Here is a 55,860-nt window from a genome sequence, read left to right as displayed (position 1 = left end):
CGGGACGGGCCGGCGGGAGAGGTCGAGGCAGATCTCGCCCTCGCGGTTGCCCTCCGGATCGGCCTCGGTGACAGGCTCGTTCGTCACCGGGTCGACCACCACGACGGGGTAGCCGGGGAGCGGCCGGCCCATCGATCCGGGCTTGACGACCGAGCCCGGGGTGTTGCCCACCGACAGCGTCATCTCGGTCTGGCCGTAGCCGTCGCGGATCGTCAGGCCCCACGCCTTCTCGACCTGCGCAATGACCTCCGGGTTGAGCGGCTCGCCCGCACCGACGACCTCGCGCAGCGCACCCGGCCCGCCCGTGAGGTCGCTCTTGATGAGCATCCGCCAGACGGTCGGGGGCGCACACATCGACGTCACCTGGTGCTCGCGCAGGACGCGGAGCAGCGCGGCCGCGTCGAAGCGGGCGTAGTTGTACACGAAGATCGTCGCCTCGGCGATCCACGGCGCGAAGAACGAGGACCACGCGTGCTTGGCCCAGCCGGGACTGCTGATGTTGAGGTGCACGTCGCCGGGCTGCAGGCCGATCCAGTACGTCGTCGTGAGGTGCCCGACGGGGTAGGAACGCTGCGTGTGCTCGACGAGCTTGGGTCGGCTCGTCGTGCCCGAGGTGAAGTAGAGCAGCAGCCGGTCGTCGGGTCCGGTGCCCGGGTGAGCCGCCGGCGCGGCGTCGGCCGAGTGGGCATCGGCGTACGCGTGCCAGCCCTCGAGCTCGCCGCCGGTCGCGTCGCTGCCGACGGCGACCCGCAGGAAGTCGCCGGGCAGCTCGTCGAGCTTGTGCACCTCCGACGCGTTGGTCACGACAGCCCGCGCCGCGACCCGCTCGATGCGGTCGGCGAGGTCGCCGGGGCCGACGGCGGTGGTCGTCGGCACGATGACGGCGCCGAGCTTCATGACGGCGAGCATCGTCTCCCACAGCTCGACCTGGTTGCCGAGCATGAGCACGACGGAGTCGCCCCGGCCGACGCCCAGGGAGCCGAGCCACGCCGCGACGCGGTCCGAGCGCCGGGCCATCTCGTCGAAGCTGACCGTCGCCGACGACTCGTCCTCCTGGACGATGGTCAGCGCCGGCGCGTCGTTGCCGCGCGCGATGGCGTCGAACCAGTCGACGGCCCAGTTCCAGCGGTCCCCGACGTCGGGGAAGGTGAACTCCTGCACGGCTCTCGCGTGGTCGCCCCGCAGCTCGACCAGCTGGTCGCGGGCTGCCCGGTAGGCGGCCGTCGGGTCCGTGGTTCCGGTCGTGGGTCCGGTCGCGGTTCCGGTCGTGGCGTCGTCGCTCGGGAGGCTCATGGCTCCGACCTTGCCACGCGCAGGGCCGGGCCAGAAGAAGAAGCCCCGACCGATCCGTGGTCAGGGCCGGTCAGGCGCGCCGGACAGCCACGTCGACGGCGCAGCGGGCCCGGCCGGTGACGACCATGGCCAGGACACCGAGCGCCACGGCGAGGCCGCTGATGACGCCGAAGGCCTCGCGTGACGGTGTGCCGAACCATCCGAGGACCCCGCCGGCGACGGCGAGGAAGACCGCGCTGGCCATCGACGCGGCCATCTGTCCGCCGGCGTTGTGGCGGCCCTGGTCGGCATCGTCGGACGCTCCCATGGTGAGCACCGACAGGGTGCTCGACGTCAGGCCGATGCCCAGGCCGGCCACGGCCCAGCCCGTGAGGCCAACGGCGGTGGGTGCATCGGCCCAGACGATGAGGCTCGTCGTGGCCAGGCCGGCGGTGAGCAGCCCGAAGCCGAGCCGCAGCAGGAGCATGGGCCGGCCGTCGAAGCGGCTCTGCAGCGCCGAGCCCGCCGACCACGTGACGCCCGTGATGCTGAGGCTGATCCCCGCCGTCAGGGGCCCGTGGTGGCGCAGCACCGTGAGCACGAGCGGCAGGAACGCGCCGACGCCCATGAAGGCGGCGCTGAGCAGGCCGCGCAGCGCGACGACCCCGCCGATGCCGCAGGCGGCGCGCAGCGAGCCCTCCGGCAGCAGTCGCCTCGCCGCCAGCGCGAGCGCCACGAGAGAGGCGGCGAGGACGAAGACGTGGGCGCCCGAGCCGAGCGCGCTCGTGGCGCCCTGGTCGGCACCGCTGCCCGACGCGGGTCGCTCGGCCACGACGCTGAGGGTGACGAGGGCCGTGGCGGCCACGAACGCCCATGGCAGCACGCGGCGCAGCGGTCGTCGCTCTGCCGAGGTGGGGTCGGGTGCCGCCTGAACTCGTGCCGCCGGTGCACCCGCCTCGGAGGCTGCGATCGCCGGCCGCAGGGCGAGCCAGACCGGCGCGAGCACGACCGGGCCGGCGGCGAAGACCCATCGCCAGCCGACGGCCTCGGTGACGGCTCCGGTGAGGGCGGGACCGAGCACCGAGGGCAGCACCCAGGCGGCGGCGAAGAGCGCCATGACCCGCGGGCGCAGACGTGGGTCCAGGGCGCGGGCGACGAGCACCATGACCCCGACGTCGAGCAACCCCTCGGCCAACCCCCCGAGCAGTCGCCCGGCGACGAGCAGCGGGAGGGTCGCGGCGGTCGCGGTCGCGAGCATCCCGACGAGGAAGGCGAGCATCCCGGCGCGCAGCACGGGCGCAGGACCGCGGCGGTCGGCCCACCACCCGGCAGCAGCGAGCGCCACGAGGTAGGACGCCAGCGGGGCGGCGGTCACGACGCCGTAGCCGGCGATGGAGTCGAGCTCACCGAGCACGCTCGGGAGGGCCGTCGATACGGCCCGGTTCTCGAAGGCGCCGAGCGTCACGAGCGCGACGACGCCGAGGGCGAGCGGCGCGTGGTCACGGGAGAGCAGCCGGGGAACGGGTTCGGTGGCGGTCGCGGGTCGGGTCACACCCGAGAGCGTGCAACCTCAAGCCAGCTTGAGGTCAACACCCATCGCGTATGCCGTCAGGCCGGGTCGTCCCCGTCCGACCCGTCACGCGGCCGGCGCGGCCGCTCCTCGGCCAGCCGGGGCCGGTCGCGAGGGTCCCGGCGGCCCTGGCGGATGACCGTCGTGTCGTCGGGCCCGGCGCCCTCGCCGTAGGAATCGCCGTAGCCCTCGCCGTCGACGTCGCCCGGGCCGCCGGAACCGTTGCCGTGACGGCGGCGGCGCAGGTCGTCCTCGTCGATGAGCCGGTTGATGAGCTGCTGGACCTCGTTGCTGCGCGGGATGTTCGCGAGGTTCTCGTCCGGGCTGTCGCCCGCCGACTCGATGTGCAGCGACCCCGAACGGATGAGCCGGTCGAGGACGGTCTGCTGGAAGCTCACGTCGGTGATCTTCGACAGCGTGATGTCCTTGCCGTTCTTGGTGAGGATGCCGCGGCGCACCATGACGCGGTGTGAGGTGATGACGTAGTGCGTCGTGCGCCAGCGCAGGTAGGGCACGACGACGGCCGGGACCGCGACGACCACCAGCACGATGACCGCGGCCCACTGGATGCGGTTGCCGGTGGTGTCGTCGGGGGTCACGACGGCGATGGCGATGCAGACGGCGGCGAGCAGCAGGCCGAAGATCGTCGGCACCACCACCGTGAGCCAGTGCGGGTGCAGGTCGCGCTCGACCTTCTCGCCCTTGGCCAGCACGTTCTCGGGGAAGCCCATCGTCGATCCTCCTGTCGCTGAGGCCCCCTCGGGCCTCCGGAACCACGGTGCACTGCCAGCCTAGGCCGTCGGCCCGGCCGACGCGGGCCCTCGACGGCGGCGCGTCGACTTCGGCTCGCGGGCTCGCCCGTCGGGCCCTACTGTCCGGTAAGGGACGTGTGACCTGCGGCACACCAGCCAGGGTCGGCGCCCCTTCGCATGGCTCTGCAGTGCTCGGCGTCATCAGCCTTCCACCCACAAAGGAGTGTGTCGTGAAGAGCAAGTCCGTCAGGTCCTCCAGTTCCACCTCCCCCACCATCCGCAGGCGTGCCCTCGGGGCCGGCCTCACCGCCCTCGTCGGAATCGGTGCCACGTTGGCGCTCGGCTCACCGGCCGTCGCCGCCGGCGGGTCCTACGTCGCTCTCGGCGACTCGTACTCGTCGGGCACCGGCACCCGCACCTACATCAGCGACGGCACGTCGTGCCAACGCTCCGTCTACGCCTATCCCTCGCTCGACGCGGCCTCGCTCGGCCTCGCCCTCACCTTCCGCGCCTGCTCGGGCGCGACCGTCGCCGACGTGACGAACACCCAGCTGTCGGCGCTCACGAGCTCGACGGCATACGTGACGATCTCGGTGGGCGGCAACGACGCCGGCTTCGCCGACGTGCTCACGGAGTGCGCGCAGCCGGCCTGGATGAGTGACTGCAACGGGGCCATCGACGGCGCGCAGAGCATCATCAACAACACGTTGCCGGGGCGCCTGTCGACGCTCTACTCCTCGATCCGGTCGAAGGCACCGAACGCGAAGGTGATCGTCGTCGGCTACCCCCGCATCTTCAACGGCGAGGACTGCAACGCCTTCACGTGGTTCTCACCGACCGAGGAGTCACGGCTCAACGCGACGGCCGACCTGCTCAACTCGCGCACCTCGAGCGCCGCGACCGCCCGTGGTTTCACCTTCGTCAACCCGACGTCGAGGTTCGTCGGCCATGCTGTCTGCGACAGCCCGGAGTGGCTCAACGGCCTGTCCAGCCCGGTCAGCGAGAGCTACCACCCCAACGTCGCCGGTCACCGGGACGGCTACGCCGTGGTGACGAAGCCGGCGTTCGGGGTCACCCTCGCTGCGACGTCCGGATCGTCCACCTACTCGGCCGACGCCATCGCAGCGGGCAACCGCAGGTATGCCGCCGCCGACCGCGCGATCACGCCGGAGCGGTTCGTCGCCCCCGACCTCACCACCCCCGAGGCGAAGGCCGCCGCGAGGCGGGCGGGGGTCGACCTGCGCAGCCGCGCGAGCATCGACGCCGCCGACCGCACGTGGTCGCAGCGGCAGGCAGCGGAGGTGCCGTGACGTCGCGGTGACGTCACGTTGAAGACGTGATGAGGTCGTCGGGCGCCGCCCGGCCGAGCCACCTAGTCTGACCGGGTGCGCTACGACGACATCATCATCGGGGCCGGACACAACGGCCTCACGGCCGCCGCCTACCTGGCCCGCGCGGGAAGGACCGTCCTCCTCCTCGAGCGTTCGGACCGGGTGGGCGGCGCAGCCGTGTCGGCGCAGGCCTTCGCCGGTGTCGATGCCCGGCTGTCGCGCTACTCCTACCTCGTCTCGCTGCTGCCGCGGCAGGTGCTCGCCGACCTCGACCTCGACCTGCGGCTCATCCGGCGCCGCTACTCCTCCTACACGCCGGTGCCGGGCAACCCCGACCGTGGGCTTCTCGTCGACAACGCCGACGCGGCCGCGACCCGCGCGGCGTTCCGCTCCCTCACGGGGGGCGACGACGCGTATGCCGGGTGGACCGACTTCTACGCGCGCATGGGTCGGGTGGCCGAGCGCCTCTTCCCCACCGTGCTCGAGCCGTTGCGGTCGCGCGACGACGTGCGGGCGCTCGCCGGCGACGACGCCCTCTTCGACGCCCTGACGACGCGACCCGTCGGCGAGCTCATCGAGTCGGTGACCTCCGACGACACGCTGCGCGGCATCATCGCCACCGATGCCCTCATCGGCACGTTCGCCTCGCTCGACGAGGGTGACCTGCGCCAGAACATCTGCTTCCTCTACCACCTCATCGGGGGTGGCACCGGCGACTGGGACGTGCCCGTCGGCGGCATGGGTGCTCTCACCGACTCCCTTGCGGCAGCGGCGGCCTCGGCCGGAGCCACCATCGTGACGGGCGCTGACGTGACGTCGGTGGACCCGTCCACGGGCGAGGTGGCGTGGGCCGGAGGATCGGCCGGCAGCGGCAGCGCAGTCGGCGGTTCGATCGTCGCCGGGTGCGCACCCACCGTGCTCAACCGGCTGCTCGCCGCCTCCGGTGCCGAGCCGGTCGACACCGAGGCCGACGTCGAGGGCGCCCAGCTCAAGGTCAACATGCTGCTGACCCGGCTCCCCCGGCTGCGCGACGCCTCGGTCGACCCGGCCGCCGCGTTCGCCGGCACCTTCCACATCAACGAGGGCTACGGACAGCTCGAGCAGACGTATGCCGCAGCGCGCGACGGGCGCATCCCCGACCTGCCGCCGTGCGAGATCTACTGCCACACGCTGTCGGACCGCTCGATCCTCGGCCCTGACCTCGCCTCGACCGAGGCGCAGACCCTGACGCTGTTCGGGCTGCACCTGCCGGCACGACTCTTCCGCGACGACAACGAGACGGCGACCAAGGAGGCGCTGCTCGCGACGATCCGCTCGCTCGACTCGGTGCTCGGCGAGCCGATCGAGTCGGTGCTGGCGCGCGACGTGCACGGCAACCCGTGCATCGAGGTGAAGTCGCCCGTCGACCTCGAGCAGTCGGTGGGGTTGCCGGGCGGCAACATCTTCCACCGCTCGCTGCAGTGGCCCTGGGCGGAGCGCGACGCCGAGGTGGGTGCGTGGGGCGTCGAGACGGCATACGCCAACGTGCTGCTCGGCGGCGCGGGCGCGCGGCGCGGGGGCGGCGTGAGCTCGATCCCCGGCCACAACGCCGCCAGGGCGATCCTCGGCTGAACCCCCGCGTCGGGTCAGGCCGGCCAGACGCCCGAGCTGCCGCGGCGGTGGCTCGTGAGCAGGTGCGTGTCGACGATGCCGACGGCCTCCATCAGGGCATACATCGTCGTCGGGCCGACGAAGGAGAAACCCTTCTTGCGCAAGGCTTTCGACAGCGCCTTGCTCTCCTCGGAGACGGTCGGCACGTCGGAGTGGTCGTTGGGTCGTGGCGTGTCGGTCGGCTGGAACGCCCAGACGAAGTCGACGAGGCCCCCCTCGTCGCGCAACGCGATCGTGGCGCGGGCGTTGGCGATGGTCGCCTGGATCTTGCCCCGATGGCGGATGATGCCGGCGTCGGTGAGCAGTCGCTCGACGTCGCGGTCGGTGAACGTCGCGACGACGTCGGGGTCGAAGTCGGCGAAGGCCGCGCGGAAGTTCGGCCGCTTGCGCAGGATGGTGGCCCACGAGAGGCCGGACTGGAATCCCTCGAGGCAGATGCGCTCGTAGAGGCCGCGCTCGTCGCGGATCGGCATGCCCCACTCGGTGTCGTAGTAGTCCATGAGCAAGGGGTCGACCGAGGCCCACGTGGGGCGGGCGAGCCCGTCTGCACCAACGACCGTCATGGCGCCGACCCTAGGACAGCGCCAGGCGCATGATGACGCGGGGGAAGCCACCCGAGATGGAGTCGGTGTCGGCGGCCTTCGTGAAGCCGGCGCGCTCGAAGAGGCCGCGGGTGCCGACGTACGCCATCGTGAGGTCGACCTTGGCCCCGTGGTTGTCGACGGGGTAGCCCTCGACCGCCGGCGCACCGTGCTGCCGGGCGTAGTCGACGGCTCCCTCGAGCAGGGCGTGCGAGATGCCTTGGCGCCGATGGCCCGGGCGGACCCGGATGCACCAGACCGACCACACCGGGAGGTCGTCGACGTGCGGGATCTTCGTCGAGCGCGCGAACGGCAGCTCGGCGCGAGGAGCCACTGCGGCCCAGCCGACGACCTCGTCGCCGTCGTAGGCGAGGACGCCGGGCGCGACCTCGCGGCTGCAGAGGTCCCGGACGTAGTCGCCCCGGGCGGCCCCGACGAGCTGCCTGCTGGTCCTCGAGTCGAGGCGGTGGCTCAGGCACCAGCAGACGGTGCTGGCAGGGTTCTTCGGGCCGAGCATCGTGGCCACGTCGTCGAAGCGTTGCAGCGTGGCCGGCCGGACGTCGATGGTCATGGTGGGCAGGTTAGCCAGTGGCGCCGACAGTCATGAGGACGCCGACAGTGAGCAGCGCAGCGACAGGGACGGAGTCGGAGCGGGAATGGTGGTGGGGTGACGTCGCCCGCAGACCCGTACGAGGGAGTCGACCTCTCGACCCTCGACCTGCGGGCGCACCCGGAGCTCTATCGCGTCGGTCGCGGTGAGCAGGGCGTCCTGCGGGTGCAGCCGTACAAGGACGAGCTGCTGCCGTTGTGGCGCTTCCGCACGCCCGAGGCCGCCCGCGAGAGCGCAGCGGCGATCCGGTCCCGGTTCGATGCGTACCTGGAGGCCGGAGACCTCGTGGGCGCGGACGTGGCGCGCAAGTACCTCCAGATGGGGTTCACGCGCGCCCGGCGCTACGCCAACCACGCGGGCGGCAAAAAGTACGGCGGGCCGGTGCCGGCGGATCGGCGGGGGCAGAGCGGCTCGCACGGCCGGCGCGAGCTGCCCCGCGGGCCCGAGGACCCGGAGAAGGCGGAGTCGGCCCGCATCTTCAAGGCGGCTTGGGATGCCGTCGAACAGATCGAGGCGTACACGTCCTGGCGCGCCGAGCACCGGGACCGGTACGGCTGAGCCGGCGCGGGAGGTCGCGCCCTTTTTGCCGGTTTCGTGGGTGTACGGGTACTTACGCGCCTACCGTGGCGTGACGGCACACGGCCGCGTCACGCCGCCCCGGAGGCACCATGAAGACCACTCCCATCACGCCTGCTCCGACTACCCGCGCCCGCCGCGCCCGCCGAGCCCGTCCCGCCGTGCTGGCCGGCCTGACCGTGCTGCTCGCTGCGGCGCCGCTCGCGACGGCTGCGGCCCCCGCGAGCGCTGCCCTGACCTACCAGCAGCAGGTGGTCCAGCTCGTCAACGCGCAGCGGGCCAAGGTCGGCTGCCGGGCGCTCGTCACCGATGCGCGTCTCGCTCGGGCTGCGCAGGCGCACTCGGCCGACATGGCCAGGCGCCGCTACTTCTCGCACACGTCACCCGACGGTCGCACGTTCGTGCAGCGCATCAGGGCCCAGGGCTACCCCGGCACCCGGCTGGGCGAGAACATCGCGGCCGGCTACCGCACGCCGTCGACCGTGATGGCGGCGTGGATGAAGAGCGCCGGCCACCGGGCCAACATCCTCAACTGTCGCTACACGGCCATCGGCGTCGGCTACGCGACGGGCGGCCCGTACGGCACCTACTGGACCCAGGACTTCGGCGGCTGACCCAGGAAGGCCGCAGCGTCAGAAGGGCGGCGGGTCGTCGATCTCGTGCGAGCCGTCACGCGGATGGTCGCTCGATCGATCCTGTGGCGGTGACTCTCGGAGGGCTTCGAGCCAGTCGTGGGGACGGCTCGTGTAGCGACGCCCCGCCGCCGTGCGCCAGCGGACGGTGTCGTCGTCGGGGTCGCGCTCGGCGTGCCAGTGCCCGTGGGTGCGGACGTTGTGGTGCAACCGGTGCTTTGCGGTGAAGTTGGTGGATGCCGTCGGGCCGTGCGGCCACGGGATGTCGTGGTCGAGGTCGCAACGGGTGGCCGGGACGGTGCAGCCGGGGCCGCGGCACGTCCCGTCGACGGCTTCGACGTGCGCCCGCATCTCTGCGGTCGGGCGGTAGGCCCGCGTCTCCAGCCGGAGCGCGGCGCCCGTCTCGGCGTCGACGAGGAGGCGGCGCCAGGTCGACTCGGGGCCGAGCATGATCTGGCGACCGTGCTCGGCGCTGACCCAGCCGTAGCCCGGGATCTCGCAGGGCGCATCGGTGAGCCCCAGAGCCGTGCTGACCGGAATGACGATGGTGACCACCGCGGCCGGGCGCCGGCCCACCTTCGTGCGTCCGAAGAGGTCTGCCGGCGCGGCATCCACGTCGCCAGCAGCAGGCGGGGATCCGATCGCACCGACGGAAACAGCGCCGCTCGCGGTCTCGACCGCGCCGGCGACCTTCGGGGACGCAGAGGCTCGTGGTGACAGGTGGATCTGACCGAAGGCCACCGCGTCGGTGATGGCGTCGGCCCGCAGCTGGTCGAGCGAACGCGGGTCACCGGCCTGTCGCGCGGCACGTGCGAGGGCATCGGCGCGCTCCATCACGGCGATGACCTTGTCGGCGTCGTTGGTGACGGTGAGCACCCCGAGGCCGTCGCCGTCGATGCGGGCGTGGGCACCACGCAGCCTCCTGGCCGCGCGCCTACGGGCCGCAGCCTCACGGTCGGCGGCCAGACAGGTGCGAGTCAGGCGCTGACGGAACAGCGTCGGCGATGGCGGCGCGTCGTCCTTGGCCCGCAGCGTCGCCTCGACGATGCCAGGCCCCGCTTCCGGCGGGAGCCGGCGGATCTCGCGCTCGATGGAGCACGCGCGATGCAGGCTCACCTCGCCCCTCGAGAGGCGCAACCGCAGCTCGGCCACACCAGGACTTCGTGTCGTTGCCAGGTCGAGTCGGGCGCCCACCTCCTGCTGCCCCAGACCCGTCGCCGTTGCGACCTCGAGCACGGTCAGCTCAGTGACGTCGACCCAGCCGGCCGGTCGCGGATGTCCGAGGTCGGCAGCCCGGGCCTGCTCCCCCGCATCGATCGTCGCCTCCAGCCGTGCGAGCGCCTCGAGCGCGACGCCGTCGAGCACCGACTTGCAGCGCTCAACGGCCTCCACGATCCGCAGCTCGCCGCTGGCCATCGCCTCGGTGTCCGAGAGCGGCGCCACCGCCAGGTCGTCGGTCGCAGCGGCGAGGAGCTCGGCGACGAGGGCCGGCAACTGCCGTTCGAGCACGACGCGCGCCACCTCACGTCGGACAGCTCGTACAGCCGGTGAGCGGCCATGGAGAGGCACCGCGGTGCGCGTCGCGGCCCGCACCGCGTAGAGCTGCGAGAGGAGGGACAGGTCCAGCAGGACGTCGGAGACGTCATGCTCGTACCTCGGAGGCGGCGCGCAGGCCATGGAGCCCTCGAATAGCATGCCACCCTCCTCACGTATGCTCTTGTCATACTTTAGCACACTTGTTCGAGAAAGGCTTGACGGGCGCACCCTCACCGTCAGCAACCCAGCACCGGTGCGGCCTGTCTCCTCCGCGCGACGCTCGCTCCGTGGGTGAAGATGGGCGCATGCGCCCAGCCGACCGGCCGCCCACCCCCGACGACACGATCGGAGCCCGCGACCTCACGTCGTGGCACACCCGGTTCGGCCGCTGGCTCGTGGCCGTCACGACGCGCACGGTGCAGTGGTCGTCGGCGCACCTGGCCTTCGTCGTCTTCGCGGCGGTCGCCATCATCGTCATGGTCGGACTCGTCGAGGGCATCGAGACCGTCTACGAGAGCGTCGTCCAGAACAACTCGCTCTCCGCGGTCGACCAGCCGGTGCTCGATGCGGCGGTGGGCCTGCGCTCCCCCGCCCTCGACTCGGCCGTCACCACCTTCACCGACATCGGCGGACCGGTCGGCATGCCGATCCTCGCCACGCTCGCCGTCGCCGTCATCACGTGGCGACGGCGCCGCTGGACGCCCATCGTGCTCGCCGTCGTCGCGGCGGCCGGTTCCCTCGCCATGACGATCGTCGGCAAGGACTTCGTCGACCGGGCACGCCCGCCGGCCGCGCTGGCCGTGCCTCCGCTCGAGGTCTCGCCCAGCTTTCCCAGCGGTCACACCCTCAACGCGACCGTGCTGACGGCCGTGGTCGCGTACCTCGTCCTCATCGAGACGACCGCCACCTGGCAGCGCGTCGCCACGGTCACGGTGGCCACGGTGTTCGTGCTCGCCATGGGCCTCTCGCGCGTCTTCCTCGGACACCACTGGCTCACCGACGTCGTCGCCGGGTGGCTCATCGGCCTCGCCTGGGCGCTCGTCGTGGTCACCGCCCACCGGCTGTGGCTGACCCTGCGCCAGCGCCCTCAGGCAGTGGCACGGCCCCTCACCCCTTGACGCCTCCCTCGTTCGCGCCCCGGATGAAGTAGCGCTGGAGCGCGAAGAAGAGCACCGCGACCGGGATCGTCGCCAGCAGGGCGGTGCCGAGCTTGAGGGGGTACTGGGTGCCGGAACCCAGCTGTCCGCTCGTCAGGCTGGCCAGGCCGGTGACGAGCGTCTGGTGCTCGGGCGTGCCCTTGGTCACCACGAGGAAGTGGGAGAACTCGTTCCACGAACCCTGGAACGACAGGATCGTCAGGGTGATGAGCGCCGGCTTGGCCATCGGCAGCACCACCGACCAGAAGGTGCGGAAGATGCTCGCACCGTCCATCCGGGCCGCCTCCTCGATCGAGACCGGCACCGAGTCGAAGAACTGCTTCATGATGAAGACGCCTGCGGCGTCGACGATGAGGGGCAGGATCATCGCGGTGTACGTGTCGTAGATGCCGAGGTAGTTGACCATGAGGAACTTCGGGATGAGCAGGGCCACGCCGGGGACCGCCATCACGGCGAGCAGGGCTGCGAAGACGGCGTTGCGGCCGCGGAACTGCAGCCGCGACAGGGCGTAACCGGCCAGCGAGTCGAGGAAGACGCGCGCGGCCGTCACGACGAGGGTGACGATGAACGAGTTCTGGACCCAGGTCGTGACGGGCACCGAGGAGTCGCCGGTCTGACCGAAGATCCGCTGCCACACCTGGGTCGTGACGGGGTTCGGCACGAGTGACAACGGATTGTTCGCCGCGTCGGGGTCGGTCTTGAACGACGTCGAGATCTGGATGAGGAAGGGGTAGATGAAGAACACCGCGAAGGCGAGCAGTGCGGCATACAGCAGGATCGTCTTGACGGGGTTGGACCGGCGCTCGATCACTTGCGGCCTCCGAGTCGGAAGAGGGGCTTGCGGTCGTCCTTGTCGGTAAGCACGTAGCGCTGCAATCGCGTCAGGACGACGATGATGAGGAAGACGACGAAGGCCATGGCTGCACCTGAGCCGTAGCGGAAGTTGCCGAAGCTCTGCTGGTAGGAGAGGAAGGCCGGGCTCAGGGTCGTGCCGTCGGGCTGCCCCTTGCCCATGACGTAGATCTGGTCGAAGACCTGCCACGTGCCGATGATCCCGAGCGTGATGACGAGGAAGAGCGCCGGCTTGATCATCGGCAGCGTCACGTGCCGCAGCTTCTGCCAGCGCGACGTGCCGTCGAGGGCCGCCGCCTCGTCGATCTCGACGGGCAGGTCCTGCAGCGCCGCGATGAACATCAGCATGAAGGTGCCCGACGTCGTCCAGATGACGAGGAAGATGATGACGAACATCGCGACCGACGGGCCGGAGAGCCAGTCCCAGAGGGTGCGTCCGAAGATCTCACCCTGGGCCCACGAGGGGTTGTCGACCCCGACCGCGTTGAAGGCGAGGTGGAGCAGGCCTCGGCTGTCGGTGAACCACTGTGGCCCGTCGATGCCGAACAAGGCGAGGAAGGCGTTGACGGCGCCGGTGTTGGAGAAGAGGAAGAGGAAGACCGTCGCGATGGCGATCGAGCTCGTCACCGACGGGAAGTAGAAGGCGGTGCGGAAGAAGCTGCGGCCCTTGAGCATCGTGTTGCTGACGAGCAGCGCGAGCCCGAGTGCGAGGGCCGTTTGCAGCGGGACGACGAGCAGCACGTAGTAGAAGGTGTTGCCGATCGACTGCATGAAGTTGTCGCGGGTCAGGCCGTCGCGCGCAAACAGGTCGGTGTAGTTCTTCAGACCCACGACATCGGTGCCCTGCCCGACCTGGAAGGGGTTGGAGTTGCCCTGCCAGTTGGTGAAGCTCACCCACAGGGCCATCCCGATCGGGATGACGAGGAAGACCCCGAGGATGACGATCATGGGGGCGACGAAGAGCCAGCCCGCCGCGCCTTCTCGCCCGCGTAGGCCGCCCCGGTTGCGGCGCGGCGCACGTCGGGCGCCGGGAGCGCCGGCCTGGCCGGTCGGGGTGCCCGCGGAGACCGCGGCCACCTGCCCGGCTCGCGCGCCGGACGCGGTGACGTCGTCCGGGGGACGTTCGTCGATGGATGCCATGAAGCCCTCCTGGGGGATCGGCGACCGTGGGGAGAGAGTGGCGTCCGCCCGCCGCGCCATGAGGTGGGCGGACGCCAGGGCTGGGTCAGCCGGAGAGGGCGGCGGTGCCGTTCTTCTGCAGCTCTGCGAGCCAGGCGTTCGGGTCTCCGCCCTTGCCCAGCGTCGCCAGCTGCGAGTTGAACTTCGTGATGACCTCGTCGAAGCCCGGCAGGTTGACCGGGCCCTGGGCGTACTGGCCGCCGGCGACGAAGGCCTGCTGGTCCGGGAACTTCGCCGCGAACGCCTTGGCGCCCTCCTCGGTGGAGGGCATGACGCCGAAGGCGTCGGCGAAGGCCATCTGCTGGTCGGTCGTGATGAGCGACTTGACCAGGTCGACGGACTGCGCCTGGTTGGGCGACTTGGCGGCGATGCCCCAGCAGTTGCTGAACAGCAGCGTCCCCTTGCCTGCCGGGCCTGCCGGCAGCTCGACGACCTTGTACTTGAGGTTCGGGAAGTCCTTTTTGGCGCCGCTGATCCAGTTGCCCTCGATGGTCATGGCCGCGACACCCTTGCCCAGGGCCTCGCCGCCCCAGCCGGTGGACGGGTTGGTGTTCTTGCTGAACTTGAGGACTCCGTCCTTCATCATCTTCTGGACCTCTGCCAGTCCCGCCTTGGCCGGTGCGCTGTCAGCCGTCATCGTCTTGCCGTCCTCGGAGACGATCCACCCGCCGGCCTGCTTGATGAAGGCGCCGCTGCGGTTGATGTCGTCGCCGATGACGAGGCCGGTGACCTTGCCCGACGTCAGCTTCTTGGCCACCGCTTCGAGGCCGGCCCAGTCCTTCGGGATGTCGGCGTCGGTGAGGCCGGCCTTGCTCCACAGGTCGGTGTTGATCTCGAGGGCGAGCGTCGAGTAGTCCTTGGGGGCGCAGTAGAACTTGTCGTCGTACGTGAAGGCCTTCACGAGGGCCGGCAGGAAGCCGGCGTCCTTGACCTGGTCGCCGTACGCGTAGAGGTTGCCGGCCTTGGCGAACGTGCCGACCTTGGAGGCGTCGGTGTAGAAGACGTCGGGGGGCGTCGTCGACGCGAAGGCCTGACCCAGCTGCTGGCCGAGGTCGGACGCGGCGATGACCTCGACGGTGTTGCCGGTCTTCTTGGCCCACGCCGCGGTGGCCTGCTTGACCGCGTTGGTCTCGGCGTCGCCCGAGCTGCCGATCATGACGGTGAGCTTGACGGGGCCCTTGGACGTGGCCTGCGGCGCGTTGTTGCCACCGCTGAAGCCGCCCCCGCCGCACGCGCTCAGGACGAGCGCGCCGGTGAGGCAGGCCGCTGCGGCGGCCGTGGTGGTCTTGCGTGACATCGATGTCTCCTGTTTCGGGTGGTGGGGGCGTGATCCCTGGCGTATGCCGGGTGGGTCGTCGTGGAACCGCGCTTGCTTCACGGTGGCTCGGGGACGGACGAGCGGCCGGCCCCGGCGGAGTCGCGCACGCTCGACGCGCGCACGGTGAGGGTGGGCTCGAGCAGCACCGGGGCGGACGTCGTCTCGGGGTCGACGAGCAGGTCCCAGGCGATGCGGGCGGCCTCGGCGACGGGCTGGTGGACGCTCGTCAGCTGCATGGCTGCGGCGACGTCGGTGTCGTCGAAGCCGACGACCCCGACGTCCCGGCCGGGCTCCAGCCCGTGGTTGCGGACGGCCCGGAGGGCTCCGAGGGCGAGCAGGTCGGAGGCGCAGACGATCGCGGCGTCGGGCCCGAGCCGGTCGAGCAGCCGCTCGGCGGCCCCGGTCGCCTCGTCGAGGTCCTGCACGGACTCGGCCGTGGGGGCCTCGCCCGTGACGCCGAGCTCGGCCAGCCCGTCGGCCCAGCCCCGGCGGCGGTCGTCGCCGACGGGCGAGCCGGAGGGCCACCCCAGCCAGCCGATCTGCCGGTAGCCGGAGGCAGCGAGGTGGCGCACGGCGCCGAGCACGCCGGCGTGGCCGTCGACGTCGACCCAGCGGGTGAGCTCGGGGCGGTCCCAGACCCGCCCGAACGACACGAACGGCACGCCGTGCTCGATGAGCCACTGCGGCCGGGGGTCGGCGTGGCGGGTGTCGGCGAGGACGAACCCGTCGACGAGACCGCTCGCGAGCGTCTGGCGGTAGCCGGCGATGACGTCGTCGGGGTCGGGGGCGAAGGCGAGCAGGTGGCTGGCGTGGGCGGGCGCGGACACGGTGAGCTCGACCAGGAACTCGTCGAGGATGTGCCCGAGCCGACGGTGACCCGACGGGTTGACCTCGAAGCCGAAGGCCGAGGCGCGCTGCCGGCGCAGCTGCTGCGCCGACGCGTGCGGGGTGAAGCGCAGTCGCTCGACCTCACGCAGCACCCGCTCGAGCGTGTCGGGAGCGACCTTGTGCGGGCGGTTGAGAGCGTTGCTCACCGTCTGGCGCGACACGCCCGCGGCCTCGGCGACGTCGACGATCGTCGTCCGGCCACCACGCGACTCATCGGCCTGCACTCCACGCTCCTTTGCGGTCGAGCCCATCCAGTCCAGCGAGTTGATCGTTCAAAACCGGCAAGTCCGGTGGACTTGAACGTTCATACGAGAGGGAGCATGCTCTTGTCTGCCCGGATTGGTCAAGGATGCTTGACCATTTCGTGACAGGTTGGGTCGGCGCCGACGGCGCTCCCGACAGCCCGTTCCCGCCCGACGGAAGGCCCCTCGGTGACCGAGCGCGACACGCAGCGCCCCCCTCGACAGCCCTGGCTCCACGAGCTGTCGATCGTCGTCGACGGCAACGCGACGGTGCTCGCCGACCGATCAGGTGACGTGCTCCCCGGCACGAGCCACGGGCTCTACGTCGACGACCGCCGCATCCTCGGCACCCTGCGCCTCGAGGTGGCGTCGGAGGCTCCGGCCTTCGTCGCCGAACGCGCCTCGGGTTCGACGGCCGAGTACGCCGGGTCTGCCCGCGGCCTGGGCAACCCGGGCCCCGACCCCACCGTCGAGGTGCTCCGCTCGAGGCACCTGCTCTCGGCCGACGGGCGCACCCTGACCGAGCAGGTCGCCATCACCTCGCGCGCGGCGCAGACCGTGCACGCCCCCGTGCGGCTCGTCGTCGGTGGCGACGGCCTCGACATCGGAGCCGTGAAGTCGGGTCGGCTCACGGGACCCCCCACGGCGGTCACCGTCGTCGACGGCCACGCGGTGCTCGAGGACGACTGGCACCGCACCACGCTGACCCTGGAGGAGCTGCCGCCCGGCTCGGGCGCGACCGTCGAGCCGGGTCCTGACGGCGCCGTGGTCCTCGGCGCGACCCTCGTCGTCGAGCCCGGCAGCACGGCCTCGCTCTGCCTCCGGGTGACCACCGAGCGGCTGCAGGCATCGGCCTTCGACGCCGACCCCGGGGCCGACGCCGTGCACTGGGACGACGTGCGCGTCACCGCCCGCGACCACCGTCTCGCCCGCACGGTCCAGCGCGGCCTCGACGACCTGCGCCACCTCGTGCTCCGCGACCCCGCCTCGCCCGACGACGTCTTCGCTGCGGCCGGAACTCCTTGGTATCTCACGCTCTTCGGACGCGACTCGATCTGGGCGGCCCGAATGCTCCTTCCCCTCGGCACCGAGCTCGCGGAGGGGACGCTCCACACTCTCGCGCGCCGGCAGGGCACCACGCACGACCTCGTCACCGGCGAGGCGCCGGGCAAGATCCCGCACGAGCTGCGACGGCACGTCTACCGCGACAAGAACACCGGGATGACGCTGCCGCAGGTCTACTACGGCACCGTCGACGCGACGGCCCTCTGGGTCTGCCTGCTCGCCGAGGCCGTCGACTGGGGACTTCCCGTGGAGCGCGCGAAGACCCTGCTGCCCGCGCTCCGCGCGGCCGTCAGATGGCTCATCGGCGACGGGCAGCCCGACGCCGACGGGCTGCTCAAGTACATCGACACCTCGGGCACCGGCCTCGCGAACCAGGGCTGGAAGGACTCCGGCGACTCCATCCGCTGGCGCGACGGCACCGTCGCCGACGCGCCGATCGCGCTCGTCGAGGCGCAGGCGTATGCCGTCGAGGCCCTCCGCGCGGCCGCCCGCCTGCACCGCGCACTGGGCGCCACCGAGGTCGACGACGCCGACGCGCTCGAGGCGCAGGCCTCGGCCCTCGAGCAGCGGCTGCGCGACCGGTTCTGGGTCAAGACCGACGCCGGCCGCCACCTCGCCATCGCCCTCGACGGCGCCGGCCGCGCGGTCGACGGCCTCGGATCGAACATGGGTCACGTCCTCGGCACGGGAGCCCTCGACGCCGCCGAGGCGCGCGAGGTCGCCGCCACGGTGACCGGGCCCGAGCTGCTCGACGACTTCGGCGTGCGCACCTTCGGCACCGGGAACGGCGGCTTCAACCCGATCGGCTACCACACCGGCTCGATCTGGACCCACGACACCGCGATCACGGCAATCGGCCTGTCCCGCGAGGGATTCGACGCTGAGTCTGGCGCTGTGGCCCGCACTCTCCTGTCGTCCGCGGAGGCCTTCTCGTACCGCTGGCCCGAGCTCTACTCGGGCGTCGCCCTCTCCGGCGCCCCGACGCCCTACCCGGCGTCGTGCCGCCCGCAGGCATGGTCCGCCGCCTCGGCCGTCGCGCTGCTCTCGGTGGCCCTGCGCCCCCGACCCGACGCGGCGACGCGGACGCTTCGGCTCGAGCCGGTGCGCCCCTCCCCCTACGGCGCCTTCCGCGTCGACGGACTGCGCTTCTGCGGACAGCGCATCGACGTCGCGGTCTCCGACGACGGCGACGTCGAGGTCCTGGGCGACCCCGGGGACGTCACCGTGGTCACCGACTGAGCTCGACGGCATACCTTCTCGGGGCCACCCCTCCTAGGATCGACAGGGTGAAGCCGGCGATCATCCTGGTGTCCGAGACGCGCTGCGAGCAGCTGTTCGACGAGTTCAGCCGCTACGCCCGTGACTACGAGCTGCCGACGGCCACGTCGGCGCACGAGGCGAAGCAGGCCGCCAAGAAGGTGGTGGCCGAGGGCGGCCAGGTGGCGATGTTCGTCACCGAGTCACGCCTCCCCGACGCCGACGTGCACCAGGCCTTCCACTGGTGGCGGCAGCCGGTGCCGACCGCACGGCGGGTCATCGCCGCGCACGTGTCGACGTTCCGCGAGGACGCCGAGCGGCTGCGCGGCGGCATGGCGAAGGGCAAGTACGACGCATACCTGCTCATGCCGCGCGGCGCCCGTGACGAGGAGTTCCACACGGCGATCTGCGAGCTGCTGTCGGACTGGGGCTCGACGGTCGCCGAGCCGGAGGTCGTGGCTGTCGCGATCGTCTCCCCCGTCGAGGACGCCCTGACGCTCGGCATCCGCGACTACCTCGACCGCATGGGCATGCCGAACCGCGTCTACCCGCCCGACAGCGAGAAGGGCCAGCACGTGCTGCAGCTGCTCGCGGCCGAGGGCGGAGAGCCCGAGTTCCCGCTCGTCATGGACATGGGCAAACGCGTCGGCAGCGCACGGAGCGTGCGCGACGTGGCCTCGCGCATCTACGGACGGCCCGCCGACGTCGACGTCGACCGCGTCGTGGACGTCGCGATCGTCGGGGCCGGTCCCGCTGGTCTCGCAGCCGCGGTCTACGCCTCGTCCGAGGGACTCTCGACGGTGGTCCTCGAGGCGGAAGCCGTTGGCGGGCAGGCCGGCACGTCGTCGATGATCCGCAACTACCTCGGCTTCCCGAGGGGCATCAGCGGTATGCGCCTCGCCCAGCGCGCGCGCAACCAGGCGATCCGCTTCGGCACCCAGTTCTTCACCGGCTGGCCGGTCACCTCGTTCGTCGCCGGAGGTGTCGACGACGACGGCAACCCCGAGCCGCACCGCCTCTGCACCGAGGGAGGTGACGTGCGCGCCCGCGCCGTCGTCGTCTCCGCCGGCGTGAAGTACCGCCGCCTCGACGCCCCGGGCATCGAGCGGCTCGTCGGGCTCGGCGTCCACTACGGCAGCGCCATGACGGCCGCCCGCGAGATGGAGGGGTCCGACGTCATCGTCGTGGGCGGTGGCAACTCGGCCGGCCAGGCCGCGATCCACCTCGCCCGTTTCGCCGGCTCGGTCACCATCCTCGTGCGTCGCGAGAGCCTCGCCGAGACCATGTCGGACTACCTCGTCGGCGAGATCCGGTACAACCCGCGCATCACGGTCCAGCCGTGCTGCGAGGTCGTCGAGGGCGGCGCGGGCGACGACGGCCGGCTCGGCTGGGTGACGACCCGAGACGTGCGCGACGGCAGCGAGACCCGGCGCGACTGCCGAGGCCTGTTCCTGCTCATCGGTGCCGAGCCCTACTGCGACTGGCTGCCCGCCGAGGTCGCCCGCGACGAGCGCGGGTTCGTGCTGACGGGTCGAGACGTGCCGCAGGACCGGTGGCGTGACGGCCTGCCGCCCGAGAGCCTCGAGACGACGGTCCGCGGCGTCTTCGCGGCCGGTGACATCCGTGCCGGGTCGATGAAGCGGGTGGCGGCGGCGAGCGGCGAGGGCGCCTCGGTGGTGCCGCTCGTGCACGCCTGGCTCGACCCGAGCCGCTGAGACGGGCGCCGAGCGCCTGACGCGAGCGGTCAGAGCCGGATGAGCTGCCCGTCGCGGAAGGAGTAGCGGTAGGCGGCGGTCGTCGCCGGCGGCAGGTTCGCCGGGTGGGCGGCGTCGTGCCGGTGCGGGTGGGGCCGTGGCGCCGGCTGCGTCGCCGCCTTGACGGGCACGAGGCCGCCGGCGACCCCTGCGGCGTGAGCCGTGCCGGCGCCGAGGGCGGCCGTGCCGACGAAGGCCACGGCGACGGCTGCACCGGCAGCACCCAGCCCACGGCGGATCGAGCTGCGGTGCCCGCCGCGCGGCGTGGGAGTGGGAGTGGCGTGACGGTCGGGGCGGGGTGTCGTGTCCATGGCTCGAGCCTCGGGCCAACGCCTGTGCACCGTCTGTGCTGGTCGCATGCGTTCGGCAAGCGTCCGGAAGGTGTTGCGGTGCAGGGACGTCCGCGGCCAGGTCGGCAGAGGCTCAGTGCTCGAGGGCCTTCTCCATGGCGTCGGCCACGACTCCCGGCAGCACTCCCGGCTCGGCCCGCAGTCCCGCGACCGCACCCACCCGGTCGGCGTCCGAGCGGTTCTGGCCGAGCTTCGCCTTGCCCTCGACGGACTCGACGACCACCTCGACGCCGACGATCCCGAGCAGCTGCCCGCGGAGGTACTTCTCGGGGGCGTCCGCCACGTGCCACCGCCCCTCCCGATGGGCCTCGTGGCGCTCGGTCAGGCGGGTGACGACGTCGAGCACCCAGTCGGGGTCGTCGTGCACCGTCACGGCCCCACGCAGGTGGACCTCGCTGTAGTTCCACGTGGGCACGACGCGCCCGTGCTCGGCCTTGGCGGCATACCAGCTGGGCGAGATGTAGGCGTCGGCACCGGTGACGACGACGAGACCCGGCGATCCGGGCACGATGCGCTCCCACTGCCCGTTCTTGCGGCCCAGGTGACCGAGCACCCGGTCACCCTCGACGACGATCGGCAGCAGCGTCGCGTCCGGGACCCCGTCGGGACCGACGGTGACGAGGTGGGCGGACGGCTGTGCCTCGAGGAAGGCGTGCAGGTCGGACTCGGCCATGCCGAAGGCCTTGGGGACGTACATGCCTCGATCGTCGCATGCGCCGGTCGAGCCTCGGCAGCACGGAGCCCGCCGCAGGGAGGGGCGGCGGGCTCCGTCGACGAGAGGTCTTCAGCTGTGGCGGTGCGGCGCCCGCCGGACGGCCGGCCGAGGCTGGGCCGACCACGGTCGGGGGCTGCCGGCGTGCGGCGACACGGCCGTCGCCGGAGCCCCTGCCGGGGTGGTCTGGGCCGCAGCTGCCGGGTCGAGGCGCTCGGCGATGCTGCGCAGGAGGTGCGCGGCCCGGACGCCGCGTCGCACTCGGGTGGGCTTGGGCGCGTGGTGTCGCTCGGCGACCCGCTGGTGGATCAGCTCGCGGGCAAGCGCCTCCTGGAGCGAGAGGCCGACCGTGCTGCCGCTGCCGTACGTGCCGCTGTAGGTGCTCATGACAGGCTCACTTTCGCTCGCTTGACGCGGATGTCGCCGCTGCCGGAGTGGACGGAGAGGCCGGCTCGGGCCTCGGAGTCCCCGGGGCCGTCGGTGCTCTCGAGGTCGACGTCGACGTCGCCCGTGACGCTGTTGAGGTCCAGGTAGGTCGCGACGCCGTTCGCGATGCCGATGCTGACGTCGCCGGTGCCGGTCTTGGCCTGGACCTGGCCCCCGTGCACCGCGCCGAGCACGACGTCGCCGGTGCCGGTCATCAGCTCGAGGTCGCCGGTGCTCGCGTCGATGTGGAGGTCGCCCGAGCCGGTGCGGGCCTTGACGCCGGCGTCGGTGCGCCGGATCGAGATGTCGCCGCTGCCCGAGACGAGGTCGAGGCGGCCGCCGGCCGATCCGATGGAGACGTCACCCGACCCGGTCTTGGCGTTGACGTCGCCGCGGCTCGACTGCAGGGTGAGGTCGCCCGAGCCGGACTTGAGGTGCGCGGAGCCGACCTCGTGGAAGGTGAGGTCGCCCGCGCCGGTGCTGACCCGCACGTCACCGAGCAGGCCGGTGGCGGCGACGTCGCCAGCGCCCGTCTTGGCCTCGACCGTGCTGCTCGTCGGCAGCTCGATCTCGACGTCGACCGAGCCCTTGGAGCCGAAGGCGAAGAAGCTCTCGCGCTTGGGGGCGATGACGACGACGTCGTTGCCGTGCGCCTCGACGGTGAACTTCTCGGCCATCTCGGCGCCGCTCTTGCCGCGGGGGACGAGCCGGACGGTCGTGGTCGGCGCCTCGCCCGCCGTCAGCGTGACGTCGCCGACGAGGAGCTCGACCTTGAGGTTGATCGGACCCGTGGTGTCGAAGCGGGTCTCGAGGTTGGTGCTCATGGGATGTCCTTTGTCTCGAAGTGTGCGTATGCCGTGTGGCGGGTGCGTGCGGGCGGGTGCGTCGCCGTGGGGCGGGTCAGCGCACCCAGCCCTGGACCCGCTTGTTCGAGGAGCGGTTGCGCCCCGGCGCGCCGGGACCGAACTGGGGGCCGGGGGGCATCGGGGGGAAGCCGGGCGCGGGCCCCGGGGCTGCCGTCGCCGCCCGCACGGCATTGACGATCCAGGTGTTGAGCGACTGGCCCCGGCTCGTGGCGAGCTCTTCGGCACGGGCCTTGAGGACCTCGGGCAGGCGGAGGGTGATGCGGGCGGTCTCGGGCCCTTCGTCCTCGGCTGACACCGCAGTGGTGTCATCGGTGCGCACGCTCTGGGCGTCCTCGGCGAGGGCGGCTGGGCCGGCGCCGACGACGACGAAGACGGGCTCGCGGCCCTGGAGCCGAACCTCGACGGACGTGCCGTCGAGCTCGTTGGTGATCTCGGCCGCAGCGTGCGACAAGGCGTCCATGAGGGCCAGCCGCGCCGACGAGTCGAGGGCGAAGCCGATGCGCTCGGCGGCCTGCTCGGTCTCCGGACCCATCGCCCTGGCCGCCTGGGCGAGATCCCGACGCAGTGCGTCGACGTACTCCGTGATGTCCATGCGCATCACTATGACACCAGCATGGTGTCACGTCAACACCATGCTGACGCAGAGGCTGACGCGGGTACGTTCCGAGAGCCCCTCTCCACCCCTCGCCCAGCCCTCGAAAGGTCACCGATGCGCAGCCTCGGCACCTCCGATCGTCCCTCCGTCCGGGCCCTCTCCCACGCCATCGAGAAGGTCTCGTCCCGCACCCGGTCGCGGCAGTTCGTCCGGGTCATGCACCGGATGGGCGCCTCCCCCGCAGCCATCCTGCCGATCGTCAGGGAGTCCCCGAACTTCAAGGGACGGCGCTTCGAGGGCGAGGAGCCCTCGCTCCGGCCCCGCATCAAGGCCCAGACGAGCGCCCTGCTCGCCGCCATCCGCGTGCACGGCCGGGGCGAGCCCGTCGGCACCGTGCCCGTCGTCGCGGCCGAGCCGCCGCAGCAGCCGGGCGAGCTCGCCGTCACGTGGTACGGCCACGCCACGACGGTCATCGAGATCGACGGCGCGCGCTTCCTCGTCGACCCGGTGTTCAGCGAGCGGGTGTCACCGATCCGACACGCCGGCCCGAAGCGCCTGCACGAGGTGCCCGGCTCCATCGCCGACCTGCCCAGCATCGACGCGGTGCTCATCAGCCACGACCACTACGACCACCTCGACCAGCCCTCGATCGTCCGGCTCGAGCAGACCCACCGGCCGCACTACGTCGTGCCGCTCGGCGTCAACGCGCACCTGCTCGCGTGGGGCGTGCCCGAGGAGCGCATCACCGCCCTCGACTGGCGCGGCGAGACCGAGGTGGCCGGCATCCGGCTGACCTGCACCGAGGCCCGCCACAACTCGGGTCGCGGCCTCGTCGACAGCCAGACCCTGTGGGCCGGCTGGGCCCTCCACGGCCCCGCGCACTCGGCCTACTTCCCCGGCGACTCCGGCACGTCGAAGCGCTTCGCGAGCATCGGCGCCGACCTCGGCCCCTTCGACCTCACGCTCATGCCGGTCGGCGCCTACGACTCGTTCTGGCCCGACATCCACATGGACCCCGAGCAGGCCCTCGCCGCCCACCGCGACGTCAACCGCCTCGGCGACGACGCCGAGGCGCTCGTGGCCGACGACGCCGGCGTGGCGGACGGGTTCATCGCCGGCGACCAGCGCATCGACACCCCCGGCGGGGCGCACGAGGAGGGCGAGCCCACCGAGACGACCCGCACGGTGCGCACCGCCGCGCGCGAGTCGCTGCTCGTGCCGGTGCACTGGGCCACGTTCAACCTGTCGATGCACTGGTGGGCCGAGCCCGTACGCCGGTTGCGCCGTGCTGCTGCCGAGGCCGGCGTGCCCGTCGCCTTCCCCCGCGTCGGCCAGCGCGTCGACCTCGCCGGTGACGACGCGCGCTCCGTCGCCAAGGCGCACTCCGACCCGTGGTGGGAGGTCTGCTCGGCGGCCGAGGACCGCGACTGACGTTCACACGGCCGTCACCCGATCTCCACGGGGGAACTCGGGCGACTCCCCCGTCGCTGGACGAGAATGACGGTGGCCCTTCCCGGGGCCGCCGACCGTGATTGCACGACAGGCAGGAGAAGCCAGTGCAGCTCCCGATCCTGCGCCGGATGGGCGCCCCGACCGCGACGCAGCGCAGCCGCGCCGCCGGCTCGCCGAACTACCGCGACGGTGAGTTCCGTTCCCACGAGCCGACGCACGTCGTCGCGACGTCCGAGGCCGAGGGTCCCGGCAGCATGCTCATGACGATGGTGCGCGAGTTCGGCCGTGGACGCCCCCGCGGCACCGTGCCCCTCGTCCGGCCGCGCCACGCGCACGAGCCCGCCGACCTCGCCGTCACGTGGTACGGGCACGCGACGAGCGTCGTCGAGCTCGACGGCCGCCGCTTCCTGCTCGACCCCGTCTTCGGCAACCGTGCCTCGCCGTCGGTCGTCGCCGGACCGAAGCGGCTGCACCCCGTGCCCGGACCCATCGCCGAGCTGCCGCACCTCGACGCCGTCGTCATCAGCCACGACCACTACGACCACCTCGACGAGCCGTCGATCCGGCAGCTCGAGCGCACCCACCGGCCGCACTACGTCGTGCCGCTGGGCGTCGACGAGCACCTGCGCTCCTGGGGCGTGCCGACGGGACGCATCACGAGCCTGGACTGGCGCGAGGAGACCGAGGTCGCCGGCATCCGCATCACCTGCTGCGAGGCGCGCCACTTCTCCGGTCGCGGCTTCGTGCGCAACCAGACGCTGTGGGCGGCCTGGTCGCTGCACGGGCCGCAGCACTCGGTGTTCTTCGGCGGCGACTCCGGCCCGACCCACCGCTACGCCGACATCGGCGCCGACCTCGGGCCGTTCGACCTGACGATCATCCCCATCGGCGCCTACAGCGTGCACTGGCCCGACATCCACCTCGACCCCGCCCAGGCCATCGAGGCACACCTCGACCTCAACAAGGGCGAGACCGACTCGGTCATGCTGCCGATCCACTGGGCGACCTTCAACCTCGCCACGCACTGGTGGAGCGAGCCGATCCGCTGGGCCCGCCGCGCCGCTGCCGAGAGCGGAGTCCGCCTGGTCGCACCCAAGGTCGGCACGCGGATCGAGCTGAGCGGCAACGACATCGACGAGGTCGTCGCCGCCCACCAGGACCCCTGGTGGGAGGCCTGCGCCGCAGACGCCGACCGCGACTGACCTCTCCCTCAGGTGTCTGCGGCGGCGCTCTCCGTGGGCCGGAAGATCCAGCGCTTCATGGCGACGAACCGCACGGCCGTCGACAGCACGTTCGCGACGGCGACGACCGCGGTCTGCACCGCCGTGCCGGACTCGGGCGCGACGCGACCGAGCACGGCGAGCGCGAGGGTCGTGGCGGCATACGTGATCGCGAAGATGACGAGGGCCTGGCCGTGGTGCGACACCATGCGCTCGCGGCCGGTCACGCCGAAGGTCCACGCCCGGTTGGCCGCGGTGTTGACGATCGTCGCGACGACGAGCGCGACGCCGTTGGCGAGCTGCGACCCGATGCCCGCGTGCTCGAGCGCCGCGAAGAGGCCGAGGTGCAGGGCAGTCGAGAGCACGCCGACCCCGGCGAACCGGATCACCTGTCGGGACAAACGGATCCGCGCCACCGGCGAGGCCACGTGCGTGGCCCCGCCGGTGCGGATGTCGGTCATGGCCGCGCTCACTGAGCCGACGACACGGGCTGGATCAGGTCGTAGAAGGTGGAGCCGTCGATCTCGACCGAGTTGAAGTTCGCCTGCACCCAGGCGCTGATCTCGGACGAGGCGCTGCTGCCACCGTTCTGGTTGCCGAAGCCGCGCCCACCACCGGCGAAGTAGTGGATCTTGCCGTCGGCGACGTACTGCTGGAACTGGGCCAGGGTCGGGCTCGGGTCGGAGCCGTTGAACCCGCCGATCGCCATGACCGGCAGCTGCGTGCCGAGCTGGAGGCCGGCCGCGGTCTGTGAGCCGATGGCGGCGGCGACCCACGTGTACCGGTCGGCGTTGGCCGACAGGGCCGCGACGACGGCGGTGCTGGGCGTCTCGGCGTTGAGCAGGCCACCCATGGCGCCCCCTCCGCCCTGCGGCCCACCCGGGAACCCGCCGCCACCATCCGGGCCGCGGCTGGAGCCGGCGGGACCCGCGGTGACGATCGACCCGGAGTGGCCCTGGGCCGTCGTCGACACGGCATACGCCCCCGGGCCGGCGAGTCCCGCGACGAGCGCACCGGCGACGACGAGCGGCACGGCGCGCACGTGCAGCCAGCGCGTCGCGAGGATGAGCAGGGCCGCCGCCATGCCGACCGCGAGCACCGAGACGCGCAGCCAGTCGCCGTATGCCGTCGTGCGGGACAGGAGGATGAAGCTCCAGGTCGCCGCCGCCGCGGTCGCGACCGCGAGGACGACCGTGCCGGCACCGCTGGCGCGGCGTTGCCAGGCCTCGACCGCGCCCATGCCGACGAGCGCGCCGATCGCGGGGGCCAGGGCCACCGTGTAGTACTCGTGGAAGATGCCGGCCATGAACGAGAAGACGAGCATCGTGACGACGAGCCAGCCGCCCCAGACGAGGTAGGCCGCGCGGCGCAGGTCGGTGCGCGGGCGCCGGCCCCGGAACCACAGGCCGGCCGCGAGCAGCACCAGCGCGCTCGGGATGAGCCACGAGACCTGGTCGCCGACGCTCGAGGAGAACATCCGGAACAGGCCGGTCGCACCCCAGTTGCCGCCGCCGTTGCCACCACCGCCACCGACGGAGCCGGCCTCGTCACCGTTGATGCGGCCGAGACCGTTGTAGCCGAAGGTCAGCTCGAGGAACGAGTTCGTCTGGCTGCCACCGATGTAGGGGCGGGCAGACGCGGGAATCAGCTCGACGATCGCGACCCACCAGCCGGCCGACAGCACCATCGCGCCGACGGCGAGGAGGGAGTGGACGATCCGCCTCCGCAGGGTCGTGGGCGCCGCGACGAGGTAGGCGAGGCCGAAGAACGGCACGACGAGGAGAACCTGGAGAGTCTTGGTGAGGAAGCCCAGGCCGATGAAGACGCCGACGACCATCATCCACTTCGGGGATGCCTGCTCGATGGCCTTCACCGTCGCCCACGCGCCGAGCGCCATGAGCAGGGTGAGGAGGGCGTCCGGGTTGTTGAAGGTGAACATCAGGGCCGCGACCGGCGTGAGCGCGACGACGGCGCCACCGATGAGACCCGCGGCGGCACCGAACTGGCGCTTGACCGTCGCATAGACGACCCCCACCGTCGCGACGCCCATGAGGGCCTGCGGGAGGAGGATCGCGAAGGAGCTGAGGCCGAGCACCCGCACCGACAGGGCCATCACCCAGAGGGAGGCCGGGGGCTTGTCGACGGTGATCGAGCTGGCCGCGTCGGAGCTGCCGAAGAAGAAGGCCTTCCAGCTGTCGGCGCCGGCCTGGACGGCCGCGGAGTAGAACGAGTTCGCGTAGCCGCTCGCCGTGAGGTTCCACGTGTAGAGCACGAGTGTCGCAACGAGCAGGCCGAGCAGCGCCGGACGCGCCCAGACGGGGTCTGCGTCGGGCCCGCGCCACAGGCGCTGGAAGCGGTTGGGACGACCCGCACGGGCGGCGGCGGGCGTCGAGTGGGTCCGGGGGCGCGGGTCGGCCGGCCCCGAGGGCGCCGGTGCGGAGCTGCCCGCCGTGCCCGTGGTCGTGAGGGTCATGGTGTCCATGGCTCAACGCTCGGGCCCGCGGCTGTGCCGTTGCTATGACCCGACTTTGGTGCGGGAATGAGCACTCGTGGCCCGGGTCCTGGCGGGACCTCAGACGGCGGCGGGGAGGAGCAGGCTGAACGTCGTGTCGCCCGGCTTGCTCTCGAGCTCGACGCGACCGCCGTGGGCCTTGCTCACCGCGGCCACGATCGACAGGCCGAGGCCAGTGCTTCCGCCGGCCCTCACGCGCGCGTCGTCACCGCGGGCGAAACGCTCGAAGACGTTGGGCTGCAAGGTCTCCGGCACACCAGGACCGTCGTCGTGGACCGCCACGCGAACCCACTCCCCCTCCGGGCGCACGGACGTCGTGACACGGGTGCCGTCGGGGGTGTGCGTGCGGGCGTTGCCGAGGAGGTTGGCGACGACCTGGTGCAGGCGTGCCGCGTCACCCCGGACCTCCACCGGCTCGGGCGGCAGGTCGAGGTCCCACCGGTGGCCCGGCGAGGCGGCGTGGGCGTCGCTGACGGCGTTGATGACGAGCATCGACACGTCGACCGGTGCCTCCTCGAGCGGGCGGCCGGCGTCCAGTCGCGCGAGGAGCAGGAGGTCCTCGACGAGCGAGCTCATCCGGTTCGCCTCGGACTCGATGCGTCCCATGGCGTGGGTGACGGTCTGCGGCACGGCGTTCGGCTCGCGGCGCGACAGCTCCGCGTAGCCCTTGATCGACGCGAGCGGCGTGCGCAGCTCGTGCGAGGCGTCGGCGACGAACTGGCGCACCCGCTGCTCGCTCTGGTGGCGCGCGTTGAGGGCCTCGTCGACGTGGTCGAGCATCTCGTTGAAGGCTGCTCCGACCTGGCCGACCTCGGTGCGCGTGTCGGTGTCGGCGGCGTCGACGCGCTCGGCGAGCGCCACCTTGCCCGAGTGCAGCGGCATGCGCGAGACCTTCGTCGCGGTCGCAGCCACCCGACGCAGCGGCTCGAGGTTGCGCCGCACGAGCCACGTCCCGATCAGGGCGACGAGGATGATGCCGGCCGCCACCGTCGAGATGACGGTGAGCGTCATCTGCGCGATCGTCCGCGCCCTTGGTTCGAGCGGGAGACCCGCCACGAAGGTGCCCGTCGAACCGTCGCCCAGCAGCAGCCGGACGGCGGTCACGCGGTACTCCCCCACTTGGCCGCCCAGCTGGATATCGATCGGCATGCTGCCCAGGCCCGCGGACGCCAGCTGCTGGAGCTGGGTCGCGTTCAGGGCGACACTCCGTCCCTGGCCGGTCGTGGCCCTGCCCGATGCCGCGCTGTCATCCGGGAACCACACGGACAGGCCCTCGTCCCCGGGGCCACGCGCCGGGCCGGAACGGTTGTCGTCCGCACCGAGCTCAGGCAGTCGTGCCCCAGGGCGGTCGAAGCGCTGCATCGAAGTCCGCAACTGGTCGTCGAGCTGGCTGGTCAGTTGACGCTCGAGGGTCACAACGGTCAGCGCACCCGTGACGAGGCTGAGGATCGTGAAGAGGGCCAGCATCGAGGCGACGAGCTTGGCGCGGAGCGTCCAAGCCGCCCAGGGCCGCACCCGGTCCTGGGCGTCGGCGAGGCGCTCCCGCAGGGTGCGCTGGTCCTCTGCGGGCTCTTCGGAGGCGGCATCGGAAGGGAACCCGGCCGCGGGAGCGAGGGGGACGGCATACGTGCGCGTGTCGTCGGTGCGCTGGTCGGCGGGCTCGTCGGTGAAACCGACCTCCGGGCCCCGGAGGTCAGGGGCGGGCGCGCCGTCGGCGTCGGGCAGGTCGGCGGGGTCGGGAAGGTCCGGGCGCTCGGGTCGGTCGAACTTCTCGACGGGCGCGTCAGACGGCCGGCTTGAGGACATAACCAGCCCCTCGCATCGTGTGGATCATCGGCTCGCGACCCGCGTCGATCTTCTTGCGGAGGTACGAGATGTAGAGCTCGACGACGTTGGCCTGCCCGCCGAAGTCGTAGTTCCAGACACGGTCGAGGATCTGGGCCTTGGACAGCACCCGCTTGGGGTTGCGCATCAGGTAGCGCAGCAGCTCGAACTCCGTTGCGGTCAGGTGGATCTCGTCACCGGCGCGCATGACCTCGTGGCTGTCCTCGTCAAGCGTGAGGTCACCGACGACGAGCACCGAGTCGGACGACGAGACCGCGACCGTGGTGCGCCGCATGAGGGCGCGGACGCGGGCCACGACCTCCTCGAGCGAGAAGGGCTTGGTGACGTAGTCGTCGCCGCCGGCGGTGAGGCCCGAGACGCGGTCCTCGACGGCATCCTTGGCGGTGAGGAAGAGGACCGGCACGTTGCTGTTGTCGGCGCGCATGCGGCGCAGCACCTCGAGCCCGTCGAAGTCCGGCAGCATCATGTCGAGGACCACCGCGTCGGGGTCGAACTCCCGAGCGGCGCGCACGGCCTCCATGCCGGTGCCTGCGGCCCGTACGTCCCACCCCTCGTAGCGCAGGGCCATGCCGAGCAGCTCGGTGAGGTTGGCCTCGTCGTCGACGACGAGCACCCGCACCGGGGAGCCGTCGAGGCGCTGGAGGCGGGCCGCTGCGGGCTTGGTCTTCTCGCTCATGTCATCCAGTGAAACCTGTGGGGCTGTGCGGTGACCAGCACATCCCTGTGCGAATCCTGTGGAGCGTCTGTCCCGAAGTCCCAGCACCCCGACGGGTCAGCCACAGCGCCTGCACAGGCAGCGGTTCGACCGTGGCTGTCATGAGCAACGAGTCCACCACCCCGGGCCCGGCCGAACAGCCGCGGCCGAGCCTGCCGCAGTTCGACCCGAAGGGGCCGGACACCCACGTCCTTCCGGCGTCCCCGCCGACGAGCGAGCTCCCCGTGACGCCGCCGAGCACCCCCTACGCGTATGCCGGCATGCCCGCTCCCGAGGGCCCCTCCCCCATCGCGGGCCCGTCCGTCCCGACGGCGGCCACCGGTCTGCAGCCGCGGACCGACCCTGCGGGCCGCTGGAGCGCGAAGAAGACCGCCGTGACCGCCGGTCTCGCGCTCGTGCTGGCCTCGGCCGGCGCGATCGGCGCTGCTGCAGCCATGCCCGCGGGGTCGTCGGGCGGGGACTCGTTCCGGGGTCCGGGCGGTGGCCGCAGCTTCCAGCTGCCCGGTGGCAACGGCCAGGGCGGCTTCGGCGGGCCGAACCAGCAGCTGCCCAACCTCCAGAACGGCGTGCCGGGTGGGGGCCTGAACGGCATGGACCCGAACCAGCTGAGCCAGCTCGACCCGCAGGACCTCCTGAACCAGCTGAACCAGCAGGGCCAGCAGGGCCAGCAGGGCGTCGACCCGTTCTCGGACGACAGCAAGACCACCTGACCACCGGACCCCGGCCCGGCACGTCGAGTGCCCACTTTCGTACGTCGGAAACTGAGCACTCGACGAGGTGGGGCCGTCGGAAACTGAGCACTCGACGAGGTGGGGCCGTCGGAAACTGGGCACTCGACGGCTCAGCGCGTCGCGCGCAGCCCCGCGGCGTAACCCTCGAGCGCCCTCGTCGCCCGGCCGACCTCGTCCTCGACCCGGGCGACGAGGGCTTCGTCGGCGAGGCGCCCGGCGGCTCCGAGGTCCTCGACCTGCTTGCACACGTCGGCGAGCACCGCGGCGCCGAGGTTGGAGGCGGACCCTTTCAGCCCGTGCGCGATCCGGCCCTGGCTCTCCGCGTCACCCTCGGCGTGCGCGGCGCGCAGGTCGGTGACGCGCTGGCGGGCTCCCTCGCCGAAGCGGTCGATGAACCGCAGCAGCAGCGACGGGTCACCGGGCTCGAGGTCGCGCAGCTCGGCGAGCCTCCGGTCGTCGAGCACCGGGGGTGTCGAAGGTTCCGGCACGGCCGGGGTCACGGGCGTCTGCGGCTGGGCCCGGTGTGCCCCACCGGTCCAGCGTTGCAGCGTCGAGGCGAGCAGGGCGACGTCGATCGGCTTGGTCAGGAAGTCGTCCATGCCGGCCTGCAGGCACCGCTCGCGCTCTCCGGCGATCGCCGACGCCGTCATCGCGATGACGGGCAGCCGCCGGCCGTCCGGCTCCTGCGCGCGGATCTCGCGCGTCGCCTCGTAGCCGTCCATCTGCGGCATCTGGCAGTCCATGAGCACGGCCGCGAGGTCATCGCCGTGGTGTCGGTGGGCGGCCACCCCCTCGACGCCGTTGCCGGCGAGCACCACGGCATACCCGAGGCTCTCGAGGATGCCCTTGGCGACGAGCTGGTTGATCTCGTTGTCCTCGACGACGAGGACGGTTCCGAGGGGTCCGTCGGCCCCGGACGGCACCACGACGGCGGTGGCACCCGCGACCCCGACACCGTGTCCGACGTCGTCGGGGAGCACCAGGTCGCGACCCGCGACGTCGGACATGGTGTCGAAGAGCGCCGACGGCATGACCGGCGCGGTGAGCGTCGAGTCGACGCCCGAGTCCGTCAGGGTCGTCGCATCGGGTGGTGGCACGTGGGCACACACGAGCACGACGCGTACGCCCGCGAAGCGCTCGTCGGAGCGGATCAGCCGCGCGACCTCGAGCCCCCCGACGCCCGTGCCGGGGTCGTCCAGCACCACGACGTCGACCGGCGAGCCGCCTCGCTCGGCCCGGTCGAGCTCGACGAGCCCGTCGACACCCGTGCTCGCGGCCGTCACCGACATCGACCAGGCGGCCAGCTGCTCCTCGACGCGTCGGCGGTGGTCCGCGTTGGCGCCCACGACGAGCGCACGCAGGCCCGACACGGCCGCGACCTGCGACTCGGTGCGGCCGAGGCCACCTGTCGTCCGGGTGGCGAAGGCGGCGGTGAACCAGAACGTGCTGCCCCGGCCCGGCTCGCTGACGACGCCGATCTCGCCGCCGAAGGCCGTCACGATCTGCCGGCTGATGGCCAGACCGAGACCGGTGCCGCCGTACTCACGCGTCGTCGACGAGTCGCCCTGCGAGAAGGACTCGAAGAGCCGCGAGCGCACCTCGGGCGAGATGCCGGGCCCGGTGTCGGTGACCTCGACGCGCAGGACCGGACCGGCGGCCGTCTGGCGCTCGAGCGACAGGTGCGCCGAGACGCTGCCCGTGTCGGTGAACTTGACGGCGTTGGTGGTGAGGTTGGCGATGACCTGCCCGAAGCGCACCGGGTCGCCCGAGACCATCAGTGGCACGTCGGCGGAGTGGGTCACCGACAGGTTGAGCGACTTGGCGCGGGCCCGTTCGGCGAGCAGCGCCACCCCACGCTCGAGCACCGCGGCCGGGTCGAAGTCGACCGCTTCGAGCTCGAGCCGCCCGGCCTCGATCTTGGAGAGGTCGAGGATGTCGTTGACGAGCTCGAGCAGGACGCGTCCCGCCTGGTCGATGCCGTCGGAGAGGCGCCGCTGGTGCGGGGTCAGCTCGGTGCGGCCGAGCAGCTCGGAGAGGCCGATGACGCCGTTGAGGGGCGTGCGGATCTCGTGGCTCATCGTCGCGAGGAACTCGGACTTCGCGCGCGAGGCCTCCATCGCGGCGTCGCGGGCGTCGGCGAGCCGCTGCGCCGTCCACTCGCGGTCGGCGACCCGGGCGAAGAGGGCGGTGAGCTGCGTGATCGTCGCGGCGTCGGACGCGACGGGCGGCGCGGTGCTGCGCATGTCGAGCACGACGACGCAGGCGACGCGGTCCTCGGCGATGACCGGCACGGCCACGATGACGGACCCCGCGGGCGACGCGTCGGCGACGACGGTGCGGTCGGCGGCGGCCCGCGCCGCGAACTCCATGCCGACCTCGACCTGCAGCGTGCTCACCTCGGTGCCGTCGGGCGCGACGATCGGCGACCCGAGCGCACCTTCCGCGTCGAGGACCGTCGCGAGCACCGGCCGCCACGTCGTGTGCCGGGCCACCTCGACGAGAACGGCGGGCAGTGCCTCGTCGAGCGTCGCCGACTCGTTGGCTGCGGTCGCGAGTGCCGTGACCAGGCCGAGGGCCTGCTCGGCGTCCTTCTGCTCGGTGATGTCGTGCGCGGTGCCACCCATCCGGATCGCGTTGCCCTCGGGGTCGCGCGTGACGAGCCCGCGACCGCGGATCCAGCCGGTCTCGCCGCCCGTGCGCAGCACCCGCGCGTCGAACTCGAAGGAGTCCTCGGAGGTGACGGCCGCACCGACCGTCGCGGCGACGTGGTCGCGGTCGTCGGGGTGGATGCGGGCGAGGAAGCCCTCGTAGGTGGGCGCGAGCTCGCTGCGGTCCATGCCGTAGATGCGGTAGAGCTCGTCGGACCACGACACGCGGTCGCTGCCGACGTCCCACTCCCAGCTGCCGATCTTCGCGATCGCCTGCGCCTCGGCGAGCTGCTCGAGCAGCTTGCGCTGGGCGCTGTGCTCGCTGACCCGGTGCATCCAGCCGCGCCGGCGGCCCGACTCGTCGACGAGCGGCGTGTGCGACACCAGGGCCCAGAACCGCTCGCCGCGGGAGTCGAGCAGGCTGCGCTCGAGGTTGTCGCCCGGTTCGCCGCGCGTCGCGAGCTCGTCGAGGTGCCGGCGGAACTGCACCTTGCCGACGTCGTCGACGGCCTCGAAGACCGAGAAGCCCACCATCTCGTCGGGGTCGCGACCGAGCAGCTGAGCCATCCGGGCGTTGGCGAAGAGCGTGCGGCCGTCCTCGTCGAAGACCCACAGCCCGTCGGGGGACGCGGCGACCATCCAGCGGAAGAGCTCCTCCCCCACCGTGCCGTCTTCGTCCGGAATTCCCGACATGCCCAGATCCTCGCCCATTCCGGGGCCGCTCGCCCGGAAGTCACGCCGCGCACCTACGATCGGGTCGACCTCTCCTCTCCGATCGGAGCCCGCGTGACCCAGCCTCCCGGCGACCTCGACGCCCGCGAAGAGCCGCACGACGACAGCGTCGGCGCCCGCCTCAACTGGCTGCGGGCCGGTGTGCTCGGCGCCAACGACGGCATCGTCTCGACGGCAGGCGTCGTCGTCGGCTTCGCCAGCGCGAGCGACGACCGGGCGGCGATCATCCTGGCCGGCATCGCCGCACTGGCGGCGGGCGCGATGTCGATGGCTGCCGGCGAGTACGTCTCCGTCAGCACCCAGCGCGACTCCGAGCGCGCGCTCATCAAGCTCGAGAAGCAGGAGCTGCACGACGACCCCGACGGCGAGCTCGAGGAGCTGACCCAGCTCTACGAGGCCAAGGGCATGAGCCGGGGGCTGGCGGTCGAGGTGGCGCGCGAGCTCACCGCGCACGACGCCCTGGCGGCGCACGCCGAGGCCGAGCTCGGCATCGACCCCGACAACCTCACGAGCCCGTGGCACGCCGCCGGCGCCTCGATGGTGGCGTTCGTCGTCGGCGCGCTCCTGCCGCTGCTGACGATCACCTTCAGCCCCGAGAGCGTCCGCATCCACGTCACCGTCATCAGCGTGGCAGCTGCCCTCGCGCTGACCGGCTGGGTCAGCGCCCGGCTCGGCCGCAGCCCGGTGCCGCGCGCCATCGCGCGCAACGTGGCCGGCGGGCTCGCCGCCATGGCGGTCACGTACGCCATCGGCGCGCTCGTCGGGGTCAGCCTGGGCTGAGCGAGCCCGGCCCTCGACGGCCCCGCTGGGACGACGCACGCGGCATACGGCACCGACCACGCCCGGCGGGCTGTAGAGTCGATCTGTCTCCAGCGGCCCGTTCTTGGGCCGATGCCGTATGCCGGCCGGGGACGTCGGGCGCGCGACGGCGCGTCCACCGGGACTCGGGCCGAGTCCGCCGCCGACACCGCGTCACCCGTTCGAGCTTGGGGTGAGGGTGCCGTTCCGGGCATCGGACCCGCGTCCGCCGCGTCATCAGGAGGAACATGGCAACGCGCGTCCGCCGCCGACCCGACGGCCAGGGCCAGAACCAGCGCAAGGACGACCCCGCACCGCTCATCCCCGTGCTCGCCCGCAGGGTGCGCGAGGTCGAGTCCCGGGTGTCGAGCAAGGGCAAGGCCAGCCCGACGAACCGCACCAAGTTCCTGGTCGTCGCCCTGCTCATGCGCTCCGAGCGGGCCCGGGTGCGCGACGACGCGACGATCCCCGGCGGCACCCGCGCCGACCTGCTCAAGCGCCTCGACGGCATCGCGACGATCCTCGCCCAGATCGCAGCGCGCGACACGAGCCTGCTGACGTTGCTCGACGCGAACGCCAAGCCGGGGCCGGCGGCCCAGCAGATGCGCCGCGACTGGCTGCTCGAGTCCGGCGCCGAGCTCGCCGAGGAGGACCTCGTCATCCAGGCGCCGGAGCCGCCGCGGCCCGTCGTGCCCCCGCAGATCGCCGCCCGCCAGGTCACGCCCCAGTCGGTGCCGTCGCGCGCCCTCGCCAACCCGTTCCTCACGCCCGACCTCGGCCGGGCCCAGCAGGAGTACCTGCCCGGCCGCCTCGCCGGCTGGGACCTGCTCAGCCCGCTCTACCGCGCCTTCGAGCAGGGCGCCGGCGGCGAGGCCGCCTCGATGGAGCTGCCGCCGAAGCCGCAGATCGACCGGTTCTCACCGCCCGGGTCGCAGCTCATGGTCCACCAGTCGCGCTTCCTCCAGAGCGTGCAGGAGGGCCACCGCACCTTCCTGCTCGCCGACGAGCCGGGCCTCGGCAAGACGGCGCAGTCGGTGATGGCCGCCTCGATCGCGAACGCCTACCCGATGCTCGCGGTGGTGCCCAACGTCGTGAAGATCAACTGGGCCCGCGAGGTCGAGCGGTGGACGCCGCAGCGCCGGGTCACGGTCATCCACGGCGACGGCAACGACGTCGACGCGTTCGCCGACGTCTTCGTCGTCAACTACGAGATCCTCGACCGGCACTTCGGCTGGCTGTCGAGCTTCGGCTTCCGCTCGATGGTCGTCGACGAGGCCCACTTCATCAAGAACCTCGGTTCGCAGCGGTCGCAGCAGGTGCTCGCCCTCGGCGACCGGCTGCGAGCCACGACACCCGGCGGCAACCCGCTGCTCATTGCCCTCACCGGCACGCCGCTCATCAACGACGTCAAGGACTTCGACGCGATCTGGCGCTTCCTCGGCTGGATCAAGGACGGGAAGCCGGCCCCCGAGATCGTGCGCGAGCTCGACGGCATCGGCCTCACCCCCGCCGACCGCGGCTTCTACCCCGAGGCGCGCCAGGTCGTCATCGACCAGGGCATCGTGCGCCGCCGCAAGGTCGACGTGGCGAAGGACCTGCCCGACAAGCGCATCGCCGACATCACCGTCGAGCTCGACGACGACCTCGGTCGCTCGATCCGCGCGGCGGAGAAGGCCTTGGGCGACAAGCTCGCCCGCCGCTACCGCGCCTTCCTGGCCGAGGCCAACGCGACCGAGATCCCGGGCGAGCCCGACGAGGCGCTCATGCGCCGGGTCGCCGCGGGCGAGCTGCGTGCCGGCTCCGGCGAGAAGTCCGACGGCAAGAGCACCGAGAGCGTCTTCAGCCTCGTGCGCCGCATCGGGCACGCCAAGGCCCGCCTCGCGGCCGACTACGCGGCGCAGCTGTCTCACTCGGTCGGCAAGGTCGTGCTCTTCGCCAAGCACATCGACGTCATGGACACCGCCGAGCAGGTGCTCGCCGAGGCGGGTCTGCGCACGGTGTCGATCCGCGGCGAGCAGACGACGAAGCAGCGCACCGACGCCATCGACGGCTTCCAGAACGACCCCGAGGTCTCCGTCGCGGTCTGCTCGCTGCTCGCGGCCGGCGTCGGCATCAACCTCCACGCCGCGTCCAACGTCGTGCTCGCCGAGCTGTCGTGGACGGCTGCGGAGCAGCAGCAGGCGATCGACCGTGTGCACCGCATCGGGCAGGACGAGCCGGTCACCGCCTGGCGCCTGCTCGCCGCCGGCACCATCGACTCGCGCATCGCCGAGCTCATCGACGCCAAGCAGGGCCTCGCGGCGCGCGCGCTCGACGGCTCGGACGTCGACGTGGCGAGCGGCGACACGGTCCAGCTCGACGCGCTCGTCGAGCTGCTGCGACGTTCGCTCGCCGAGGTCTGACTCCGGGACGTACGGCCCTACCTCCGCACCGGTCCCGGCGATGGACTGGTGACGCGCCGCTACCCCGCGGCCTCGAGGAGGAGACATGAGCACCACCATGCACGCGATCGTCTACCACGGCCCGGGCCACAAGGCCTGGGAAGAGGTGCCGAAGCCGACCGTCCAGGCCGACACCGACGCCGTCGTCAAGGTCGACACCGTGACCATCTGCGGCACCGACCTGCACATCCTCAAGGGCGACGTCGCCGCCGTCACCGACGGCCGGATCCTCGGGCACGAGGCGGTCGGCACGGTGGAAGAGGTGGGGCCGGGCGTCAAGAACGTCAAGCCGGGCGACCGCGTGCTCGTCTCCTGCATCACCGCGTGCGGTGCGTGCCGCTACTGCCGCGACGGCAGCTACGGCCAGTGCATCGGCGGTGGCGGCTGGATCCTCGGCCACAAGATCGACGGCACGCAGGCGGAGTACGTCAGGGTTCCGTTCGCGGACACGTCGACGTACGCCGTCCCCGAGGGCGTGACCGACGAGGAGGTGCTCATGCTGGCCGACATCGGGCCCACGGGCTACGAGGTCGGGGTGCTCAACGGCCGGGTGCGTCCCGGCGACGTCGTGGCCGTCGTGGGCGCCGGCCCGGTCGGGCTCTCCGCCATCATGGGCGCCAAGCTCTTCAGCCCCGCGCACGTCGTGGCCATCGACCTGGCCGACGCCCGGCTGGAGGCGGCCAAGCAGTTCGGTGCCGACGTCACGGTGAACCCCTCCCACGAGGACGCCGTCTCGGTGGTCCGGGCCCTGACGCAGGGACTGGGCGCCGACGTGGCGATCGAGGCGGTCGGGGTGGCGGCCACGTTCGAGCAGTGCACCGCCCTCGTGCGCCCCGGCGGCACGGTCGCGAACGTGGGCGTCCACGGCGGTCCGGCCAGCCTGCACCTGGAGGAGCTCTGGATCAAGAACGTGACCATCACGACGGGCCTCGTCGACACCTACTCGACGCCGACCCTGCTGCGGCTGCTGGCGACGCACCAGGTCGACCTGGCGCGGTTCGTGACGCACCGCTTCGCGATGGCCGACTTCCTCGACGCCTACGACACGTTCGCCCGCGCGGCCGAGACCGGCGCGCTCAAGGTCGTGCTGACCGGCTGAGTCCCTGCCGCACGCGTCGGCTCAGAGGTCGAGGTGCATGATGCTGAGGCCCACCCGCTCGCCGTCCGGCAGCTGGTGGGCCCTCGGCACCGTGCCGATCACGGTGAAACCGAGGCTCTCGTAGAGCCGCACCGCGCTCTTGTTCGTCGCCACCACGGCGTTGAACTGCATTGCGGCGAAACCGGACCGGCGTGCCCACTCGATCGAGTCGACGACGAGCGCTCGGCCGACGCCGAGACCACGGGCGTCCGGGGCGACCATGTAGCTGGCCGTCGAGACGTGCGCACCCGGGCCCGGACGGTTGCGCCCCATCTTGGCAGTGCCGAGCACGCGGTCGCCGTCGACCGCGACGCTCGCCCGCCCGCCGGGGCCGTTCTCGAGCCAGATGGCCCGGGCGTCCGACTCGGACAGGTCGACGGGGAACGGGAAGGTGTCTCCAGCACGCACGACCTGCTCGATGATGGGCCACACCTGCGCCCAGTCCGCGTCGGCGTAGTCACGGACCGTCACTGCACTTGCCACTCGGGTTTCCTCATCTCTCAGGCACATTCGCGTCGAGCTCACTCAACCACGTCACCGAGGTCGCGTCGGACGGCATACGCCAGTCACCGCGCGGCGAGAGCGAGCCCCCGGCGACGACCTTGGGCCCGTTCGGCAGCGCCGAACGCTTGAACTGGTTGGCGAAGTAGCGCTTGACGAAGACCTCCAGCCAGTGCCGGATCGTCGCGAGGTCGTATGCCGTCCGCTCGGCTTGCGGGTAGCCGGCGGGCCACTCCCCCGCCTCGCTGTCACGCCACGCGTTCCACGCGAGGTAGGCGATCTTGGACGGCCGGTAGCCGCGGCGCAGCACGTGGAAGAGCGTGAAGTCCTGCAGGGCGTAGGGCCCGATCATCGCCTGAGTGCTCTGTGGCTTGTCGCCGTCCCTGGCCGGCACGAGCTCGGGGCTGATCTCGGTGTCCAGGATCGAGGTCAGCGTGCCGGCGACCTCCTCGTCGAACTGGCGGGAGGAGACGACCCACCGGATGAGGTGCTGCATCAGGGTCTTCGGCACGCCGGAGTTCACGCCGTAGTGGCTCATCTGGTCGCCGACGCCGTAGGTGCACCAGCCGAGGGCGAGCTCCGAGAGGTCGCCCGTGCCAAGCACGATGCCACCGCGCTGGTTGGCGATGCGGAAGAGGTAGTCGGTGCGCAGCCCGGCCTGCACGTTCTCGAAGGTGACGTCGTAGACCTCCTCGCCCCGGCCGAACGGGTGGCCCATCGCCGAGAGCATCTGCGTGGCGGCCGGGCGGATGTCGAGCTCCTCCCACGTGACGTCGAGCGACTCCATCAGGGCGATGGCGTTGCTCTTCGTGTGGTCGCTCGTCGCGAAGCCGGGCATCGTGAAGGCGAGGATGTCGCTGCGGGGGCGGTCGAGCCGGTCCATGGCCTTGGCCGCGACGATGAGCGCGTGGGTCGAGTCGAGGCCGCCGCTGACGCCGATGACGACCTTCGGCTGGCCGATCGCTCGAAGACGCTGCTCGAGGCCCGAGACCTGGATGTTGTACGCCTCGTAGCAGTCGAGCGCGAGCCGGGCCTCGTCGTCGGGCACGAAGGGGAAGCGGTCGACCTTGCGGAGCAGGCCGATGTCGCCGGCGGGCGGCGACAGCTCGATCTCGACGGTGCGGAACTCGCCCGTGCGGCCGGCGAGCGTGCGCCGGTTGTCGTCGAAGGTGCCCTGCCGCTGCCGTTCCTGGCGCAGCAGGTCGAGGTCGATGTCGGCGACCGACCGGCGCGGCCCCTCGGGGAACCGCTCGCTCTCGCCGAGCAGCGCGCCGTTCTCGTAGACCATCGTCATGCCGTCCCACGACAGGTCGGTCGAGCTCTCGCCCTCACCGGCGGCGGCGTAGAGGTAGGCGGCGAGGCAGCGGGCCGAGGCGCTCCGGGCGAGCAGGTGGCGGTCCTCTGCACGGCTCACCGTGATCGGCGACCCGGACAGGTTGGTGAGCACGGTCGCGCCGGCCAGGGCGGCCTCGTGGCTCGGCGGCACGGGCACCCACATGTCCTCGCAGACCTCCACGTGCAGCACGAAGCCGGGCACGTCGGTGGCCTTGAAGAGCAGGTCGGGCCCGAAGGGCACCCGGTCGCCCGCGACGTCGATCGTCTGGCCGCGCTGGTCGTCACCGGGCGCGAAGTGCCGCCGTTCGTAGAACTCGCGGTAGGTGGGCAGGTAGGACTTGGGCGCGACGCCGACGATGCGCCCGGCGTGGATGACGACGGCGCAGTTGTAGACGCGCGAGCCCTTCTCCAGCGGCGCGCCGACGACGAGCACCGTCGTGAGGTCGGCGGTGGCCTCGGCGATACGGGCCAGGGCGTCGTCGACGGCGTCGAGGAGGGGGTCCTGCAGGAAGAGGTCGTCGATGGCGTAGCCGGAGAGGCACAGCTCGGGGAAGATCGCCAGCGCCACGCCCTCGTCGGCGAGGTCGCGGGCCTCGGCGATCACGGCGTCGGCGTTGCGCTCGGGGTCGACCGCGACGATCGGCAGGGTGCAGGCAGCGACGCGGGCGAACCCCTGGGCGTAGGAGCTGTAGAAGTCCATGGCCCCAGTCAATCGCACGCGGTGCGCGCGGCGTGTGACGCGAGCCTCGCCACGAGGGTGGGCCCGACGCTGGGCACGACGGGTCCAGACCTCCTACAATTCGTAGTAGTCGAGCTCTCGCCCGATGCGACCCGGAGGAGGCCACCATGTCCGACACCACGCACACCGACCCGTACAGCAACCTGGTCCAGGAGCTGCACCCGGAGCAGTCGTGGGGCTTCCTGCGCGAGCGCGAGTTCGGGAGGCTCGCCTTCCACCTCGTGGGCGAGGTCCACATCGTGCCGATCAACTACGCGGTCGATGGCGAGCGCCTCGTCTTCATGACGGCCGAGGGCAGCAAGCTCTTCGGCGTGACGTCCAACAACGACGTCGCCTTCGAGGTCGACGAGGTCAAGGGTGACCACGCGACGAGCGTGATCTGCCGCGGCCGGGCCCACGTCCTCGAGGGGCAGGCCGCCTACGTCGCCGAGCGGCTGCCGGTGCGGCCCTGGGTCGGCACACCCAAGACCGTCGTCGTCGCGATCCAGGTCGACGAGATCTCCGGCCGCCGCTTCACCCTGAGCCGGCCCTGGCTGCGGGACCTGCCGGCCGACCCGCCCGTCTGACACCTGCTGCGCCGGGCACCCCACCGGGTGTCCGGACCGCCGGCTCAGCCGACCGCGTCGCGGGCGGCGACGAAGGCGTCCACGCAGGCGCGCACGTCGGCCTCCGAGTGCGCCGCCGACAGCTGCACCCGGATGCGGGCCTTGCCGCGCGGAACGACCGGGAAGCTGAAGGCGATGACGTAGACGCCGTTGCCGAGCATGTGGTCGGCGATCTCGGCGGCCCGGCGGGCGCCGTCCTCACCGGGGAACATGACCGGCCGGATGGGGTGCGTGCCCGGCAGCAGCTCGAAGCCCGCCTCGGTCATCAGCGTGTGGAACAGCTGCGTGTTGGCCTTGAGCGTCTCGCGCTTCTCGGCCGAGCTCTCGACGAGCTCGAGGGCCGCCATGGAGCCGGCCACGACCGACGGCGCCACGGAGTTGCTGAAGAGGTAGGGCCGCGAGCGCTGGCGCAGCAGGTCGACGACCTCTCGGTGGCTCGACACGTAGCCGCCGCTCGCGCCGCCGAGCGCCTTGCCGAGGGTCCCGGTGATGATGTCGACGCGGTCCATGACGCCGAAGAGCTCGGGTGTGCCGCGGCCACCGTCGCCGACGAAGCCGACGGCGTGGGAGTCGTCGACGAACACCATGGCGCCGAACTCCTCGGCCAGGTCGCAGATCTCGTCGAGCGGCGCGTACGAGCCGTCCATCGAGAAGACGCCGTCGGTGACGACGACCTTGCGCTTGGCGCCCGCCGCCTGGGCCGCCTCGAGCTGGCCGCGCAGGTCGGTCATGTCGGCGTTCTTGTAGCGGTAGCGCATCGCCTTGCTCAGGCGGATGCCGTCGATGATCGACGCGTGGTTGAGCTCGTCGCTGATGATCGCGTCCTCGGCGCCGAAGAGCACCTCGAAGACACCGCCGTTGGCGTCGAAGCACGAGGAGTAGAGGATCGTCGCCTCCGTGCCGAGGAACTCGCTGATGCGTGCCTCGAGCGCGGTGTGCAGCGTCTGGGTGCCACAGATGAAGCGCACCGAGGCCATGCCGAAGCCCCACTGGTCGAGAGCCTTCTTCGAGGCCTCGACGACACCGGGGTCGTTGGCGAGCCCGAGGTAGTTGTTGGCGCAGAAGTTGAGCGCCTCGGCCTTGAGCGTCGTCACGTGAGCCGACTGCGGCGAGGTCAGCTCGCGCTCGTTCTTGTAGAGGCCGGCGTCGCGGATCTCCTGGAGCGTCGCGGTGATCTCGTCCTTCACTGAGCCGTACATCGGTGTCCTTCGCGGGTCGGTCGGGTGGCGGGGGCGCGTGTGGCGGCACCCAGCGTATGCCGCCCCGGAGGACGCGACACCCCCACCGGGTGCCCCTCGGACGGACTTCGGGGAAGCCGCCGTGGAGCCCGTTCACGCGGCGTAGCGTGGTCGACACCTGATTCCTCGGGGGACCACAGCCAGTGAGGCGGGAACATGCCTGAGTTCATGGACGTGCACACCAACATGCCCGGGGTGACCACGGAGGCGCTGATGGCAGCGCACCAGGCCGACCTCGACATCCAGGACGAGGAGGGCGTGAACTTCAAGCACGCCTGGGCCGATCCCAACACGGGTCACGTCTTCTGCCTGTCGGAGGGCCCGAGCGCGGATGCCGTGAAGCGCATCCACGAGCGCACCGGCCACCCCGCCGACGAGATCCACGAGATCACCGTCACCGCCTGACCCCGCCGACCAGGGGCCGGAGGAAGGAGTGAGGCCATGACGACGCGACAGGGAAGCCTCGCCCTGCTCGAGGACGAGGTGGCCCAGCGGCTGCTGCAGTCACCGCTGCCGGCCCGGCTGGCGTACACCTGGACCGACGGGACGCCGCGGGTGGTGCCGATCGGGTTCCACTGGAACGGGGAGGAGCTCGTGTTCGGAACGCCGACGGACGCACCCAAGATGCGGGCGCTGCGTGACGGCATGCGAGTTGCTGCCACCATCGACACCGGCGAGATGCCCTACAAGGTTCTGCTGATTCGCGGCACCGTCCGCACCGACGTGGTCGAGGGCGTCGCTCCCGAGTACGAGGCGATGACGATGCGTTGCCTGGGCGCCGAGCAGGGGGCGGCGTGGCTCACCAACCTGCGGGCCATGACGACCGACATGGCCCGGGTGTACCTGACCCCGGACTGGGTGGGGATCATCGACTTCGAGACGCGCTTCCCCAGCGCGATCGAGCGCGCCATGGAGCGGGCTGCGGGGGCGCAGTAGCGTCGGGGAATGGGACCAGAGCGGCGTGACGGCTTCGCGGCGGCTCGCGTCGCCCGCTTGGCGACGGTGGGTCCTGACGGCTTCCCGCACCTGGTGCCCGTCGTCTTCGTCGTGCTCGGCGACGAGGTGTGGAGCGCCGTCGACCACAAGCCGAAGTCGACCCGGGAGCTCCGGCGCCTGCGCAACATCCGAGCCAACCCGCAGGTCAGCCTTCTCGTCGACCACTACGACGACGAGTGGACCCGGCTCTGGTGGGTACGGGCAGACGGCCGGGCGACCGTTGTGGAGGGCGGCTCGTCCGGCACCAACGCCGTGCCCGACGATGTGCCCGACGACGTGCTCGACGATGTGCTCGACGCCCTCGCCGCGAAGTACCCGCAGTACGCGGCCGATCCTCCGCTGGGTCCGTTCGTGCGGGTGCACGTCGCACGGTGGTCGTCGTGGCAGCACGACGCCGGGGGCACCGTCACCGCCTGACGGCATACCTCGCGTAGGTGGTCCCGCCGGCGAAGCGGCGGCAGTCGAGCAGGTCGAGGTCGAGCCGTATGCCGTCGGGCAGGCTCGCCGTGCCGCCCCCGACCACGACGGGGACCCTCAGGAGAGCCACCTCGTCGACGATGCCGGCCCGCAGGGCGTGCACCGCGAGGGTGGGGCCGCCGATGCTGACGTCACGGTCCGAACCGGCCACGAACCTCGCGACGGCGGCCGCGTCGAACTCCCGCTCGAGGGTGGTGCGCGCGGACCTCACCTCCGCCAGCGTCCGCGAGTAGACGACCTTGGCGGCCGCCTGCCAGATGCGCGCGTAGTCGTGCTCGACGTCGTCGCCGTCGGTGGGTGCGGTCTCCCAGTAGGCCATGACCTCGTAGAGCCGGCGGCCACAGAGGTAGGTGCCGACGTCGCGCTCGAGGTCGTTGACGAAGGCATGGACCTCGGCGTCCGGGGCCGCCCACTCGAAACCGCCCGAGGAGTCGGCCACGTAGCCGTCGAGCGAGGCGATGGTGGTGTAGAGCAGTCGCGCCATGTGTTGACTGTGTCACTCGCCCACGCTCGGGAGCACGTTCTCGACTGGGGCGCGAGCGTGGGCCGGACTAGAGTTGACCGGGTTTTCGACGCGGTGACCCCGCTCGACCCCTCCCTCCATCCCCCACCCTCAGGGAACGCTCTGTGCTCCGACGTCTGACTCCTGCCTGCGCCGCTGCGGCCTGCGCCCTGGCCCTGGCCGCCTGCGGTGGCACCCCACCGAGCCAGTCGCCCGAGGCGGCCACCCACCCCGGCTGGGCCGTCGTCGCCGAGCTCGTCTGCCCGCCGAGCGGTGACTCGGACGGCTCGCTCGCGGAGCACAAGATCACGTGCACGTCGGGCGGCAAGCCGCGCGAGGCGGCCTTCTACGACGAGGCCGTGCAGCTCGACCGGCGGGTCAGCACGTTCGAGTGCACGAGGGGCGTCAAGTCCGTGGCCGGCAAGGACTGGATCGTGCCGGCCATCACGGACGAGAAGGTCGTCTCGAAGCTGCTCGACGCCGGCGGCATCAACCTCTGCTGACGCGCGCTCAGCCGTTCGGTTCGTCGAGGAAGGCGTGCGTCAGGTCGGCCAGCTCGCGCGCCGACTCGGTGTTGAGCAGCGGCCCGGCACCGTCGACGACGTGCACGCGCGCCGTCGGCAGCTGCTGCGAGAGCTGCTGCGCTGCAACGACCCCCGCCTTGTCCTTGGAGCCGGCGACGACGAGCGTCGGTGCCGTCACCTGGCGCAGCGACTCGGTGCCGTCGAAGCCCTTGAGGGCATCGAGCACCGCCAGCATCCGCGGGCGCGAGACGCCGGCGTCGACGAGCTTGCTCTCGGGCACGAGCCGCATCGCCAGCCGCTGCATGCGCAGCGCGCCCTTCGACGGACGCACGAGTGCGCCGCCGAGCACCAGCCGGCCGACCAGCTCGGGCCGTTCGACAGCGAGGCGCAGCGCGACGCTCGCGCCCACCGAGACCCCGACGAAGTCGGCCTGCTTGACGCCCTGCAGCTCGAGCTCGTCGGCCACCCCGGCGGCCGCGGCCGCGAGGTCGAAGCCGACAGGGTCCTTGGGCTTGAGGCCCCGCATCCACGGGGCGCTCATCGGACGCCCCGCGCCGAACGCCGAGACGAAGTCCTGCCACGCGATGGGCGACTGGCCCAGCCCGTGCAGGAGCACGAGCGGCCGGGGACGTGCGCTCGGGTCTTCGGCGGACGGCATACGCAAGCCTCTCAGCTCCAGTCGAGGACGACCTTGCCGCACTGGCCGGACCGCGCGGTCTCGAAGGCCTCCTCCCACTGCTCCGCCTTGAACCGGTGCGTGATGACCTGGGCGACGGCGGCACGGAAGCGCTCGGACGTCGCGATCATCTGCGACATGGCGTACCAGGTGTCGTACATCTCGCGGCCGTAGATGCCCTTGAGCGTGATCATGTGGGTGATCACCTTGCCCCAGTCGAGGTCGTAGGACTGGTGCGGCAGGCCGAGCAGCGCGATGCGCCCGCCGTGGTTCATGTTCGCGATGAGGTCGGTCACGGCGGGGGCGGCGCCCGACATCTCGAGACCGATGTCGAAGCCCTCCTTCATGCCGAGGTGGTGCTGCGCGTCGGCCAGGCTCTCGCGGGTGACGTTGATCGTGAGGTCGGCGCCGGCCGCCTCGGCGAGCGACAGGCGGTAGTCGCTCGCGTCGCTGACGACGACGTACCGGGCGCCCGCGTGCCGCGCGATCGCGGCCGCCATGACACCGATCGGCCCGCCGCCCGTGATGACGACGTCCTCGCCGACCATCGGCCACTGCAGCGCCGTGTGGGTGGCGTTGCCCAGCGGGTCGAAGACGGCGCCGAGGTCGGGGTCGAGGTCGGCCGGCTGCACCCAGGCGTTGCTCGCCGGGATGACGACGTAGTCGGCGAAGGCGCCGTCGCGGTTGACGCCGATGCCCTTCGTCCGGATGCACAGGTGCCGACGGCCGGCGCGGCAGTTGCGGCACGTGCCGCACACGATGTGGCCCTCGCCCGAAGCCCGGTCGCCGACCTTGACGTCGGTGACGTCCTCGCCGACCTCCACGACCTCGCCGTAGAACTCGTGACCGATGACGAGCGGGGGCTTCACGACCGACTCGGCCCAGTCGTCCCAGCCCGCGAGGTGCAGGTCCGTGCCGCAGATGCCGGCCCGCAGCACGCGGATCTTGACGTCGGCGGGCCCGCACGCGGGCTCGGGACGGTCGACGAGCTCCAGGCCGGGGCCTGCGGACAGCTTGGTGAGTGCACGCACGGAGGAGAGTCTGCCGTATGCCGCCGGGCGGGGTCCCGGGGGCGGCGCCGGGTCGCCTGGGGTCATTACGGGAAAACACGGATGCGGGAGGCCCCCGGGGCGCAACACTCTGATGAAGGGGTCCTCGCCGCGTGGCACGCAGGGCACGCGCGGCGAGGACGTAGGGGCCGGGGGCCGGGCGTTCGGAGGGTGACATGACCGGCAGGCAGGGGATGTCCGCGGAGGAGCTGCCGTTCGCCGCCCAGGGTTCGGTGATCCGGTGCGCGCACGCGCTGATGCTCGCCCTCGTCGCCCTCGTCACGATTCCCGTGCTCTTCCTGGACTTCCTGTTCCGGCGCCCGGCCAACCCCTTCTGGGACGGCTTCCGACCGTCGTCGCACGCTCCGGTCTGGCCGTTCTTCACGTCCCCCGAGGCGGTGGTGCTCTACGTCCTGGCGGGGCTCACGCTGCTCAACTACGGCGTCCGGCGTCGCGGCGTCGCCAACCGGGTGCGCGAGCACGAAGACACCGCGGGCGCTGCCGCGAAGCGCGCCCACGAGGAGTCCGCCCCAGTCCCGCCACTCGAGGGAACCGTCATCTGCTGCTCGGGCGGAGGGATCAAGTCCGCGTCGTTCTGCATGGGTGCCCTCCAGGTGCTGCATCGGGAGGGCGTGTACTCGAAGGCGCGCGACGTCGTCGCAGTCAGCGGAGGCGGCTACGCCGCCGCAGCGTTCGCCGCGATGGCCTACCGGCGACGCACGTTCCTGCACGACACCGAGACCACGCCCTTCGCCCCGGACAGCAAGGAGCTCGCGGAGCTGAGGAGACGGACCAACTACATCGGGCAGCCAGGTCGAACCCGCTTCGACCTGGTCGTCTCGCTGCTGGCCGGTATCGCACTCAACGTCCTCATCCTGGGTGCAGCCGTGGTCGTCGTCGCGTGGCTGCTCGGCCAGCACATGGCCCTGACCGGCATGGTCCGGGCAGAGACTGAGGACGGCCGCACGCACTCCTCGCAGCCCGGACCGACAGTCGCCTGGGCTCGTGTCTTCGCCGACTGGTCCGGCAGCAGCGCCCTCCTCGTCCCTGCTGCCGTGGTGGTGCTCATCGCGGTCGCCTGCGCGCTGCCGCTGCTCACCCTCTCGGTCAGGCCGCTGGTCGAGTACGGATGGGGGCGGCGTCTCTACCGTGTGTTCGTCGGCGTCGCGCCGGTGACGAGGACCTCTGCCCTGGAGAACCTCCCCTCGCGACTCATCGCCCTCGGCGCAGCGGTCTTCGCCTTCTCGGTCGTCATGCCCGCCGGTGCGGTGCTGCTCCACAACTGGTTCGTCGCCGGGGAGGAGCCGCAGTTCACCGTGCCTGCCATCTGGGCCGCCGGCGGCGGCACCCTCGGCTCGCTGTGGGGCCTCGTCGGGAGCACGGTGAAGGGAATTGCCTTGCCCAAGAACCCGACGACGACCGGTGGACGAGCCCTCGAAACGTTCCGGCGTGCGGTCGCGCCCTTCCTGGCAGTTCTCCTCTTCGTCGTCGTCGTGGTCGCCGTCACCTCGGTCGTGGCCACCTGGTTCCTCACGGCTGCGCTCCAGAACAACCACCAGCCGTTCTGGGTCGGGGGCGCCGTTCTCGGAATCGTCGTGCTCCGCCTCCGTGGGTCGTCCGGATCGCCGACGACCCGTCGTTTCTACGAGGACCGCCTGGCGTATGCCTACCTCGACCACTGGCAGGACATGCCGGTTCGAGCTCGTTGCGATGTCCGGCTCCAGACCGTGGCCAGGGGCGCCGAGGGACAGTGGCCCGGGCTCACCCTCGTCGCGACGGCCAACGTGCAGGAGGGTGACGTGCTGCCCTCCGGTCGTGGCGGGACGCCGTTCGTGCTCGGACGGCAGGTCGGCCTGACCTCCTCGCAGCTGCCCGGAGGCGCGGCGCTGGTGGACGTCAGGCAGTACCGGCACGTCGGCAGAAGGCGGCTCACCCTGGCGGGCGCCATCGCCCTCTCCGGCGCAGCAGTTGCACCGACGGCGGGTCGGGAGTCCAAGCGGATCGGCGCCTATCGTCTCCTTTTGGCATTCGCGAACGTCCGACTTGGCGCGTGGGTCCGCAACCCGAAGTACGAGGGGTTCCGTCGGCAAGATGTCGCGCCCGGCCCGTTCGAGAAGCCCCGAGCGCTCGCGAGGGCCAACATGGCTCTCGATCACCCGAACGCTCTCAACGTGGTCAACGAGGCCTGGGGACGGGTGTCCATCTACTTCCCGTTCCTCTACGTCAGCGACGGCGGCCACTACGACAACCTCGGCCTGGCCGAGTGCCTGCGCCTTCGTCCGAAGCAGATCATCGTGCTCGACGGCACGGGCGACGCCGAGGACCAGTTCCCGGTGCTCGGCGACGTCATCGCGACCGCGCGCATGGACCAGAACGTGACGGTGGACCTCAACCCGGCGCCGTTGTGCCGGGGGGACCGTGATCACCCGCGTGAGAGTCACATCGTCGGCAAGGCGCGCTACGGGGACGAGGGCACCGAGTCCACGCAGATCGTGTACCTGCGCTGCGTGCTGCCGGCGCAGTCGTCGTGGGACCTGACGTCGTTCAAGCTGCGCAACCCCGACTATCCCTCCACCCTCCAACGGTTCGAGATGTTCGACGAGTTCGACTTCGAGGCCTACCGCAAGCTGGGTGACCTCGTGGCGCGAAGGGCGATGCACGACATCCGGCGAACGAGCCCCCGCCCGTGAACGCGGTCGTGCTCATCTCGGCGAGACTGCCTGAAGTCGGTGGCCCTGCGCTGCGCCGCGCGGGACAATCGCTCGTGTACCTGCGGCTCACACCGACGCGAGCGGTGCTCTTCGGCACGACCGCCCTCGTCGTCAAGATCGCCACGTCCGCGCCGCGGCTCTCGACCGAGGCGCCGGCCGTCGCGATCACCTGGCTGACGACGCTCTCGTTCGTCGTCATCGGGCTGACGCTGCTGTCGTCGGGCCTGCCCCGCGTCAACGGTTGGGCCTGCCTGGTCGTCGCCTGGGCGATCGTGCCGGGCGACCTCAACGACCCGCACTTCGCGCAGTCCGGCTGGTCGCCCCTCGGCTTCCTCCTCGAGCCCGTCTACCTGCCGGCGGCCGTCGCCCTGGTGCTGCGCTACCCGCGGCGCCGGCTGCGCAGCCGCGAGCGGGTCGTCGTGCTCCTGATGCTCGCGGCGACCGTCGTCAGCCGGGCCGGAGCGATGTTCACCGCCGGGGTGGTCAAGGACGGGTTCCACCGACCCGACGGGTTCCCGACCCTGGCGCTCGACCCGTTCTGGCACGACGTCGTGTTCGTGCGTGCCGGGCGGGGCGCCACCGCCGCCCTGCTGGTGCTCACCGGCGTGATCCTCATGTGGCGGGCGGCGAGCTCCATCGGCCTCAACCGCCAGTCGATCGCGCCGCTGGCCGTCGTCACCGCCATCTGCTCGTTCGCCGCGGCGTTCGACCAGGCCTACTGGGCACAGCTCATCCCCGACACCAACGCAGCCCTCGCCCGCGACCTCAGCGCGGCGATGATCCCCGTGGCGCTGCTCGCCGACCTGCTCCGCCGTCGCACCGCCGGAACGATCATCGCCGAACGCGTCGTCGCCGCTGCTCGCTCCGGTGACTCCCTGGAGCTCCAGTCGGCCCTGCGCAGCGCGCTCGCCGACCCCTCACTCGTCGTCGGCCTGCCCGAGGAGCCGGGCCCGCGCCCCGCCGAACAGCCGCCAGCCGAACAGCCGGCAGCCGACCGGGCCCGGGCGGTCGTGACCGACGACGCCGGCCGCGCCCTCATCCGGGTCGACTACAACCCCAGGGCGATCGGCGACGAGGCCCTGCTGCGCTCTGCCCTCGAGGCCTCACGCGTCGGACTCGAGAACACCCGCCTCAACGCCGAGCTGCGTGCCAACCTCGCCGCCCTCACCGAGGCCAACGCGCGCATCGTCACCGCCACCCTCGACGAGCGCCGGCGGATGGAGCGCAACCTCCACGACGGCGCCCAGCAGCAGTTCCTCGCCGTCGCAGCGCTGCTCGCGCGCGCCGACCTCGTCGAGACGGTCGAGGCCCGCACCATCATCGGCGAGGCCCGTCACCAGCTGCGCGACGCGCTCGCCGAGCTGCGTCGGCTCGCACACGGCATCCATCCGGCGGCTCTCGCCCAGGGCGGCCTGGTGCCCGCGGTCCACACGCTGCGCGAAGCGGCACCCTTCCGGGTCGACCTCGACGTCGACGAGGTGACGGCCGCGACCCGACCGGGGGCTGCGGTCGAGGCGGCCGCCTACTTCGCCACCGCCGAGGCCCTCGCCAACGCCGCGAAGCACGCGAGCGCGACCCGCGTACGCGTCGGCATACGTCGGCGTGACGGCTCCCTCGTCGTGAGGGTGGGCGACGACGGCGTGGGCGGCGCACGCCTCGCGCCCGGGGGCGGACTGGTCGGGCTGCGCGACCGGCTCACGGCGCTCCACGGCTCCCTGGAGGTGCACAGCGACCCGTGCCCAGAGCACCCGGACCGGCACGGCAGCGAGGTCGTCGCGCGGATCCCGCTCGACGAGGAGCAGGCGCGATGACGGCCCCGGCCGACGGGCCGCTGCGCGTGGTCCTCGTCGACGACTCGGCCCTCTTCCGCAGCGGGCTGGCCGGCCTGCTCGCGGCCTGCGGCCTCGAGGTCGTGGCCGAGCTGCCCGACGCGACCGGGCTCGCGGCGGCCATCGAGCAGCACCGTCCCCATGTCGTCGTCCAGGACGTGCGGCTGCCGCCCGACCACAGTGACGAGGGCATCCGGGCGGCCCTCGCGACTCGGGCCGCGCACGCCGACGTGGGCGTGCTCGTGCTCAGCACCTACGTCGAGTCGACATGGGCCCAGCAGCTCTTCCGCGACGGCTCGTCCGGTCTCGGCTACCTGCTCAAGGACCGGGTCGACGACGTCGACTCGCTCGTCGACGGCATCCATGCGGTGGCGCGCGGCGGCACGGTGGTCGACCCCGAGGTCGTCGACCGGCTGATGAGCACCACCCGGCGCCAGACGTCCGTGCTCGACCCGTTGACCGAGCGCGAGCGCGACGTGCTGGCCCTCATGGCGGAGGGTCGGTCGAACGTGGGCATCGGCGAGCGCCTCTTCCTCTCGCCGCGCACCGTCGAGGCCCACATCGCGGCCATCTTCAGCAAGCTGCCGCTCGAGTCCGACGACAACACGACGAACCGGCGGGTGCTCGCCGTGCTCGCCTTCCTGCGCAGCGGCGCGGGCGAGAGCTGACCGCTGCGAGGATGTGACCGTGACGAACCCACCCGACAGCGCGCGCGTCGAGCACGCCGTCGAGCGGCTGCGCGCTGCCGGCGAGCGCCTCACCCCGGCGAGGTATGCCGTCCTGCGGGTCGTCGACGCCGCAGACCGAACGGACGAGCACCTCACGGCCGACGACATCGGCGCCCGCGTCGCCGACCTCGAGCCGGCCGTGCACCGGGCCACCGTCTACCGCACGCTCACCTCGCTCGTCGACTCCGGTGTGCTCTCCCACGTGCACCTCGGCGGCGCAGCGACCGTGTACCACCTCACCGCCGAGGCGGCCGCGGTGCACCAGCACGGGCACCACGCGCACGTCCAGTGCCACGTGTGCGGCACGGTGCTGGACGTGCCGCCCGACGTCTTCGACGAGGTGGCCGCCAGGCTGCGGACCGACCTCGGCTTCGTCCTCGACACCGGCCACGCGGCCCTGCTCGGCACCTGCCGCGACTGCGCCACGACCCCCTGACGTCAGACGGCGCGGACGTCGAGGAGGTAGCCCTGGGCGGGGCCGATCACCGGCACCGGCAGCCCGACCTCGGTGAGCACCGCGCCCGGCACGGTGAGGCCGTCGCCGTCGAGCGCCCGCTCCCACCAGGCCGGGTAGGTGTTCTGCACGACCGCAGGCAGTCCGGCCTCGGGGCGGACGCGGACGGCATACGTGCGCTGGGGGTCGAGCCCCGGCAGCGGCACCGACCCGGTCACCGCGTCACGACCGGTCACGAGCCGTGCCACCGAGTAGGCCGCGCGGCCGCGCTCGGCGTCGACGGTTCCCGTGACGAGCACCGTGCCGTCCGGCGTCTCGGAACGCACGAGGTCGCCCGAGTGCAGCAGCGCTCGCAGCTCACGGGCGAGGGCCGTCCAGCGCGTCAGCGCCTCGAGCTCGTCGTCGGAGCACTTCGTGATGTCCCACTCGAGCCCGGGGTGGCCCTGCAGCGCGGTGAGCATGCGGAAACCGAGGTCGACCGTGCGGTGCGTCGTGTGCGCACCGGCCGGACCGATGTGCGTGCCCATCAGCTCCGCCGGCACGAGCAGGCTCGTCCAGCGCTGGATGCTCGCCCGCTCGAGCGCGTCGTTGCAGTCGCTCGTCCAGATGCGGTCGGTGTGGTCGAGCACCTCGAGGTCGACGCGCGCGCCGCCGCTGCTGCACGACTCGATCTCCAGCCCGGGGTGACGGCCGCGCAGGTCGTCGAGCAGCCGGTAGTAGGCGAGCGTGTGCTCGTGGACCGCAGGGGCGTCGACGCGCCGGCCGGCGCCGGAGTCCACCGTGTGCACGGCCTCGAGCAGGTCGCGGTTGTGGTCCCACTTGATGTAGTCGATGCCGTACTCCGCGACGAGCGTGCTGATGCGCTCGAGCAGCTGCCCGTATGCCGCGTCGTTCGTGAGGTCGAGCAGCTGCTGCCAGCGCCACTCGCGGGGCGCTCCTTGGGCCGGCCCCAGCACCCACTGGGGGTGCTCGCGCACGAGGTCGCTGTCCTCGTTGACCATCTCGGGCTCGAACCACAGGCCGAACTCGAGGCCGAGGCCCTTGACGTGGTCGACGAGCGGTGCCATGCCGTCGGGCCAGACGTCACGCGAGACCACCCAGTCGCCGAGTCCGGCACGGTCGTGGCGGCGGCCCCCGAACCAGCCGTCGTCGAGGACGAAGCGCTCGACTCCGATGCGAGCAGCCGTGTCGGCCAAGGACTTCAGGTGGTCGAGGTCGGTGTCGAAGTAGACGGCTTCCCACGTGTTGAGAACCACAGGCCGCGGTCGCGACGGGTGCCCGGCGCGGGCGCGCAGGCTGCGGTGGAGGCGGCGCGAGAGCCCGTCGAGGCCCTCGGTCGAGTGGACGAAGACGACCGTCGGGGCGGCATACGTCTCGCCCGCGGCCAGCCGCACCTCGCCGGGCGCGAGCAGCTCGCCGCCGCCGATCACGGCGTGGTGGCGACCGGCGCCCTCGGGCAGCGACTCGACGAGGTGCTCGTGGTTGCCGCTCCACGCGGTGTGCACGGCCCAGACCTCGCCTGTGCGCCAGTCGAACCCGCGCGTCCCGGCCATCATCAGCAGGGTCGCGTCGTGACCGGTGCGGCCGCGGCGTGAGGCCCGCAGGTGGGTGCCGTGGTCGAGCCGGCTGCGCTGCGGCGACCGCTCCCGGCACCACCGCCCGGTGAGGTCGAGCACCTCGTCGGCGCGCAGCGGCAGGGGCAGGATCGCGCGCAGGGCGGCCACGTCGAGCGGCGCCGCGTCGTCCGAAACGCTTGTGACAGAGGCGTCGACGCGCAGCACCCCGTGCTCGTCGAGGGCGTGCCGCAGCTCGAGGCGTATGCCGTCGGGCGAGGTCGCGCGGGTGACGGCCGTCGCGCCCTCCGCCTCGCACGTGACGTCGACCCAGCGCACCGCGCCAGAACCGCCCGCTCGGTGTCCCGCCCAGCCGGGTGTGCCCGCCCAGCCGTCGGCCTCGCCCGGGAGCAGCGTGAGCGGCCACGGCTCGTCGAGGGCGCTCGGCGGGGCGGGCGGCGCGGTGACCCGGGCCAGGGCGGCATACGTGTCGCCGCCGCCGGGGAGGGCGGGCCCCCAGTGCAGCACCTCGGGGAGTCC

General features: G+C 72.0%; 49 protein-coding genes (2 of these 49 running past the window's edge). 22 read left to right on the top strand and 27 right to left on the bottom strand.

Annotated elements, in window-relative coordinates:
• From ACYVNR_RS03225 to ACYVNR_RS03215, 3 genes are all read right to left on the bottom strand, one after another.
• Window positions 1–1,293, bottom strand: partial view of an AMP-binding protein gene (locus ACYVNR_RS03225; RefSeq protein ID WP_461046533.1) — the 5' portion only. The gene continues 507 nt to the left of window position 1, outside the view; the window shows 1,293 of its 1,800 coding nt (coding positions 1–1,293); the start codon lies at window positions 1,291–1,293; the stop codon falls past the left edge of the window.
• A gap of 70 nt (window positions 1,294–1,363) precedes the next feature.
• Entirely contained in the window at window positions 1,364–2,824 is a 1,461-nt protein-coding gene (locus tag ACYVNR_RS03220; RefSeq protein ID WP_461046531.1) for an MFS transporter, read from the bottom strand.
• 56 nt (window positions 2,825–2,880) lie between these two features.
• Entirely contained in the window at window positions 2,881–3,573 is a 693-nt protein-coding gene (locus ACYVNR_RS03215; protein WP_458802787.1) for a PH domain-containing protein, read from the bottom strand.
• Between the two features lie 251 nt (window positions 3,574–3,824).
• On the opposite strand from ACYVNR_RS03215, the gene ACYVNR_RS03210 reads away from it, so the two are divergent.
• Both ACYVNR_RS03210 and ACYVNR_RS03205 read left to right on the top strand, forming a co-directional pair.
• The gene (locus ACYVNR_RS03210) at window positions 3,825–4,904 is read left to right on the top strand and encodes an SGNH/GDSL hydrolase family protein (RefSeq protein WP_461046529.1); all 1,080 of its coding nucleotides are present in this window, start codon (window positions 3,825–3,827) and stop codon (window positions 4,902–4,904) included.
• Between the two features lie 75 nt (window positions 4,905–4,979).
• On the top strand, window positions 4,980–6,536 hold the full coding sequence (locus tag ACYVNR_RS03205; RefSeq protein WP_461046527.1) for a phytoene desaturase family protein: 1,557 nt from the start codon (window positions 4,980–4,982) through the stop codon (window positions 6,534–6,536).
• A gap of 14 nt (window positions 6,537–6,550) precedes the next feature.
• On the opposite strand, the gene ACYVNR_RS03200 is transcribed toward ACYVNR_RS03205, so the two are convergent.
• The gene (locus tag ACYVNR_RS03200; protein WP_458802791.1) at window positions 6,551–7,138 is read right to left on the bottom strand and encodes a DNA-3-methyladenine glycosylase I; all 588 of its coding nucleotides are present in this window, start codon (window positions 7,136–7,138) and stop codon (window positions 6,551–6,553) included.
• Window positions 7,139–7,148: 10 nt separating this feature from the next.
• On the bottom strand, window positions 7,149–7,727 hold the full coding sequence (locus ACYVNR_RS03195; RefSeq protein ID WP_045191182.1) for a GNAT family N-acetyltransferase: 579 nt from the start codon (window positions 7,725–7,727) through the stop codon (window positions 7,149–7,151).
• A gap of 96 nt (window positions 7,728–7,823) precedes the next feature.
• Between ACYVNR_RS03195 and ACYVNR_RS03190 the strand changes: the two genes are divergently transcribed.
• Together ACYVNR_RS03190 and ACYVNR_RS03185 are read left to right on the top strand one after the other, a co-directional pair.
• Entirely contained in the window at window positions 7,824–8,324 is a 501-nt protein-coding gene (locus ACYVNR_RS03190) for a DUF4385 domain-containing protein (protein ID WP_461046524.1), read from the top strand.
• A 110-nt stretch (window positions 8,325–8,434) separates the two neighbouring features.
• Window positions 8,435–8,956, top strand: coding sequence for a CAP domain-containing protein (locus ACYVNR_RS03185; RefSeq protein ID WP_082080935.1), 522 nt, complete (start codon window positions 8,435–8,437; stop codon window positions 8,954–8,956).
• A gap of 18 nt (window positions 8,957–8,974) precedes the next feature.
• Here ACYVNR_RS03185 and ACYVNR_RS03180 read toward each other — a convergent pair whose 3' ends face one another.
• Window positions 8,975–10,669 (bottom strand): HNH endonuclease signature motif containing protein, encoded by a 1,695-nt coding sequence (locus ACYVNR_RS03180; protein WP_461046522.1) that lies wholly within the window; start codon window positions 10,667–10,669, stop codon window positions 8,975–8,977.
• 146 nt (window positions 10,670–10,815) lie between these two features.
• Between ACYVNR_RS03180 and ACYVNR_RS03175 the strand changes: the two genes are divergently transcribed.
• Window positions 10,816–11,628, top strand: coding sequence for a phosphatase PAP2 family protein (locus tag ACYVNR_RS03175; RefSeq protein WP_461046520.1), 813 nt, complete (start codon window positions 10,816–10,818; stop codon window positions 11,626–11,628).
• Here ACYVNR_RS03175 and ACYVNR_RS03170 read toward each other — a convergent pair.
• The 4 genes from ACYVNR_RS03170 to ACYVNR_RS03155 form a co-directional block, all read right to left on the bottom strand.
• Window positions 11,618–12,478 (bottom strand): carbohydrate ABC transporter permease, encoded by an 861-nt coding sequence (locus tag ACYVNR_RS03170; protein ID WP_045191177.1) that lies wholly within the window; start codon window positions 12,476–12,478, stop codon window positions 11,618–11,620. The genes ACYVNR_RS03175 and ACYVNR_RS03170 overlap by 11 nt on opposite strands.
• On the bottom strand, window positions 12,475–13,659 hold the full coding sequence (locus ACYVNR_RS03165; RefSeq protein ID WP_461046517.1) for a carbohydrate ABC transporter permease: 1,185 nt from the start codon (window positions 13,657–13,659) through the stop codon (window positions 12,475–12,477). Before ACYVNR_RS03165 ends, ACYVNR_RS03170 begins: the two co-directional genes overlap by 4 nt.
• 85 nt (window positions 13,660–13,744) lie before the next feature.
• The gene (locus ACYVNR_RS03160) at window positions 13,745–14,995 is read right to left on the bottom strand and encodes a sugar ABC transporter substrate-binding protein (protein WP_045191176.1); all 1,251 of its coding nucleotides are present in this window, start codon (window positions 14,993–14,995) and stop codon (window positions 13,745–13,747) included.
• Between the two features lie 77 nt (window positions 14,996–15,072).
• Window positions 15,073–16,128, bottom strand: coding sequence for a LacI family DNA-binding transcriptional regulator (locus tag ACYVNR_RS03155; protein ID WP_052677312.1), 1,056 nt, complete (start codon window positions 16,126–16,128; stop codon window positions 15,073–15,075).
• 207 nt (window positions 16,129–16,335) lie between these two features.
• Between ACYVNR_RS03155 and ACYVNR_RS03150 the strand changes: the two genes are divergently transcribed.
• Complete coding sequence (locus ACYVNR_RS03150) at window positions 16,336–18,450, top strand: glycogen debranching N-terminal domain-containing protein (RefSeq protein ID WP_461046514.1); 2,115 nt, start codon at window positions 16,336–16,338, stop codon at window positions 18,448–18,450.
• Window positions 18,451–18,497: 47 nt separating this feature from the next.
• Window positions 18,498–20,183: an NAD(P)/FAD-dependent oxidoreductase gene (locus ACYVNR_RS03145; RefSeq protein ID WP_461046512.1), complete on the top strand. Its 1,686-nt coding sequence runs from the start codon at window positions 18,498–18,500 to the stop codon at window positions 20,181–20,183.
• A 29-nt stretch (window positions 20,184–20,212) separates the two neighbouring features.
• Here ACYVNR_RS03145 and ACYVNR_RS03140 read toward each other — a convergent pair whose 3' ends face one another.
• The 5 genes from ACYVNR_RS03140 to ACYVNR_RS03120 form a co-directional block, all read right to left on the bottom strand.
• Window positions 20,213–20,533: a hypothetical protein gene (locus ACYVNR_RS03140; protein ID WP_045191173.1), complete on the bottom strand. Its 321-nt coding sequence runs from the start codon at window positions 20,531–20,533 to the stop codon at window positions 20,213–20,215.
• Window positions 20,534–20,645: 112 nt separating this feature from the next.
• Window positions 20,646–21,269: an FMN-binding negative transcriptional regulator gene (locus tag ACYVNR_RS03135; RefSeq protein WP_045191172.1), complete on the bottom strand. Its 624-nt coding sequence runs from the start codon at window positions 21,267–21,269 to the stop codon at window positions 20,646–20,648.
• 87 nt (window positions 21,270–21,356) lie between these two features.
• The gene (locus ACYVNR_RS03130; protein ID WP_045191171.1) at window positions 21,357–21,671 is read right to left on the bottom strand and encodes a hypothetical protein; all 315 of its coding nucleotides are present in this window, start codon (window positions 21,669–21,671) and stop codon (window positions 21,357–21,359) included.
• A complete protein-coding gene (locus tag ACYVNR_RS03125) occupies window positions 21,668–22,534 on the bottom strand; it encodes a DUF4097 family beta strand repeat-containing protein (protein ID WP_045191170.1) in 867 nt (288 codons plus the stop codon). Before ACYVNR_RS03125 ends, ACYVNR_RS03130 begins: the two co-directional genes overlap by 4 nt.
• 76 nt (window positions 22,535–22,610) lie before the next feature.
• The gene (locus tag ACYVNR_RS03120) at window positions 22,611–23,168 is read right to left on the bottom strand and encodes a toxin-antitoxin system HicB family antitoxin (protein ID WP_045191169.1); all 558 of its coding nucleotides are present in this window, start codon (window positions 23,166–23,168) and stop codon (window positions 22,611–22,613) included.
• A gap of 117 nt (window positions 23,169–23,285) precedes the next feature.
• Between ACYVNR_RS03120 and ACYVNR_RS03115 the strand changes: the two genes are divergently transcribed.
• Together ACYVNR_RS03115 and ACYVNR_RS03110 are read left to right on the top strand one after the other, a co-directional pair.
• Window positions 23,286–24,602, top strand: coding sequence for an MBL fold metallo-hydrolase (locus ACYVNR_RS03115; protein WP_052677310.1), 1,317 nt, complete (start codon window positions 23,286–23,288; stop codon window positions 24,600–24,602).
• Between the two features lie 125 nt (window positions 24,603–24,727).
• The gene (locus ACYVNR_RS03110) at window positions 24,728–25,825 is read left to right on the top strand and encodes an MBL fold metallo-hydrolase (RefSeq protein ID WP_461046508.1); all 1,098 of its coding nucleotides are present in this window, start codon (window positions 24,728–24,730) and stop codon (window positions 25,823–25,825) included.
• Between the two features lie 8 nt (window positions 25,826–25,833).
• On the opposite strand, the gene ACYVNR_RS03105 is transcribed toward ACYVNR_RS03110, so the two are convergent.
• The 4 genes from ACYVNR_RS03105 to ACYVNR_RS03090 form a co-directional block, all read right to left on the bottom strand.
• Complete coding sequence (locus tag ACYVNR_RS03105; protein WP_461046506.1) at window positions 25,834–26,304, bottom strand: GtrA family protein; 471 nt, start codon at window positions 26,302–26,304, stop codon at window positions 25,834–25,836.
• An 8-nt stretch (window positions 26,305–26,312) separates the two neighbouring features.
• On the bottom strand, window positions 26,313–28,325 hold the full coding sequence (locus ACYVNR_RS03100) for an ArnT family glycosyltransferase (RefSeq protein WP_461046504.1): 2,013 nt from the start codon (window positions 28,323–28,325) through the stop codon (window positions 26,313–26,315).
• A 90-nt stretch (window positions 28,326–28,415) separates the two neighbouring features.
• The gene (locus ACYVNR_RS03095) at window positions 28,416–30,161 is read right to left on the bottom strand and encodes a sensor histidine kinase (RefSeq protein ID WP_461046502.1); all 1,746 of its coding nucleotides are present in this window, start codon (window positions 30,159–30,161) and stop codon (window positions 28,416–28,418) included.
• On the bottom strand, window positions 30,139–30,876 hold the full coding sequence (locus tag ACYVNR_RS03090; RefSeq protein ID WP_045191165.1) for a response regulator transcription factor: 738 nt from the start codon (window positions 30,874–30,876) through the stop codon (window positions 30,139–30,141). Before ACYVNR_RS03090 ends, ACYVNR_RS03095 begins: the two co-directional genes overlap by 23 nt.
• Window positions 30,877–31,016: 140 nt before the next feature.
• Here ACYVNR_RS03090 and ACYVNR_RS03085 point away from each other — a divergent pair, with 140 nt between their 5' ends.
• Window positions 31,017–31,625, top strand: coding sequence for a hypothetical protein (locus ACYVNR_RS03085; RefSeq protein WP_461046499.1), 609 nt, complete (start codon window positions 31,017–31,019; stop codon window positions 31,623–31,625).
• Window positions 31,626–31,756: 131 nt separating this feature from the next.
• On the opposite strand, the gene ACYVNR_RS03080 is transcribed toward ACYVNR_RS03085, so the two are convergent.
• On the bottom strand, window positions 31,757–34,987 hold the full coding sequence (locus ACYVNR_RS03080; protein ID WP_461046497.1) for a response regulator: 3,231 nt from the start codon (window positions 34,985–34,987) through the stop codon (window positions 31,757–31,759).
• A gap of 93 nt (window positions 34,988–35,080) precedes the next feature.
• On the opposite strand from ACYVNR_RS03080, the gene ACYVNR_RS03075 reads away from it, so the two are divergent.
• The 3 genes from ACYVNR_RS03075 (at window position 35,081) to ACYVNR_RS03065 (ending at window position 39,364) form a co-directional block, all read left to right on the top strand.
• Window positions 35,081–35,806, top strand: coding sequence for a VIT1/CCC1 transporter family protein (locus ACYVNR_RS03075; protein ID WP_045191163.1), 726 nt, complete (start codon window positions 35,081–35,083; stop codon window positions 35,804–35,806).
• 266 nt (window positions 35,807–36,072) lie between these two features.
• Window positions 36,073–38,226, top strand: coding sequence for a DEAD/DEAH box helicase (locus ACYVNR_RS03070; RefSeq protein WP_461046494.1), 2,154 nt, complete (start codon window positions 36,073–36,075; stop codon window positions 38,224–38,226).
• A 97-nt stretch (window positions 38,227–38,323) separates the two neighbouring features.
• On the top strand, window positions 38,324–39,364 hold the full coding sequence (locus tag ACYVNR_RS03065) for a zinc-dependent alcohol dehydrogenase family protein (RefSeq protein WP_045191290.1): 1,041 nt from the start codon (window positions 38,324–38,326) through the stop codon (window positions 39,362–39,364).
• Window positions 39,365–39,385: 21 nt separating this feature from the next.
• Here the strand turns inward: ACYVNR_RS03065 and ACYVNR_RS03060 are convergent, their stop codons facing one another.
• Both ACYVNR_RS03060 and ACYVNR_RS03055 read right to left on the bottom strand, forming a co-directional pair.
• Entirely contained in the window at window positions 39,386–39,886 is a 501-nt protein-coding gene (locus ACYVNR_RS03060) for a GNAT family N-acetyltransferase (protein ID WP_458803215.1), read from the bottom strand.
• Window positions 39,887–39,896: 10 nt separating this feature from the next.
• Window positions 39,897–41,939, bottom strand: a complete 2,043-nt coding sequence (locus ACYVNR_RS03055) for an NAD(+) synthase (RefSeq protein WP_461046492.1) — start codon at window positions 41,937–41,939, stop codon at window positions 39,897–39,899.
• 146 nt (window positions 41,940–42,085) lie between these two features.
• On the opposite strand from ACYVNR_RS03055, the gene ACYVNR_RS03050 reads away from it, so the two are divergent.
• A complete protein-coding gene (locus tag ACYVNR_RS03050; RefSeq protein ID WP_045191159.1) occupies window positions 42,086–42,544 on the top strand; it encodes a pyridoxamine 5'-phosphate oxidase family protein in 459 nt (152 codons plus the stop codon).
• Window positions 42,545–42,588: 44 nt separating this feature from the next.
• On the opposite strand, the gene ACYVNR_RS03045 is transcribed toward ACYVNR_RS03050, so the two are convergent.
• Window positions 42,589–43,782, bottom strand: a complete 1,194-nt coding sequence (locus tag ACYVNR_RS03045; protein ID WP_461046490.1) for a glycine C-acetyltransferase — start codon at window positions 43,780–43,782, stop codon at window positions 42,589–42,591.
• A gap of 195 nt (window positions 43,783–43,977) precedes the next feature.
• Here ACYVNR_RS03045 and ACYVNR_RS03040 point away from each other — a divergent pair, with 195 nt between their 5' ends.
• Genes ACYVNR_RS03040 through ACYVNR_RS03030 form a run of 3 tightly spaced genes read left to right on the top strand, consistent with a single transcriptional unit; the run spans window position 43,978 to window position 45,234 of the window.
• Window positions 43,978–44,226: an SCO4226 family nickel-binding protein gene (locus ACYVNR_RS03040; protein WP_045191157.1), complete on the top strand. Its 249-nt coding sequence runs from the start codon at window positions 43,978–43,980 to the stop codon at window positions 44,224–44,226.
• Between the two features lie 36 nt (window positions 44,227–44,262).
• The gene (locus ACYVNR_RS03035) at window positions 44,263–44,757 is read left to right on the top strand and encodes a pyridoxamine 5'-phosphate oxidase family protein (RefSeq protein WP_461046488.1); all 495 of its coding nucleotides are present in this window, start codon (window positions 44,263–44,265) and stop codon (window positions 44,755–44,757) included.
• Window positions 44,758–44,766: 9 nt separating this feature from the next.
• Entirely contained in the window at window positions 44,767–45,234 is a 468-nt protein-coding gene (locus ACYVNR_RS03030; RefSeq protein ID WP_461046486.1) for a TIGR03668 family PPOX class F420-dependent oxidoreductase, read from the top strand.
• On the opposite strand, the gene ACYVNR_RS03025 is transcribed toward ACYVNR_RS03030, so the two are convergent.
• Window positions 45,224–45,778: a dihydrofolate reductase family protein gene (locus ACYVNR_RS03025; protein WP_045191154.1), complete on the bottom strand. Its 555-nt coding sequence runs from the start codon at window positions 45,776–45,778 to the stop codon at window positions 45,224–45,226. The two genes, ACYVNR_RS03030 and ACYVNR_RS03025, sit on opposite strands and share 11 nt — an antisense overlap.
• Before the next feature lie 143 nt (window positions 45,779–45,921).
• On the opposite strand from ACYVNR_RS03025, the gene ACYVNR_RS03020 reads away from it, so the two are divergent.
• Window positions 45,922–46,299: a hypothetical protein gene (locus ACYVNR_RS03020; RefSeq protein WP_045191153.1), complete on the top strand. Its 378-nt coding sequence runs from the start codon at window positions 45,922–45,924 to the stop codon at window positions 46,297–46,299.
• A 7-nt stretch (window positions 46,300–46,306) separates the two neighbouring features.
• Here the strand turns inward: ACYVNR_RS03020 and ACYVNR_RS03015 are convergent, their stop codons facing one another.
• Together ACYVNR_RS03015 and tdh are read right to left on the bottom strand one after the other, a co-directional pair.
• Window positions 46,307–46,978 carry an alpha/beta fold hydrolase gene (locus tag ACYVNR_RS03015; RefSeq protein ID WP_461046484.1) on the bottom strand — a complete coding sequence of 224 codons (672 nt, stop codon included), beginning with the start codon at window positions 46,976–46,978 and terminating at the stop codon, window positions 46,307–46,309.
• An 11-nt stretch (window positions 46,979–46,989) separates the two neighbouring features.
• Window positions 46,990–48,027, bottom strand: a complete 1,038-nt coding sequence (gene tdh / locus ACYVNR_RS03010; RefSeq protein WP_045191151.1) for an L-threonine 3-dehydrogenase — start codon at window positions 48,025–48,027, stop codon at window positions 46,990–46,992.
• Between the two features lie 194 nt (window positions 48,028–48,221).
• Here tdh and ACYVNR_RS03005 point away from each other — a divergent pair, with 194 nt between their 5' ends.
• From ACYVNR_RS03005 to ACYVNR_RS02990, 4 genes are read left to right on the top strand one after another with little or no spacing between them, the layout of a single operon-like run.
• Window positions 48,222–50,735, top strand: a complete 2,514-nt coding sequence (locus ACYVNR_RS03005) for a hypothetical protein (RefSeq protein WP_461046482.1) — start codon at window positions 48,222–48,224, stop codon at window positions 50,733–50,735.
• Window positions 50,732–52,567 (top strand): sensor histidine kinase, encoded by a 1,836-nt coding sequence (locus tag ACYVNR_RS03000; protein ID WP_461046480.1) that lies wholly within the window; start codon window positions 50,732–50,734, stop codon window positions 52,565–52,567. Before ACYVNR_RS03005 ends, ACYVNR_RS03000 begins: the two co-directional genes overlap by 4 nt.
• The gene (locus ACYVNR_RS02995) at window positions 52,564–53,253 is read left to right on the top strand and encodes a response regulator transcription factor (RefSeq protein WP_461046479.1); all 690 of its coding nucleotides are present in this window, start codon (window positions 52,564–52,566) and stop codon (window positions 53,251–53,253) included. Before ACYVNR_RS03000 ends, ACYVNR_RS02995 begins: the two co-directional genes overlap by 4 nt.
• A gap of 19 nt (window positions 53,254–53,272) precedes the next feature.
• Window positions 53,273–53,749: a Fur family transcriptional regulator gene (locus ACYVNR_RS02990; RefSeq protein ID WP_461046477.1), complete on the top strand. Its 477-nt coding sequence runs from the start codon at window positions 53,273–53,275 to the stop codon at window positions 53,747–53,749.
• A 2-nt stretch (window positions 53,750–53,751) separates the two neighbouring features.
• On the opposite strand, the gene ACYVNR_RS02985 is transcribed toward ACYVNR_RS02990, so the two are convergent.
• On the bottom strand, window positions 53,752–55,860 hold the 3' portion of the coding sequence (locus ACYVNR_RS02985) for an alpha-galactosidase (RefSeq protein WP_461046475.1). The gene runs 93 nt beyond the window's last position; only the last 2,109 of its 2,202 coding nucleotides appear in the window; its start codon lies off the right edge, out of view; it ends in the stop codon at window positions 53,752–53,754.

The sequence above is a fragment of the Terrabacter koreensis genome (assembly GCF_054783315.1).
This window is presented reverse-complemented; position numbering and strand designations above follow the sequence as displayed.

What these genes read in the sequence shown, in the direction of transcription:
- ACYVNR_RS03215 (WP_458802787.1), bottom strand. Translation starts at nt 3,573, where the DNA reads ATGGGCTTCCCCGAGAACGTGCTGGCCAAGGGCGAGAAGGTCGAGCGC.
- ACYVNR_RS03200 (WP_458802791.1), bottom strand. Translation starts at nt 7,138, where the DNA reads ATGACGGTCGTTGGTGCAGACGGGCTCGCCCGCCCCACGTGGGCCTCG.
- ACYVNR_RS03195 (WP_045191182.1), bottom strand. Translation starts at nt 7,727, where the DNA reads ATGACCATCGACGTCCGGCCGGCCACGCTGCAACGCTTCGACGACGTG.
- ACYVNR_RS03185 (WP_082080935.1), top strand. Translation starts at nt 8,435, where the DNA reads ATGAAGACCACTCCCATCACGCCTGCTCCGACTACCCGCGCCCGCCGC.
- ACYVNR_RS03180 (WP_461046522.1), bottom strand. Translation starts at nt 10,669, where the DNA reads ATGCTATTCGAGGGCTCCATGGCCTGCGCGCCGCCTCCGAGGTACGAG.
- ACYVNR_RS03175 (WP_461046520.1), top strand. Translation starts at nt 10,816, where the DNA reads ATGCGCCCAGCCGACCGGCCGCCCACCCCCGACGACACGATCGGAGCC.
- ACYVNR_RS03165 (WP_461046517.1), bottom strand. Translation starts at nt 13,659, where the DNA reads ATGGCATCCATCGACGAACGTCCCCCGGACGACGTCACCGCGTCCGGC.
- ACYVNR_RS03160 (WP_045191176.1), bottom strand. Translation starts at nt 14,995, where the DNA reads ATGTCACGCAAGACCACCACGGCCGCCGCAGCGGCCTGCCTCACCGGC.
- ACYVNR_RS03140 (WP_045191173.1), bottom strand. Translation starts at nt 20,533, where the DNA reads ATGGACACGACACCCCGCCCCGACCGTCACGCCACTCCCACTCCCACG.
- ACYVNR_RS03135 (WP_045191172.1), bottom strand. Translation starts at nt 21,269, where the DNA reads ATGTACGTCCCCAAGGCCTTCGGCATGGCCGAGTCCGACCTGCACGCC.
- ACYVNR_RS03130 (WP_045191171.1), bottom strand. Translation starts at nt 21,671, where the DNA reads ATGAGCACCTACAGCGGCACGTACGGCAGCGGCAGCACGGTCGGCCTC.
- ACYVNR_RS03125 (WP_045191170.1), bottom strand. Translation starts at nt 22,534, where the DNA reads ATGAGCACCAACCTCGAGACCCGCTTCGACACCACGGGTCCGATCAAC.
- ACYVNR_RS03120 (WP_045191169.1), bottom strand. Translation starts at nt 23,168, where the DNA reads ATGGACATCACGGAGTACGTCGACGCACTGCGTCGGGATCTCGCCCAG.
- ACYVNR_RS03115 (WP_052677310.1), top strand. Translation starts at nt 23,286, where the DNA reads ATGCGCAGCCTCGGCACCTCCGATCGTCCCTCCGTCCGGGCCCTCTCC.
- ACYVNR_RS03105 (WP_461046506.1), bottom strand. Translation starts at nt 26,304, where the DNA reads ATGACCGACATCCGCACCGGCGGGGCCACGCACGTGGCCTCGCCGGTG.
- ACYVNR_RS03100 (WP_461046504.1), bottom strand. Translation starts at nt 28,325, where the DNA reads ATGGACACCATGACCCTCACGACCACGGGCACGGCGGGCAGCTCCGCA.
- ACYVNR_RS03095 (WP_461046502.1), bottom strand. Translation starts at nt 30,161, where the DNA reads ATGTCCTCAAGCCGGCCGTCTGACGCGCCCGTCGAGAAGTTCGACCGA.
- ACYVNR_RS03090 (WP_045191165.1), bottom strand. Translation starts at nt 30,876, where the DNA reads ATGAGCGAGAAGACCAAGCCCGCAGCGGCCCGCCTCCAGCGCCTCGAC.
- ACYVNR_RS03085 (WP_461046499.1), top strand. Translation starts at nt 31,017, where the DNA reads ATGAGCAACGAGTCCACCACCCCGGGCCCGGCCGAACAGCCGCGGCCG.
- ACYVNR_RS03080 (WP_461046497.1), bottom strand. Translation starts at nt 34,987, where the DNA reads ATGTCGGGAATTCCGGACGAAGACGGCACGGTGGGGGAGGAGCTCTTC.
- ACYVNR_RS03070 (WP_461046494.1), top strand. Translation starts at nt 36,073, where the DNA reads ATGGCAACGCGCGTCCGCCGCCGACCCGACGGCCAGGGCCAGAACCAG.
- ACYVNR_RS03065 (WP_045191290.1), top strand. Translation starts at nt 38,324, where the DNA reads ATGCACGCGATCGTCTACCACGGCCCGGGCCACAAGGCCTGGGAAGAG.
- ACYVNR_RS03055 (WP_461046492.1), bottom strand. Translation starts at nt 41,939, where the DNA reads ATGGACTTCTACAGCTCCTACGCCCAGGGGTTCGCCCGCGTCGCTGCC.
- ACYVNR_RS03050 (WP_045191159.1), top strand. Translation starts at nt 42,086, where the DNA reads ATGTCCGACACCACGCACACCGACCCGTACAGCAACCTGGTCCAGGAG.
- ACYVNR_RS03045 (WP_461046490.1), bottom strand. Translation starts at nt 43,782, where the DNA reads ATGTACGGCTCAGTGAAGGACGAGATCACCGCGACGCTCCAGGAGATC.
- ACYVNR_RS03040 (WP_045191157.1), top strand. Translation starts at nt 43,978, where the DNA reads ATGCCTGAGTTCATGGACGTGCACACCAACATGCCCGGGGTGACCACG.
- ACYVNR_RS03035 (WP_461046488.1), top strand. Translation starts at nt 44,263, where the DNA reads ATGACGACGCGACAGGGAAGCCTCGCCCTGCTCGAGGACGAGGTGGCC.
- ACYVNR_RS03030 (WP_461046486.1), top strand. Translation starts at nt 44,767, where the DNA reads ATGGGACCAGAGCGGCGTGACGGCTTCGCGGCGGCTCGCGTCGCCCGC.
- ACYVNR_RS03025 (WP_045191154.1), bottom strand. Translation starts at nt 45,778, where the DNA reads ATGGCGCGACTGCTCTACACCACCATCGCCTCGCTCGACGGCTACGTG.
- ACYVNR_RS03015 (WP_461046484.1), bottom strand. Translation starts at nt 46,978, where the DNA reads ATGCCGTCCGCCGAAGACCCGAGCGCACGTCCCCGGCCGCTCGTGCTC.
- ACYVNR_RS03005 (WP_461046482.1), top strand. Translation starts at nt 48,222, where the DNA reads ATGACCGGCAGGCAGGGGATGTCCGCGGAGGAGCTGCCGTTCGCCGCC.
- ACYVNR_RS02995 (WP_461046479.1), top strand. Translation starts at nt 52,564, where the DNA reads ATGACGGCCCCGGCCGACGGGCCGCTGCGCGTGGTCCTCGTCGACGAC.